Here is a 55,922-nt window from a genome sequence, read left to right as displayed (position 1 = left end):
CTAACAAGAATTCCGACGGTGAGTCCCGCCTGCCGCACCTCGACGAGGGCGACGCGCTGGCCTCCCAGGAAGTTTCCGCTGACGGTCACTCCACCAACCCGCCGGCGCGCTATACCGAGGCCAGCCTGGTTAAGAAGATGGAAGATTTGGGCATTGGCCGTCCTTCCACCTATGCCTCCATCATCAAGACCATCCAGGACCGCGGCTACGTGCTCTCGCGCGGCAACGCGCTTGTGCCATCTTGGGTTGCCTTCGCGGTCATCGGCCTGATGGAAGACAACTTCACCGAGCTGGTGGATTATGACTTTACTTCCTCGATGGAAGACGAGCTCGACGCGATTGCCGCTGGTAACGAGAACGGTACCGAATGGCTCAAGGGCTTCTACTTCGGCAATGCTGAGGCCAAGGAGCAGAAGGCGGATTCCATCGCGCGCCACGGCGGCTTGAAGTCCCTTATCGATATCAACCTTGAGGCCATCGACGCTCGCAAGGTCAACTCCTTGCTGCTCTACACCGACTCGGAAGGCCGCGACGTCTTCGTGCGCGTCGGCCGCTATGGCCCGTACATCGAGCGCGTGGTGGGCACGGCCGAGGACGGCACACCGGAGTATCAGCGCGCCAACCTTTCTGAGACCACCACCCCGGATGAGCTGGGTGAAGAGCTCGCTGAGAAGCTCTTTGCCACCCCGCAGGGCGGCCGCGAGCTGGGTGAGAACCCCGCCAATGGCCGCATGATCGTGGCCAAGGAAGGCCGCTTCGGCCCGTATGTCACCGAGCAGGTGCGCGAGGATGAGCGCGAGAAGGCTGAGGCCGAGGCCCTCGAGGTGGTCAAGCAGGAGCGCGAGGCTGAGGATAAGCAGCGCGCCGAGGAAGGCAAGCGCGCCAAGAACTGGGAGACCAAGACTGCGGAAAAGCAGAAGGAAAAGCGCATCGCCGAGTACATCGACGAAAAGCTCAAGCCTGGCACCGCTTCGCTGTTTAGCTCCATGGAGCCTTCTTCGGTCACCCTGGAGCAGGCCCTGCAGCTGCTTTCCCTGCCGCGTGAGGTGGGCGTGGATCCTTCCGATAACGAGGTCATCACCGCACAGAATGGCCGCTATGGCCCGTACCTGAAGAAGGGCAGCGATTCCCGCTCGCTGGCTAACGAAGAGCAGATCTTCTCCATCACCTTGGACGAGGCGCGCCGCATCTACGCGGAGCCGAAGCGCCGTGGCCGCGCCGCCGCGCAGCCGCCGCTGAAGCAGCTGGGTGACAATGACGTCTCCGGCAAGCCGATGTCCGTCAAGGATGGCCGCTTTGGCCCGTACGTCACCGACGGCACCACGAATGCTTCGTTGCGCCGCGGCGACGATCCCGCAACGCTTACCGACGCCCGTGCCAACGAGCTGTTGTCCGAACGCCGTGCCAAGGAAGCCGCGGATGGTGGTAAGAAGAAGACCACCAAGAAGGCTGGTAAGAAGTCGACCAAAAAATCGACTAAGAAATCCACGAAGAAGGCAACCAAGAAATCCACGAAGAAGTCGACGGCGAAGAAGCCTTCGCCAGGCACTAAGAACGTGGTCAAGGCAGGCAGCCGCAAGTAGCGATGGACTTCCTGCAACGCACTGAACAGGGCGCCGCCGCGCTGTGGCGGGCGGTATATCCCGCAATCACCGATCCCGCCGGCCACCCCGCGTGCCTAGGGTTTCTAGCCGCCGGGGAGGCCAGCGCTTGGGCGCGCATCTTCGGGTTTGAGCCCCGGCTTCTCGACGCCGCGGTAATAGCTACTCTCTGCACCCAAACGGCGAACCCGGTGCTGCGCGGTGGCCTTGCTGCCGGTTCGGTGGGCCAGTACTGCAAGCGCGGCGAACCGAATGCTCTAGGCATTGCCGCCATTGCCTTGCATCACGGGGCTTATCTGTATCTTTTGCGTGCGCAGCGCAACGACAAGCTGGGCTGGGGCCTGCGCATCGGCGCGTGGGCTGGCGGTCTTGCCGTATCTAAGGGCCGCTACCGCGCGGCCACCGCAGTGGCTGGTGCGGCTGTTGCCGCCACTTCGGCGCTCGCAGGGGATCCAGCCTTGCGCGCAGACGCCACGAAGGGCGCGAGCCACGGCGCCAACCTCATCCTCTTTTCAGAGGGGCTTACCCTTGCACGCACCCTGCCCGTCAACCCGCTGCGCGATAGCCGCCTGCTGGGCGCCGCCGAGGCCGCTAGCCGCGTGCTTGGACATTTCCTTCTGGTTGATGCACTGGAGCGCCACTGACGGGTGATTCAATGCCGCTAGGCGGCTGCCTTTTTAGTTCTGGCCGCATCGTCTTGCCATAAGAAATTCGGCGATGCAGCCACTCGAACGGGCCCGGCTTGCCAAAGTATTCGAGAAGGCAGGCCAGCAGCAGAGTGAGCAGCCAGTTGCCCACCGCCAACAAGGCCAAGCCGGAGGCATAGAACTGGGAGCCGATGTTCAAGGTGAACGGGAAAATCACCGCGAAGAAGATGATCGACTGCATGATGTAGCCGCTCATCGAGCGCTTACCCAGCGCACTAAATGGCCACAGCCACCAGGGCAGTGTTTGCACCTTCTCTAGCACCAGCGCGAGCATCGCCAGGATGCCCGGGCCGGTAATCACGCCGACGAAGGTGTTGAGCTGAAAGAAGGCCCCCTCGGCTTCCGCGGGGAGCACGCCGATAGTAGCAAGACCCCACGGCAGGCCCACGCCCAAGATGATCACTGCTGTAATGCCCGCCCAGATGCGCAGCTCGGCGCGGTGAGACGCGACGTCGGCAAGCGTGCCCTGGCGCGCCCACGTAAAGCCCACCAACATGATGGGTCCGTACATGAGCATGAACGGCCCGGCGCTAACAGCCTGCCCCAACAGCATCAATAATCCATCCAGCACCAACTTTCCATAGGATTGGGGAAGCTCGGAAAAGTTGACGTAATTCATGCCTAATTCCGGAACCAAAAGCGTAAGCACAAACGCACCGATTCCAAGGACCGTAATGATGGTCAGCAGGGTATAAGCGATCTTCTTGAGAGTTTTATCGTGCAGGGAAATAAACATGCTGATGACCAAAGCACAGCAGCCGTAGAAAAACATGATGTCGCCATAGAAGATAAACACCAGGTGGATAATGCCGAAAAGGGCCAGGAAGCCGTAGCGCTTGATGATGACCATGCGCGCTTGGCCGAGCGGGAAGCCGCGGCGCCAAAGGCTCAGGGTGATAAGCCCAATACCGAAGCCCAGGAGCGTGGAGAACATCGGCAAGCCGCGGTTATGCGCGAACATCGCGGTAAAGAGCACGGTTGCTTTATCCCACGCGTTGCCGGAATCGATGCCGCCGAAGTACTGGCCGTCTGGATGGGAGGTGGTAATCCACCCAGTGCAGACGTTGGCTAGGGCGATGCCGAGAAGAGCCATACCACGAGCTACGTCGGGCACGATCATGCGAGGTCGAGACTGAGACACTGCGGAAGTCATGGGGCGCATGTTACAGATTTTATGAAATAAATTCTCGGTTACTGCGCCGCTATTGCTCCGCTATTGTTCCGCGCGTTCAGCAAGCGTGGAGCGGATAGGGCGTGCCAGGCGTGTCATGCGGCGTCGTCCGCGCAGCTCAATGGACTTCATCATGGTCCAGCGGGCTTGCTCTGCCTCGTTGGCACCGCGCAGCGTGGCGGAGTTGGTCAGGACCTGGCCCGGAGTGTCCTTGGCCAGCTCGGTCAGGCGGGCCGCCTCGTTTACTGCATCACCAATGACGGTGTACTCAAAGCGGTCCGCGCCGCCGATGTGGCCGGCCACCACGTGACCCGCCGCGACGCCGATGCCTGCCTGCAGCTCCAAGCCACGTAGCTCCTGACGCAGCTCGCGCGCCGCCTGCAGCGCCATGGAGTTAGCGTCGTAGACGTTAAGCGGAGCGCCGAATACGGCCAGCGCGGCATCGCCCTGGAACTTGTTGATGATGCCCTTGTTGCGGTGCACCACTTCGACTACGTGCTCGAAGAACTTGTTGAGCTCTTCGACGACCTCCTCTGGGGTGTGGTTGACCGCGAAGGTGGTGGAGCCGATGACGTCGATGAAAAGAACGGCTACCTTGCGGTCCTCGCCGCCCAACTCGGGGCGTTCCTCCAGTGCGCGCTGGGCGACCTCGATGCCGACGTAGCGGCCGAAGATATCGCGCACGCGTTGACGCTCGCGCAGGCCGCGCATCATTTCATTAAAGCCTGCCTGCAACACGCCCAACTCGGAACCGTCATAAATATCGACCTGCACATCATTTTCGCCGCGGCGCACGCGGTTGATTGCATCCTGTAGCTCGACGATGGGGTCAACGACGCTCATCATCGCGAAGACGGTGCCAGTAAAACCCGTTCCCAGGGCGGTCAGCGCTAGGGCGATGACCGCGGGCATGATGTCGTTGGCGTTATCCGTGAACATGCCGGTGCGCTGGCCCACGAGCACCAGTGCGATTCCGACGAGCGGAATGCCGGAGGTCATTACCCAGGTATAGATGAGGCGGTACTTAATCGGCGGCTCCAGAGTGGAGTCCTCGAAGCGGCGGGCCACTGCCTGCGCCGCCACGGGGCGCACGAGGCGTTCTGCCTGCAAGTAGGTAAGCAACACCACCAACAGGCCGGCCAAGGTCGTGGAAACTCCCACGACTAGGCCCAGACTGCCGGAGGATTGGGTGGCGATGATGATGGCCAAGACGATGCCAATGATCCACACCAGGCCGGCCACTGCGGCTTGGTAGATGGGGATGCGCAGCACCAGGTTGCGCACCATGTTTGGATCGTGGGCTTCGGGATTGCGCTGCCAGTCCAGCACCGGCCGGAAGAGTAACAGGGTTACCGAAATGCCGATGAGCACGGCGAAGGAAACATAGAGGACGCCGATTAACGCTAAGTGCGGGACGTCGGAAGTAAAGTCCTTAATCTCCGGCATCGGCAGGAAGAAGACCACGAAGGTCATGATCGCCACGGCGCCTAAGATGTTGGATCCCAGAACGAGCGTGGCGTACATAGGCCATTGGGTGCCCATGAGCCAGCGGGCGCCACGCAGTAGTCTGTTCATGATTTATTACTTTAGTTATCCCAGTAGGCTAGGGCGAGTGAATACCGGAAGCGTTGCGCAACGATTGGCAGATACCCCAGCAGTGGCCCAGACCATCTTGGCCGCAGCTCGGGCCGCCCGAGGTGAGGGGGATCTGCGGGCGATGAGTCATTCTTGGCTGCTTACGGGTCCTCCCGGGGCGGGCCGCTCTTTGGCGGCGCTGTGCTTTGCGGCGGCGTTGATGTGCACGAGCAAAGACGAAAACGGGGACCCCGGTTGCGGGCAGTGCGCGGCCTGCCGGGCGGTATTGGAACAACAAAAACACACCGACCTAGTTTTCGTCGATCCTAAGGAACAATTCATCACTGTCGGCGAGGCCCGCGATGTCATCGGCCGTGCGGCGAGCCTGCCCAGCGTGGCGCCGTGGCGCGTGGTTATCTTCAACAAAGCCGACCGCCTGCGCAACGAGGCCGCCAACGCTTTGCTGAAAACAGTGGAGGAGCCGCCGGAGCGCACCGTCATCGTCATGGTGGCTCCTTCCGAGGACCCACAAGATTTCTCCCAGACCCTGCGCTCGCGGTGCCGCCACCTATATATTCCTTCGCCCAGCGTGGAAGGCGTGGTCAAACAGCTCGTCGCCGAGGGCGCCAGCGAACACGATGCTCGCCTGGCCGCCGTCACGAGCCTGCAGCACGTGGGCCGTGCCCGCCACCTGGTACAGGATGCGGCCGCACAAAAGCGTCGCGCCATGGCCATCAACCTGGCCGAAGACGTCTTCCACGGCTCCCAGGCCTTCCAATCCGTTACCGCTCTGCTGAAGTTCATTGAGAAGGACGCCAAGGATTCTCACGCTGAATCCGAAGAAGCGGAGCGCTCCAAAATTGAGCAGTCCTTCGGCATCGGCGCCAAGGGTAAGGGAGCAAGCAAGGCGCAGCGCGACGCCCGCAGTGCCCTGAAAGAACTGGAGGAGCTCCATAAGAAGCGCGCTAAACGCCGCATCGCCGACGGCCTCGATATTGTCCTTGTGGATCTTGCCGGTATCTACCGCGATGCGCTCATGCTCAAAGTTGGCGCTGAGGTGGACATGACCCACCCGGACTTCGCCGGCCTGGCGGGCGAACTTGCTCAACGCGTGAGCGAGGATGGGCTGCTTGCCGCTCAGTCCGCCATCCGTACCTGCCGCGAGCAGCTGCCGCAGAACGTCACCCCGCAGGTGGCTTTCGACGGCATGATTGGCCGCCTGCGTTTGGCCTGCGGTGCGCGCTAGCGTGCACGTGTGCTGCGCGTGTAGTGCGGGTGGTGGCCCGATTTCTTTCTTAGCCCGGGCCTAGGCTAAACTTTCACGCGGTGCATCTTCCCGTTGCGCCGTGCCGCCTTAGCTCAGTCGGTAGAGCATCTCACTCGTAATGAGAAGGTCGCGAGTTCGATTCTCGCAGGCGGCTCCACTTAGACGTCGGATTTGATAAGTACCCTTTTGCGTTAGCGAGTATCGCTTAGGGGGGTGTGAAAAATCGCTTGCGTTAGCGGGTTTGGGTTTTGCGTTAGCGGGTATCTTGTTTGCCCTAGTAAAATGCGTATTCAGGGTTTAACGCGCTAACGAAGCGTTAAACCTAAGGCCGTTTCACGAGGAGGTGTGTGGTGAGATCGTATGCGTCCGGCGATGAACTAGCCGCAGAGATTACTAAGCGTGGCGAACTTTTTATCGGCGAGTTCGTAGGCGTTCCTGGCGATGGTTGGGACCGGCTGGTTGACGGTGTTGACCGCACGCCCCGGCAGATGATCGCCTACCAGCTTGGCTGGATGGAATTACTGCTCGGCTGGGAACGTGACGAACAAGCCGGTCTTGACGTGGTGACTCCGGCACCTGGTTTTAAGTGGAATCAACTGGGCGGATTGTATGAATCGTTCTACCAACGCTGGGAGCAGGTATCTACTGAGGATTTGATCGACAGGTTCAAGATCCTGCTTGGTGAGATAGTCAAAATGGTGGGCGGTCTAACCGAATCAGAATTGTTTAGTTCGGGTCAGCGTGCGTGGGCTTCTTCCACCCCGTCGGCGTGGCCGGTGTGGAAATGGGTGCATATCAACACCGTCGCGCCATTTACGACGTTTCGCACCAAAATCAGGAAGTGGAAGAAACTGGCAGCCTGCTAGCAATAGGCACGGTGATTTCAGTGCCGATTCTGAAGACGAACTGGATCTCGTTGGCTCCGATAACGGCATGGTCGATAAGCGCTGTCCACTGGGATGGTTGAAAATGCTGGATGGGCTTGTCGGCCAACTGGGTGTAGGCGGTTTTGATCGCAGTGGCCTTGGCACTCTTGGCAGCAATCTCGGCCTCGATGGCTTGTTTGCGGCCCAGGGTTTTCTGGTATCGCGCTTCTAGCTGGGTGTAGCGGGCGAGGTATTGGTCCTGGTCTTGCGCTACCCGCTGATTTTCTGCAACCAATGATTCAATCTCGCTGGCAAGAGCGCGGATTTTCTCGTCTAGGCGCTTGGACTCCGCTTCGAGCTGGTCTGTATTAAACATGGCGTCGATGACCTGTGGTAGGTGGCTTTGTCCGCGATATTGTTCAGCCAGCTGGTTTAGCGCGGCGAGGAACGCGGTCTGGATTTGCTCATCACGCAAGGTAGCGGTCTGGCAGGGACGGGGATGGTCGTATTTTTGGTTGCACCGCCAGATCGTGTGCTTGTATTTAGTGTTGGATGCCCAGGTTTTGCGTCCGTACCAGGATCCGCAATCTGCGCATTTGAGTCGGCTGGCAAATAGGCCGATTTTGGAGCTGTTGGTTGCGTGGCGGGTGGCCAACTCGTATTGAACCTGATCCCAGACGGGCGCATCAATAATCGGCTCGTGGTTTCCGGTGACGTAGTATTGCGGGACTTCGCCCTCGTTTACTTCGATTCGTTTGGTTAGGAAGTCAGCGGTGAACGTTTTCTGGAGCAGGGCGTCGCCTTTATATTTCTCATTGGTCAAGATGGAGCGCACGGTTGAGGTGGACCAGTTGGTTTTACCTCGCGGAGTCAAAATACCGCGACGCTGTAGCTCGGCACGGATTTCGGTGATCGATGAGCCGTCTAGAAACAGCTGGTAGATCAAGCGCACGGTCGGGGCTTGAGTCTCATCAATAGCGAGGTTACCGTCAGCGCCTTTCTTATATCCCAGTAGCGAGGAGTAGGGCACCATGACTTTCCCATCAGCGAAGCGTCTGCGATGTCCCCAGGTGACGTTCTCAGATATGGAGCGAGATTCTTCCTGGGCAAGACTACTCATGATGGTGATGAGTAGTTCGCCTTTAGAATCAAGGGTCCAGATGCTTTCTTTCTCGAAATACACCTCCACACCGGCTTCTTTTAGCTGTCGGACGGTGGTCAGGGAGTCGACGGTGTTACGAGCAAACCGCGAGACACTCTTGGTGAGGATCAGATCAATTTTCCCGGCTAACGCGTCGGCGATCATGGCTTGGAAGCCCTCACGGTGTTTGGTAGAAGTACCGCTAATGCCTTCGTCGGCATACATGCCAGCAAACACCCAATCAGCACGCGATTGGATGTGGACGGTGTAGTAATCGATTTGGGCTTGATAGCTGGTGGCTTGTTCTTCCATATCGGTGGACACCCTTGCGTAGGCTGCCACCCGGCGTTTGGAGCTAAAACCTGAAAGCGCGCTGTCGTGGATGCGTGTCTTGGTTGCTGGTATCGCGGTAACCGTAGCCACTGTTATTCTCCTTCCAGCTGGGCCAGCGCAATGACTGTCTGGCGCTGATCGTCATGGGTGAAGATCAACTTGTCTTTCATGACCGTGATGCAAGATAGGCGGGACATGATTTCTTCCTCATTCCACTTAGCCAGCGTGAGGATCTTGATTACTGTTTGTTTGAGTCGGGTTTCTTTGAGATCCGGCCCACAAGTATTGCCTTGCCCGAGGCATGCTCCCCAGCAACGCCAAATCTTGTAAGCACCAGCCTTTCGGTAGCGGGTTTTACGCTGATAATTCCTGCCACACGAGGCACACTTGATCCTGGAAGTAAAACAGCCCGTGGCAAGCGAAGGCGTGGCAGCAAGACCAAGCCTGCGGCGACGCGCTAACTCTGTTTGTACTTGTTGGAAGGTCTCTGTGTCGATGATGGCGGGATGGGAGTCTTCAACCCAGTAGCGCTCCAACTCGCCATTGTTTTCTACTTCTCGTTTGGCGCCGATAGCGGGGATGAAGGTTTTTTGAAGCATCTGGTTTCCGGTGTAGCGCTCGTTTTCAAGGATGCGGCGAGCAAGATTAGGCTCTAAGGGTTCACCGGTTAGAGAACGGAAACCTTCAGCGTTAAGTTGAGCCACAGTTTTCTCAGGCGATATCCCTGCCAGGAAGCTGGTGTAGATGCGTCTGATGGCTTCGGCTTCGCGCGCCTCGATGTGGAAGCGTTCTCCGTCCCAGCGGTAGCCGTAAAGCACAAACGAATTCGTTTTGCCTTGTTTGAAACCTTGCCTAATCGCCCACTTCACATTCGCTGACAAAGAAGCAGACTCTTCTTGGGCAAACGAGGCTAGCAACGTCAGCAGTAGCTCACCGTCAGCGGTGGCAGTGTCGATATGTTCACGCTCAAAACGGATAGAAACACCCAAGTTCTTGAGTTCGCGCACGATACGAAGCAGGTCGAGCGTGTTGCGGGCAAGCCTGGAGATCGACTTGCACAACACAATATCCACCCCGCCATTCCTGGCGAGCTCCATCAAGTCTGCTAGGCCTTGTCGGCCGCTGGTTTTGGTGCCAGTGATTCCCTCATCGGTGAAAACTCCCGCGTAGACCCAGCCGGGGGTGGATTGGATGAGTCGCGAATAATAAGAAACCTGGGCGGCGATAGAGGACAGCTGGCGCTCCCTTGCTGTGGATACCCGCGCGTATGCTGCGACATTCACCAGCTTCACTCTCACTGGCTTGGCTGGCGTCACCTGCTCGATCTTCGCCACTATTCCTCCTCACCTCTAAACTGATCGGTGCTTGTGTCTATACACGCTCTAAACATGGCGTTTATCCAGTCAAAACCAATAATTTTCGGCGCTGATAAACCGGCCGACACATCTCCGCCAGTTGGGCGTACAAGGCTTCGTGCTCGCTAGCACTGATCACCCTGTTCGTTGCAAGACAGGCAAGCATTGTGGCATCGCGAATAAAGCCAAGTTTGTGGGGCACTGTTTCGGAGAACCGGGCTATAGTGAGTGTTTTTGTGTTCATGGAACCGAGCATGCCTGGTTTGAAAACAGGAATCCTGACTTCGAAAGCTCAATTGAAATGCCTAGTAAAAGCGGGTTTATCTCTCAGGGCATACAGAAAAAGCCCCACGATGGGGGCTTAATCCGAACTTTCAAAGTTTTCGAGTTTTAGAAATCTCGATACTTGCTTCCCAACGGAGGAAGATTCCGGGCTTCAAGGAAGCAGTTAGCGTTGTAAAGATCTGTTCCGGGGAACCGTTCCAAAATCGTAAGATAGGTTCGGTCGGGATCTTTCAGCGCGTTGAGGGAAATTCCGGCCTTTTTCATGAGCTCCTGGGTGGCGTGCGATGTAAGTCCTAAACCAACCGCGATAGCCATCAAAGTGTCACGCTTCATCGTCTGCTGCTTTCCATTGGCTATCTTGTTGTAAAGGCCGTCATAGAGACCAGTTTTCTCACTGAAGGTTTGCGGATAGTTGATGCCCTTCAACTTCAGTAGCTTGACTAGCGTTTCGCAGAGATCCAAGCGAACAGACCCGATAATCTCTTCTATTTGGATTTCTTCTTCAAGCGTGGAGTCCATTTTTCGTGCAGCTGAAGCCCATGCTTTTTGATGGTCATTGGCGTCATACGAAGTGATGTTGGCGACACCACAATCCGCTGGTGTTGCGTCAACTTCTACTTGGAAGGAGCTGGTCCTTGTGGTCAACTTCAAGCAGATCATTGCGATGTGCCTTGATGGTGCTAGCTAGGCGCAGATCACACACGCATTGGGGTGTTCACGACGGGAAGTATCCCGTGCAAAGAAAGTCATCTCTGATGAGGGTTTGACTTCAGAGATTTTCCGTCAGCTCCCGCCGGGGTGGTTTGATGATCGATTCAGTGATGGCCGGAGTAAGAGGTCTTTGTCCTATGACCTGCTGTATCTCGGCGGGGCATGTCGGCGTCAACGTCTAGGGGTATTGAGCAGAGTGATATTTAGCCCGCTGCGTTCGGCTTGGTCGATGTGGATTTGGTCAGGAAACCAGGATGAGGCCGCCGATCCAGCTAAGGAAACGGACGGGGCCTATCGGTGCCAAATGGTGCCAAATGGTGTCAAATGGTGCTAAATGGTGCCAAATGGTGCTACCCTAGTGTTATTGCCACCTGTTACGACAGGATCGGAAGAAGACCCTGGGACCCCAGCCGGACGACTGGACCCAGGGTCTTCGTCTGCCTCTAGAGGGAATCCGGGGTGGGACGGTTGAGGATCACTTTCTCGTGCAGCTTCTCCCAGTACTGCTCTTCCCCTAGATGGACGGAGTTCAGTGCTCCCAGAACGGCATCTGGAATCCAGAGCAGGGGATCATCGCCACCGCGTACGTGTCGCAGTCGGATGCCAGCACTTTGTCCCTGGCCCTGCAGCGCAACTATATGGGCGACGTCTCGCCTGTTTTGTGCTTCTTGCCGGCTTTCCAAAGTGACGTTGTGGACGTGCATCTCGGAGAGCTCGAAGTACATCTGCTCCAAGCATTTCCTGCGGTGCCTCTCCGTCTTCTTGCTCACTTCACTCCGGTGGGTGATGATCGCTTGCATGGAGTCGATCTCAGAAAGGGTGTCCACGATTTTTCGGCGTCGGCTATTACGTTCGTCGGTCCAGTGAAGTTTGACCTGGCCAGGAAGTCGTAGTGGACGCAGCTCCTCGCGTATTTTTTCCAAGTCTTGAGTGTCGATGATGGCTGCACACACCATGTACTCCTGCCGGTCTGGGGGTCTAAGGGCGGAGGACTCATCGATGTAGGCGACTAGCTGTGATTCCACCCTGAAATTGTAGCCCGTCCGGGCCGACGCACCCCTCGGCCCGGTACCAACTACCCGGAACACGGCAGTACCGAGTCCCCAGAACACCGGTACCAAAAACTCGCATCTGACAGTAGATTTACTACAGAATTGAATGCTATTTGTTGTCGTAGTCTTGGTCACCGGAGGCACCGTACATGGTGGTCTTCAGAATTGGCCCCAGAGTGAGGATAGAGGTGCCAAACCCTGATACGACAAGGGCCGCAGCTGGGCCGATGGCACTTACAACAGGTGCCCCGATGATGTATCCAATAAGCATTGCGGAGCTGTTAATTGAACCCATCGTAGAAAGGGCTTTGGGTTTCACTTCATCAGGTACGGATCCGACAACGATTATGCGTAGTGCGGCCACCTGAGCAGCATTGCAGACTCCGCCCAGGAGGAAACATGGGATGCAGAGCCACAATGAGGGAAATAGTCCAGGTAAAGCTATGAAACACCCCATAGCGAATCCTGCCCCGGCCAGGACTTTCCCAGCGTTCTGTGAGTGAAGGCGAGCTGAAAGCCGTGCGCCAAAGATGCGGCCCACGATAAATGCTTGGGCAATGATGGCATATAACGTACCGCTGACGTGGAGGGTCTGTGTCGCATAGAAGACAAGCGAAACGTTGAAAACCGAGGTGCAGATAATTGCTCCCCAAATGCTGGTTAACGCGGACCGAGCGCTTCTATTCTTCAGCAAAAGGGAAGGTGCTTCGAGGACCTTCTGGAGAAAACTCGGTGAAGAATCTTTGGTTTCTGAATGAAGCAGTGTTTTCGGGGGCGAGGATTTATAAAGGAAATAAAAAGCAAGTAGCGAGACTCCAACGGCGCAAGCTTCAACGAAGAGCGCTGTCTGCAGGTTTCTTTGGTCCAGTAGTAATCCACCTAGAGGTGGTCCAAGGAATCCACTGCCAAGTCGGGCTGTGTCCAAGAGGGAGAAGGCTTTCGCCTGCTGTCCTTCGCCGACCTGAGAGTCAGCGATGGTGAAAATGGATGGAATTGACAGTCCGCTTAAGCATGCGGTGACGAGATTTCCGACAATGAGGATCAATGGCTCTGGATAGGCTGCCATTGATAACAGGCCCAGAAGATCTAAGAAGAGTGCAGCAAGCGCAATGTGATAGCTGTTGAATTTGTTGAAGAGTGGGGCCAGAAAGGGGACTGCAAAAACTTGAGCGCAAGTACCCGAGATGAAGATGCTTGCCACCAACAGTTCGCCTTTGTTGAGTTCGGCGAAGTGGAGTGAAATCGAGAGGCTGGTCATTGACCCGCACACTGACAATAAAAAATATGTGGCGGTCAAGGTGTAGATAGATGAAAGTCCTTCGTCACCACTGTTTCTAGGGGGATGCATTTAGGCTGCAACTGTTTCGTTGCCCTGGCCGCTGAACGGACCTGAACCTCCTACTGTGACTACTTCGGAAAGCGTTTCGGAGGTAAGCATTATTTCTCCCATATGTGATGACGATTACATACAACAAGGTAATGATGTGAGTCTCTCATTTCAAGGGCGTAGCGGAGGCAGCTCTTGCACTGTGTACAGGAAAAAGTAGTGCTAGCGCTAGTGACCTTCGCTCTCGTGCGAAACACAATACAGAGCATGAAAAAGCTTGTGGTTGGCATGATTGCCGTGGTGGCCGTGATTGTGGTGGCGTTTGTAGGGTTTGTGGGATTCATGCAGTGGGTGGACGCAGACAGCGTGACCGGTGATGACGGCGTGGCTGCCGGATATAGCGCTGAGACAGGTGGCCCGCTGGAAGCGTCGTTTGCGGGCGAGGGCCGCACGAGGTCGACGTGCGGCGTGATGGCGACGTGACCATCGCGGCACCGACAGGCGCGGGACCGTTTCCGGCGGCGGTCATGGCTAATGGCACGAACACGCCGCTGAGCAGCTACCTGCCCGTGGCGGAGCACCTGGCTAGTTGGGGCTTCGTGGTTGTCGGCGATGAGACTCCCCACACAGGTACAGGAGAGAATGTCGTGCACTTGATTGAGCGCTTGCCGGAACTGGATTCTCGTGCGGACCGATCACGAGTCGGCATTTTTGGCCACTCACAGGGTGGTGCGGGTGCCATCAACGCTGCGGCCCACACGGAGGTAGCAGCTGTGTATGCGGCGAGCCCGGCCTCCCACAAAGTGGCACAGTCCAATGACTGGGACTACAACACGGCTGACGTAGAGGAACCGCTATTCCTGATGACGAGCGATGGCCGTTCGGACCGCTGGCTTGTTAGTCCGTGGTCAGACTTGCAGGAGAACTTTGAATCAGCTGGTGGTCCGGCAATCATTGCCCGCCGCCTGGGCGCGGACCACAAGGACGTTCTAGAGTTCGGGGACAGTTACGCCACCGCGTGGTTCCGCTACATTCTTGCTGATGATCCTGATGCGAGAGATGTGTTCGTTGGCACCTCACCAGCGGGCGCCGGTGAGCTAGCGAGCAACGCGCTTTGGGACCGAGTGGTCACCCGCGGCTGGTAGCTCGCCGGGCCTTTCGACATTCCGCGCGGTGCACCTAACGCGCTAAAAGCCATCTGCGCTCACACACCCCCTTCGGAGGAAGTGTGGTTCACAAAAATTGGTAGCCCTGATAAATCTCAAGTGAATTGTCAACCGGGCTGCGCCACGTCAGCCCGTACAAGCGGGACCGAATGAACCATGCAGACAAAGGAGAAAGGCCACGTCGAGGGCCTCTATATTGATGAAAACTTCGAGCTGCGCGCTGGGGCCGTCACGTTCGGGGAGAGTATTGAGGGCATAGTGCTTGGCGACGTCCCCCAAGCCGAGGCTGCCTGGCGCGCCGGGGACTCGGATGCGTTGCTGTGGGTGCCCGGCTTCGTGGACCTACACAACCACGGCGGCAACGGCGGGGGATTCCCCAACGGCGACTACGAGCAGTGCCTAGCCGCCGCCCGCTTCCACCGCGCGCACGGCACAACGACACTGCTGGCCAGCTTGGTCTCCGGCACGCAAGAAGAACTCTGCGCCCGGGCGGAGCTTTTAGCCCAGCTGGCTGAAGAAGGCGAGATCACCGGAATCCACATGGAGGGCCCCTTCATCGCTGCGGCCAAATGCGGCGCACAGGACCCATCGCGCATCGTGCCCGGTGACCCGGACTTCTTCCGCGCGGTCATCGCCGCGGCCCGCGGCCACCTGCGTTCGATTACCTTCGCGCCGGAAACGGAGAACGTCGACAAGCTGCTCGACGTCTGCGCGGAGCATGGCATCATCGCCAGCCTGGGCCACACCGAGGCCGATTATGACACCACGCTGAGCGTTATCGCCAAGGCTAAGGAGCTCGGCCTGACCGTGACTGGAACGCACCTCTTTAATGGCATGCCTTCTATTCACCACCGCGCGCCGGGCCCGGTAGCGGCTTTGCTCACCGCAGCGAAGGCGGGGGATGTGTCCGTCGAGCTCATCGCAGATGGTGTGCATCTTGTTGACGGCGCCGTGGACATGGCTCACAGTCACCGCGCCTTCGCCATCACTGATGCCATGGCGGCGGCCGGCATGGCCGACGGTGACTATGAGCTGGGTTCGCTGCCTGTCACCGTGAGCGGGGGAGTCGCGCGCGTGCCCAGCGGTGCTATCGCGGGCGGCACCTCTACATTGTCCCAGCAATTCGCCAGCTTCGCCGAGCGCCATGGTCTGGGCGAGGCGGTGCGTTTTACCTCCACCACGGCAGCCGACGTGTTGGGGGAGACGAATCTAGGCCGCATCGCGGTTGGCGCGCGCGCCAACCTGGTTGGCCTTAACTCTCACTACCAACCGGTGCGCGTCATCGTCGACGGCGCGGACATCCCACTCTCTTAAACACACAGGAAGGCATCTCATGGAAATCCTCATCCGCTCCACGCCGGCCGAAGTGGCCGTGGAGGCCGCTGACATCTTCGCGCACTACGCCAACGCCGGCGCCACCTTGGGCCTGGCCACAGGATCGACCCCGGTAGCGATGTACAAGGAGCTCATTACGCGCCATGAGCGCGGCGAGGTGAGCTTTGCCCGCAGCCGCGCATTCCTGCTTGATGAATACATCGGGCTGGAGCGTACCCACGAGCAGTCCTACTATTCCACCATCCGCCGCGAATTCACCAGCCACGTGGATTTCGATGATGACCTGGTAAAAAGCCCCGCTGGTGACTCCGATGACCCCGCCACCGCCGCGGCCACCTATGACAAGGCCATCCGTGATGCCGGCGGCGTGGACATCCAGCTGCTGGGCATCGGGGCCAACGGGCACGTCGGCTTCAACGAGCCGTCGAGCTCCCTGCAATCACGCACCCGCATCAAGACGCTGCACCCGCAAACCGTGCAGGACAATGCCCGCTTCTTTGACAACGAAGACGAGGTCCCGCGCCACGTGCTGACCCAAGGATTGGGCACCATCAGTGAGGCCCGCCACCTGCTCTTGTTGGCCACTGGCAGCAACAAGGCCAGCGCGGTCCACGCCATGGTGGAAGGCCCGCTCTCCGCGCACTGCCCCGCGTCGATCCTGCAGTGGCACCAGCGCGCCACGGTGATCCTCGATGAAGCCGCCGCCTCCCAGCTGGAGGACCGCGAGTACTACGTTTTCGCGGACAAGCACCGTCCGCACCGCCCACTCTTTTCCTAAAAACTCCATCTAATTCCTTACTAGTGTGAAAGGACTCCTCGCATGAAAATCGATGTCATGGGGCCGCTGCAGCGGCTCGGAAAAGCCCTCATGGGCGCTGTGGCGGTGCTGCCCGTCGCGGCGATCCTCAGTGGCGTTGGATACTGGATTTCCAGCGCGGCTGGCCCGGATAACCTCGCCGCCCAGCTGCTGATCAGCTCCGGCGATGCGGTCCTGGCCAACCTGGGCTGGATCTTCGCCATCGCCATTGCCTTCGGCCTGGCCAAGGATTCCAACGGTGCCGCGGCACTCTCTGGCTTCCTGGCCTTCGCCACGTTTATGAAACTGCTCGGCCCCGAGGCCGTGGCCGGCTACCGCGGCATCGAAGACCCCACCGCGCTGACCGGCGATGAGGCCCTGGAATGGGCCGCGGAAGGCTGGAACGCCGTGGGCGGCGGCAACGTCCTCTTCGGCATCCTCGCCGGCGTCATGGCGGCCTGGGTATATAACCGCTTCCACGGCACCAAGCTGCCGGATTTTTTGGCTTTCTTCTCAGGACGGCGCCTCGTGCCGATTCTTACCGCCGTCATCGCCATAGTGATTTCCGGCATCCTCTACTTCGTGTGGCCGTTCATCTACAACGCGCTCTTTAACTTCGGTACCTCCATCCAAGGATTGGGCGCGGCGGGCGCCGGTATTTATGGCGTGGCTAACCGCCTGCTCATCCCGACCGGCCTGCACCACGCGCTGAACTCCGTCTTCTGGTTCGATGTCATCGGTATCAATGACATCGGCAACTTCCAGGCCGGTCAGAAGACCATCGAGGCAGCCGCTACTGCTACCTCCGCCGCCGATTGCCCGGGCATTTGGGCCAACGGCCAGTGCACGGTCGAGGGCGTCGTCGGCCGCTATCAGGCGGGCTTCTTCCCAGTCATGATGTTCGGCTTGCCGGGCGCGGCACTCGCCATGTACCTGCGCGCGGATAAGAACAAGCGCAAGGTCGTCGGTTCCCTGATGGCCGCAGGTGCTTTGGCCTCCTTCTTCACCGGCGTGACTGAGCCGCTGGAGTTCTCCTTCATGTTCGTCGCCCCGCTGCTCTACGTGGTGCACGCGCTGCTGATGGGCCTGTCCGTCTTCATCGCTTCCGCCATGGATTGGACCGCCGGCTTTGGCTTCTCTGCCGGTTTCGTGGACATGTTGCTCTCCTCGCAGAACCCGCTGGCTAATAAGTGGTACATGCTGCTGGTCATGGGTGTGGGCTTCTTCGCCCTGTACTTCGTCATCTTCTACTTCCTCATCGGCTGGCTCAACCTCAAGACCCCGGGCCGCGGCGAGGACGATGCGGTAGCAGATTCCATGGAGGATTCCGCCACCGGCGATGAGAAGACTGCTCGTGATGCCGCCCGCATCATCGAGGGTCTCGGCGGCAAGGACAACATTGACTCATTGGATTACTGCACCACGCGCCTGCGCGTCGGCGTGAAGGAGCAGGCGCTTGTCGACGACTCCGTGATCAAACGCGCCGCCGTCTCCGGCGTCATCCACCCCTCCGAGAAGAGCGTCCAGGTCATCGTGGGCCCGGCCGTGCAATTCATGTATGACGAGGTCAGCCACCAGCTGCGCCACGGCTCCCCGGCCCTGGCCACGACTGGTGCAGCGAGCGCGGCAGGTGCTGGAGCCAGCGCCGCTGCCGCTCAGAGCGGAAGCGGTGATGCCGCTGGCGTCGACGTGCGCACCCCGTTCGCCGGAGACGTTGTCGAGCTCTCCCAGGTCCCGGATGCGTCCTTTGCGCAGGGCATGGTGGGTGAAGGCTTCGCGGTGATGCCTGATGCCGTCGATGCCTTCGACGTCTGCGCCCCGGTAGACGGCACCATCACCATGATCTTTAAGACGCGCCACGCCTTCGGCATGAAGACCGCGGATGGGCTGGACCTGCTCATTCACATCGGCATCGACACCGTGGAGCTCAAGGGCGAAGGTTTCACCGCCCTGGCTAAGAAGGGCGATACCGTCACTGCCGGCACGCCGATCATCGCGGTGGAGGCAAGCAAGCTGCGCGAGCGCGGCGTCAACCTCATCACCCCGGTGGTGTGCCCGACGGCCAAGCAGGTCGCCGGAGTCGACATCGCTCGCGAGGGCCATGCCCTGCCAGGCGAAGTCGCAGCAACCGTCAAGCGCAGCAGCTAGCCGGCTGGATTAAATCCCAGACACAAGAACTGCCCGAGTTGCCAAAAACAACGTTGTTCCCTGCGGTTAGGAGCGAAGGTTTTGGCAACTCGGGCAGTTTTGGCTCGGAGGGTTCTACGTCTTGAGAGGAATAGGCGTGGGTTAGTCGGTGCCGTGCAGCAGGCGCGGCACCACCTTGCCCGTGGCATTGCGCGGGAGTTTGTCCAGGAAGTGGACATCGCGCGGCACGGAGTGGTCCGCCAGGTTCTCGCGGACCCAGGCACGGATGGCGTCGGCAGTCACGGCGTTGCCTAGGGCGTCCCGCGTGGTCACCGCCCACACGGCGATGCGCTGGAAGGTGGTTTCATCCTCCACGCCACCGGCATGCACCTCCGCGATGCCCGGCATGGCCTCGAGTACCTCCGTCACCGACTGCGGGTGCACGTTCTCGCCGCCGACGATGATCATGTCATCGGCGCGGCCCACCACATGCAGGTAGCCCTCGGGGTCGATATAGCCCAAGTCCCCGATGGAAATGAGGCCATCGACCTTGTGGAGTGGGATCTTCGGATTGGTATAGCCAATGAGCGCGGTGGAATTGGTCAGGTAGATCTCGCCGACCTCGCCGCGCGGAACCTCATTGCCCTCCTCATCGAGGATGCGCAGCTTAGTGCCGGAGGCAATCTTGCCGCCGATGGTCGGGTCTTTAGCCACCTCTTCCATGCTGGCCGTCGACGCCAGCGCCAGCTCCGTGGAGCCATAGACGTTGCAGAGAATCGGGCCGAAGCGCTCGTGGGTTTCCTTCACGATCTCCGGGGTCAGCGCATGCCCGGCGGAGGCAATGAACTTCAGCGAAGAGGTGTCATACGCCGAATCCGGGTCAACCTCAACCATCTGGCGGAAGAAGACGGGGGAGGAAAGCAGACCATCGAGCTGGTAGCGCTGGATGTCATCGAGCGCGGCCGCCGGGTCGAAGACGCGACGGGTCACGATGGTATTGCGCAGTCCCAGCGCGATATTGAGGCAGGCCCAGCCCCACGTGTGGAAGATGGATGCGGTCATCTGCACCTTCTGGTTGGCACGCCAGGGGATGTTTTCCACGATGGATGCCAGCACGACCGGCAGCGTCGGCTCCGGGCGCATGATGCCCTTGGGGATGCCGGTGGTGCCAGAAGACATCAGCACGATGTGCCCGTGCTTCGGATACTTTGGCAAGCGGATGTCGCGCACTGCTTCGGCGTGCTTGACGATGCCGTCTAGCGTCGGCAGCCCGAAATGTTCCGCGCCCGAGTCATGCCCGATAATAACGGCGATCCTCTCGTGATAGGCGGGATCGAGGCGGTCGATGAATTCGTCGTCGATGATGAGCACGTTGATGTTGTTTTCCTCGATGCAGCCTGCGAGCTGCTCTGGGGAAGAACCGACGTTGAGCAGGAAGATATGCGCGCCCGCGTATCCCTTGGCGCCTAATGGGGTGATGATGCCGCGGCCGTTGCGGGCCATCACACCGAGGCGGATTTCTGACAGATCGAGGCTGCGTAGGTGCTTGGCCAGGGTCTGCGCGTTGTTGCGCAGTTGGCGGTAGGTGAGGGTGCCGTCGTCGTCGATTAGCGCGAGGCGCTCTGGGCAGGTGATATAGCCCTGCTCGAGCTCGCGGGCAGTGGTAAAGCGGTAGCGGCTTAAGATGGGCCCGGCCTTGAGTAGCGGGGTCATGCCATCACGGTGAGTGATGATGCCGGACTTAAAAAGCTGCGGGATAAAGCGGCTCAGGGCAGCGGCGTGGAAGGTTAAATCAGAGAAATTAAAAGGCATGTTGAGTAAAAGTCCTACGTCAATAAGGGAAAGCTAGCGCGACAGTTAGGCTACCGGCTTGTTAATCGTGTGGGCTGCACAGGCTGTTGCACGGCTCGGAAGATTGTTACTAATGTTACAGAAGTTGCCCCTGTGGACTATAGTATATTTTTGACCTAGAACATATATTGATTCTAAACGGACCGTCCAGGTTGGGCTAAGATGATGGGCAGCAAAATTTGAGAGGAAATCCATGAACCTGAAAAAGAAGGTAATGGCAGCTTTTGCTGCGACCTGCATCGCGGTAGGCCTGGGCACGGCACCTCAAGCGGTGGCAGCCGATGCAAATCTGGTGGCCTTTGGTGATTCCGTGTTGGCCGACCCAGACGCGGGTGCTTATCTCACCGCGCGTCTGAGCTCCCAGAGTGCTGGCGGCGTGAATTGTCCGCAGTCTAATAACTATGCCCGCCGCACTGGCGCGAAGCTGGGCCTGCCGGTCGCAGACTTTTCTTGCTCCGGCGCTGTTTCCTTCTCGCGCGGCCCGCAGATGTTCGCCCAGGTTGATCGCGCTATCCAGACTGGCGCGTTGAGCCCAAATACCCGCCGCGTTCTCTACGCCACGGGTTTTAATGACACGTATAACAACCCAGGCATGAGCGAGGGTGAGCTGCGCCGCCGCTTCGTGGATGCGAACGCTCCGCTCATCGGCCGCATCCGTGCTGCGGCGCCAAATGCGCGCATTCAGATCGTCGGGTATCCCACCATCGGCTCTGCTGGTAGCTATTGCCTGCTGCACGTGGGTCCGGCACCGCTCGATCACACCTTCTTGCCGAATGTGCGGGCTTGGGAGGATGCTTCCCAATGGATGCAGGTGGACTTGGCCGCGCGTACCGGGACCGAGTTCCTCGACCTGAAGCCGAGCACCCGCGATAAAGGCATGTGTGCCACCGCGGATCGCCGCATGTGGGCCGGCCTGGTTGACTTCACTGCTGGCGACGGCAACCTGCCGCTTCACGTAAATGCGCGCGGCCACGAGCATGCGGCAAACGTTATTGCTGGCTCTTAATTTCTAATTTTCGGCGTGCGCTGGGGTAACCCGCGCACGCTTTCGCATATCTGCTGAAATGAATTTTCATTAGTGCGGCCTTGCTGGAAATCCGTGTACGCTGGGGCCGCATGAGCAACAACACTGTTAAAGCCGTAATTGCCCGCTCCAAGGGAGCACCGGTCGAGACCGTCAACATCGTGATCCCTGAGCCAGGCGCAAACGACGTCATCGTCAAGGTGCAGGCCTGCGGAGTCTGCCACACGGACCTGGCCTATCGCGATGGCGATATCGAGGACGCCTTCCCATTTCTGCTTGGCCATGAGGCCGCGGGCGTCGTCGAGCGCGTAGGCTCCGCCGTTACCCACGTTGCCGAGGGCGACTTCGTCATCCTTAACTGGCGCGCAGTCTGTGGCGAGTGCCGCGCCTGCAAGAAGGGCGAGCCAAAGTACTGCTTTAATACCCACAACGCCTCCGCCAAGATGTACCTGGCTGAGGATGATAAGGACGCAGGCGCCGAACTGACCCCTGCCTTGGGCATCGGCTCCTTCGCGGAGAAGACCCTCGTGCACGAGGGGCAGTGCACCAAGGTGGATCCGGAAGAGGATCCGGCGGCGGCGGGACTTTTGGGCTGCGGCATCATGGCTGGCTTGGGTGCGGCCGTCAATACCGCGGAAATCCAGCTCGGCGAGTCCGTGTCCGTCTTTGGTTGCGGCGGCGTCGGCACCGCAGCCATCGCCGGTGCGAAGCTGGCGGGCGCGGCCAAGATCATCGCCGTCGACATCGACGAGGCAAAGCTTGAGACCGCGCGTGAATTCGGCGCCACCGATGTCGTCAACTCTAAGGACATGAGTGAGGATGAGGTCATCGAGGCCGTACGCCAGCTAACCGGCGGCTTCGGCACCGACGTTTCCATCGACGCCGTGGGCATCCAGCCGACTTGGCGCCAGGCCTTCTACTCCCGCGACCATGCCGGCCGCATGGTGATGGTGGGCGTGCCTAACCTCACCGACCACGTCGATATCCCAGCCATCGACCTCTACGGCCGCGGCGGTTCCATCAAGCCGGCATGGTACGGCGACTGTTTGCCAGAGCGCGACTTCCCTGCATATGTGGCATTGCACCGCAACGGCCAGTTCCCGCTGGATAAGTTCGTATCCGAGCGCATCTCCTTGGACGAGGTCGAAGATTCCTTCGCCACCATGAAGTCCGGCAAGGTGCTGCGCTCCGTCGTTGAATTCGCATAGATCAGGAGAAATAGAACTAATGCAGATCGACAAGGCTGTAACCAAAGGCAAGTTCCGCCTAGACGGCGGCGAGTGGGACGTGGACAATAACGTCTACGTCGTAGGCGATGCTTCGGGTGTGTACGTCGTGGACCCCTCCCACGACTTGGATGCGGTGGCCGAGCTCGTGGGCGATCGTCCGGTCAAGGGCATCCTGCTCACCCACGCGCACAACGATCACTGTGACTTGGCGCCGGCGGCCGCCGAGCGCTTTGGCGCCGAAGTCTACCTCCACCCAGATGACCAGATGCTGTGGGAAGAATCCAACGGCGGCGCCGCGTTCCACCCGCTGGAGGATAACCAGCAGTTCCAGGTCAGCGGCGAAGACATCACCGTCTTCCATACGCCGGGCCACTCGCCGGGCTGCGTGGTGCTTCACCTGCCGAGCGAGGGCGTGCTGCTTTCCGGCGATACGCTTTTCAACGGCGGCCCTGGTGCCACCGGCCGCAAGTACTCCGACTTTGACGTCATCATCGAATCCCTGCGTAACGTGGTCTTCAACCTGCCCGCCGAGACCCGCGTGCTGCCGGGCCACGGCGATGAGACCACCGTGGGCGCAGAGGCCGCGCGCATCGACGAATACGTCGCCCGCGGCTACTAAACCCGGCTGACTATTAAAACCGCCTGATTAATCCTCGCGCGCCGAGGCCAGCAGGTAGGAGCCGTAGCCGGACTTCATGAGCGGCTCTGCCAGCGCGGCCAAGGCCGGACGGGAGATGAAACCTTCCCGGTAGGCCGCCACCTCCGGCGAGCCGATGACGGTGCCGGTGCGCTTTTGCATCACCTCGACGTAGGCGGAGGCCTCGCTCATCGAGTCCACCGTTCCGGTATCGAGCCACACGTCGCCGCGCTGCATGCGCTGCACCCGTAGCTTGCCGCGGCGCAGGTACTCCTCGTTGACGGCGGTGATTTCCAGCTCGCCGCGGGCGCTCGGGCGGATGCCCTTGGCAATGTCGATTACTGAGTTATCGTAGAAATACAAACCAACCACGGCATGATTGGACTTGGGTTGGCCTGGTTTTTCTTCGATGGACAGCGCGTTGCCTGCCGCGTCGAATTCCACCACGCCATAGCGCTGCGGATCGGAGACCTCGTAGGCGAAGATGATTCCGCCTTCGGGGTCGCGGCACTGGCCCAAGGCGGTGGCAAAGCCGTGGCCTTCGAAGATGTTATCGCCCAGTACCAAGGCCACGGAGTCATCGCCGATGAAATCCTCCGCAATGAGGAAGGCCTGCGCTAGGCCCTCTGGACGTGGCTGCACTGCGTAGGAAAGCATGAGGCCTAGTTGGGAGCCGTCGCCAAGCAGGCGCTCAAAAGACGCCGAATCATCGGGGGTTGTGATGATGAGGATCTCCCGAATCCCCGCCTGAATCAGGGTGCTGAGCGGGTAATAGACCATGGGTTTGTCATAGATCGGCATGAGCTGCTTCGAGATGCCCTTGGTGATGGGGTAGAGGCGTGTGCCTGAACCGCCCGCGAGGATGATGCCTTTCATGATTGAAAGCCTAATCCAAAGGATAAAGCGCAAGGTAGAGCGCTAGCGCGGCGCGCCAATTCATCGGGCTAAAGCCGGTGGCCTCAATCTTGGAAAGATCCAGCGTAGATTCGCTGGGCCGGCGGGCAGGCTCGACGCCGTACTCCGCGGTGCTGACCGAGTGGACCTCGGCGGGGTCGTGCCCCATGCCGATGAACGTGGCCATGGCGAGTTCATCGCGGCCCACGGTATCGCCCCCGGAGGAGAGGTTGTAGATGCCATAAGGCGCCTGGGTTTCCAGCAGGTGCGCGATGCCCTTGGCCAGGTCCTCTGCAAAGGTGGGCCGGCCGCGCTGGTCATTGATGACCTTCGGCTCGATGCCCTTATTTGCCAGCTGAGCCATGGTTTTGATGAAGTTGTTGCCCTCGCCAAAGACCCACGAGGTGCGCACCACATAGTGCTTAGGTGCCACGCTTGCCGACGCCTCACCCGCCGCCTTCGACGCCCCATACAGGCTCAGCGGGCTAGGGCTTTCTTCCTCGGTGTGCACTTCGGTTTCGCCGTCGAAGATATAGTCGCTGGAGACGTGCACAAACGTCAAGTTGTTATCGGCGGCGATGCGCGCCAGCTTGGCAGGTGCCAGCGCGTTGACTTCCCAGGCGCGGGCGCGGTCGCTTTCTGCGCCGTTGACGTCGTTGTAGGCGGCGCAGTTGATGATGGCGCTGTAGCGGCGCCAAGGACGCTGCGGCGGATTGGTGATGTCGAATTCCTCGCGCGTGCAGAACTCCGCGTTCGGTAGTACCTTGCGTAGCGCGCGGCCCAGCTGGCCGTTGGCGCCGGTGACCAGCACCTTGCGCGGCGCCATGGGCGTGACGTCCGCTAGCTGCGGGTGCGCGCGGTCTTTGTCGGAGATTTCGGTGGGATCGAGCGGCCATTCCACCATGTCGAGATTGACGAAGGTGTACTCCGCCTCAGGTGACCAATGATCGTTGACCAAGTAGGAATACGCGGTTTCCTCAAGCGCCTGGAAGCCGTTGGCCACGCCCCACGGGACGAAGACGGCGGTATCGGGGCCTACTTCATGGGTGACCAGCTCACCATAGGTTTCGGAGCCTTCGCGCAGATCGCACCACGCGCCGAAGACCTTGCCGTGGGCCACGCTTACCAGTTTGTCCCAGGGCTCGGCATGCAGACCGCGGGTCACGCCCGCCGCGGCGTTGAAAGAGACGTTGTTTTGCACCGGCTGGAAATCGGGCAGCCCGGCGTCAACCATCTTTGCGCGCTGCCAGTTCTCCTTGAACCAGCCGCGATTGTCTCCGTGGACGTCAAGCTCGATGAACAGTAGGCCCTCGATGGCCGTCTTGGTTACCTGCACGTGTGCTCGTTTCTTCTTGTCTAGGTTTCGTTTAATGGGCTTGCGCTGCCGGCCTAGTGGCCGCGCTGGGCGTAATGCTTCTCGACGTCGCCTTTATCCGGGCGCCACCACTTCTCATTGTCGCGGTACCACTGGATGGTCTGCGTCAGCCCTTCGCGGAAGTCAGTGTAGTGCGGCTGCCAGCCCAGCTCGCGGCGGAGCTTGGAAGCGTCCATGGCGTAGCGCTGATCGTGGCCGGGGCGGTCAGCCACGTGCTCGTAGAGCGCGCCGCCTGCAGCGTTGGTAGCCCCCATGATCTCGCAGATGAGCTCGATGACCTCCTTGTTATTGATGTCTTTCTGGTCAGCGCCGATGTTGTAGGTCTCGCCGATTTCGCCGTGATCGAGGATGGTGAGGACCGCGCTGTTGTGATCGTCGACGTGAATCCAGTCACGGACCTGCTCACCCGTTCCATATAGCTTGGCCGGCTGGCCGTCTAACAGGTTGGTGATTTGGCGCGGGATGAACTTTTCTACGTGCTGGAAAGGGCCGTAGTTGTTGGAGCAATTCGAGATGGTTGCCCGTAACCCAAAGCTGCGCGTCCAGGCGCGCACCAAGTGATCGGAGCTGGCTTTCGACGCGGAGTACGGCGAGGAAGGCGCATAAGGGGTGGTTTCGGTGAATTTGGTAGCGGCACCGATTTCGAGGTCACCGAAGACCTCGTCGGTAGAGACGTGGTGGAAACGCACATCGTGCTTGCGGCAGGCTTCCAACAAGGTGAAAGTACCTACGACGTTGGTCTGGATGAACGGGGAGGGATCCTGCAGCGAATTATCGTTGTGGGACTCGGCTGCGAAGTGCACCACGATGTCGCTTTGCGCCACCAGTTCATCCACCAGCGCGGCATCGGCAATATCGCCGACAACCAAGCGGCACTCTACGCGTTCGAGGTTCGCTCGGTTACCCGCGTAGGTGAGTTTGTCCAGCACCGTGATGGAGACTTCTGGGCGCGTGGCAGCGACCAAGCGGACGAAGTTGGCGCCGATGAATCCGGCGCCGCCAGTAACTAGCATTCTGCGCATGGATAACAATTTTAGGCTACCTACCTTCACTATTTTCACCTCGCGATAAAACGCAAGCGCAATCCGCCCGCAGGGCACAAGTATCCTGCGGTTAGGCGCTGAGTTTGTGGGCCGGGGCTTTATGTGCAGCTGGGCTGTCGTTGAAATGGATCCTTTCCGACCCTGCCGGACGATAACCAACTCTTCGAGTTATTGGGTCTCGCTCTGCATGCCCCATGTTGCGGAAACCGTCACGTCGGTCATTGTTATCCGCATGATGTCTTCTGCAGAGGAGCGTTAAGTTCTTGAGATCCGTTGCTCCACCTGCTGCCCACGCATGGAGGTGGTGGACATCGCATTCGACCCAAGGGCGGTCACAGCCGGGATGGGTGCATACCAACTCAGAGGCCGCTAAGGCTATCTTTTGATAAAGGCTTGCGCTGCGCTTGCAGCGGCCCAATTCCAGCGGGAATTTCTTATCATCAACCACACCGATGAAATCGTGTGATGCCGCTCCAATACGTAGTAGGTCCAGCGGGGAGAGCTCCACGCCAGCGTTGGTGGCGAACCGGGTGGAAGAATCCATCTCTTCCAACTCGTTCAGCGTGGTGGTGATAAGCAAGGAACCCACACCACCAGTGCCGTGCTGATGAGATTCGAGATAGCTGTGGACAATGGCAGAAAGCTGGTCTGCCATTCTTTGGGAGTATGTGCGGGAATCTTCCTCTGCCGGAAGATTTGGCCCTCCCTGATGGCGAGCTGGGGCAAATGCGGCTTTTAGCATTGCTGCCGTGGCGGCATCGACGTATCCACTGATGAAGACGCCACCATCAGCATCTGGCTGGGAGATGCGCAAGCGACGCTTTTTAATGACTGCGTCTGCATCGGAGACTGATTTGTTTGCTGCACGAATGGCCTCGCGCAGCCAGGCTCGGAGCGCTGTATGTGACATCTCCCGAGACTTCTCCAAAGCGTGCTGGCTAAGCTCTTGCCGGCCAGGGAGCGCGCCCTCCGTGAGGTGCTCAAGTTCCTGTTCGATGAGTGCGATAGTGCGCGCGTGTGCGGCTTCTTCTTCAAGCATTTGCCGGCGGCGCTTTTCTGCGGCTTCCCGCTCCCGACGGGCGCGTTCACGGGTGGCGTCCTCACGCTTTTGTTCTGCCGTTTCGCTGTCACTGCCCGTCGCGCTTGGATGGGCAGAAGCTGGCGCATCTGCGGCCGCTTCCTCCGAAAGCGGGGCAAAGAGCGATTGCCCGGTCTTTATGCGCGCCTGTGCCTCCGGATAGGTCAGGCCCAAACGTGCGGTGAGATAGTCTTCCGGCTTGCTGGAGCCGACTGTACGGCCAGCGTCATCTCGGGCAGCAAGGAAGGCAAAGGCGGCATCGATGGTGGTCTTCTTTCCCATTGCGTTCTCGAGGTGCTCGAAAGCAGGATGCAAACGGCCGAAGTAGAGGTCTGCGGGTTCTTTCATAAGTTCCCGCAGTTCTGTTAGCGATGTGGCAATTTCGTTGACTGTGGAGATAATCGCTTCGTGTTTGTCTTGCATGGCGCCCCACCCCCCTCGGCGTTTCGATTACATGTTCTATTTTATCCACATGCAACGACCTGTCAAGGGTAAACTGGAAAATAAGTTCGAAAGTTTGGGGGGTGGTGCTTAAGCCGGGAAGTGCGGCAATTGTTCTTGTTCCAGCCACTGCTCCAGCAGGCCATCGAGCGCGGCCGTATCTTCCGCGCGCTCGCGCAGCTTCGCAAGCAGGTTTTCCGGCGTAACCACGCCGTGGCGGCCTTCTGCCAGGTAGGAGCGCACGGCGTCGAAAAAGGCGGCGTCGCCAAGCAGTACGCGTACCGCATGTACCGTGAGCGCGCCGCGTTTGTATACGCGATCATCGAACATGTCTTGAGTGCCCGGATCTGCCAGCAGCACATCCTGCGCCTTGCGAGCGAGCACGTTGTAGTGCGAACGCGCAGACTCATGCACCGTCCGGCCATGCGCGTGCTCCATCCACAACCACTCGCAGTAGCAGGCAAAACCCTCGTTGAGCCAAATATCCTTCCACTCGCTAAGGCCTACCGCATTGCCAAACCACTGGTGGGAAAGCTCGTGAGCGATGAGACGCTCGAAGGTAGGCGAGACATGGTTGGAGCCGAAAATCGAAAGGCCCTGGGCTTCCAGTGGGATTTCCAGCTCGTCCTCGGTGATGACAACCTGATATTCGTCAAACGGATAGGCGCCGAAGCAGGAAGAGAAGAAGTCCAACATCTCCTGCTGCTGGGCAAAGACCTCTTGGACAGGCGTCTTGAGCGCTGACGGAACCCAGGCGCGCACCGAGTCGCCAAGCCTGACCTCGCTAAACTCGCCTACCTGAACCGTAACGAGGTAGGTAGCCGTGGGGTGTTCGGTGCGGTAATGCCAGCGCGTCATCGAACCGCTGGCGGATTTGCGGGAAACCAGCTTTCCATTCGAAATCACGCGGAACGGATTATCTGCGGTGATCTTGATGTCAAAGGTGGTCTTCTCGCTCGGGGTATCGTCGCATGGGAACCAGCTCGGGGCACCGTTGGGCTGGCTAGCTACTAGAGAGCCGGATTCGGTTTCCTCCCAGCCGAGTTCGCCCCACGGGGTGCGGATGGGGCGTGGGGAGCCGCCGTAGCGGATGTGTAGCTCGAACTCGGTTCCAGCTGCGATGGTATCCGCGAAAATCAGGCGCAGCTTGCCCACGGACTGGCGGAATTTCGCCACCCGCGGTGCGCCCTTGGCGGTGATGCGGCGGGCTACCATGGCGCCGCCGAGATCGAGCGTGAGCTTGTCGACGCCGTCTAGCACCCGGATATGCAGCACCGCTTCACCTTGCAAAAGGTTGGGCTCAACGCGGTAGGTAAGGTCCAGGTCATAATGGGTGACCTCATAGCCTAAGTTGAACGCGACACCTGTGTAGCTATCGCGCTGTTCAGATAATTGACCGGCGGTGGATGCGATATGCGAAAGGGCGGTGGAAAGCAGCTTCATAATGCTGCGATCCTACCGCCCTTTAAGGATGAAACCCTATTCGCGTTGAGGCCTTATAGGCCTATACGCCGAGAGCCGATGCAAATACGGGCCAGGACTTCTCGATGTCCTCGCGCCAGCCCGGCCAAGAGTGGGTGCCGGTATTGCGGAAGTTGAAGGTAGCCGGGATGCCCTGCTGGTCCAGCTTGGCCTTCAGGTTGTGGGTGCAGCTGTTAACCGCAGCCTCGATGATGCCGCCCTCGACCTGGAGCTGTGCGGATCCGGCGAATGCGGCGGCCGGGTTCATGCCCTGTGCGGTGTAGTAAGAAGGCATATCGGTCTTGCCAGCCAGGCCGGAGGCAGACGAGACGTACAGAGTGGTGCCCTTCAGTTTGTGGGAATTCAGAAGGGCGTCATTGTGGCGGTTGTAGTCGCTGCCCATTGGGCCCCACATCTGCTCTGGCTGGCCGCCGCCACGGTTGACGGTCAGGCGCAGGAACTCATAAGGGATCTGGGAGGAGGTTGCGGCACAGCCCGCGAAGGAGCCGACTGCGTCGTAGAAGCCTGGATTGTGCTCTGCGAACAGCAGGGAAGAAGTAGCGGACATCGACATACCAGCCACTGCACGCTTGTCGGAAGCGCTGAGGCGCTGCTCGATTGGTCCTGGCAGCTCCTTGGTCAGGAAGGTCTCCCACTTCTGCGGGCCCTGCAGGTACTTACCGTTTGGCTCCTGCTCCCAGTCAGTGAAGTAGGAGAAAGCACCAGCCTGCGCAACGACAACATTGACGTTCTTCTCGTGGTAGAAGTCAACCGCGTTGGACAAGCTCAGCCAGTCAGAATCCTGCTCTGCGGAACCTGCACCGTTGAGCAGGTAGATGGTTGGGCGGTTAGCGTCATTAGCCTTGATGACAGCCAGCGGGATATCGCGATCCATGGAAGGCGAATGGGCCAGCAGCTTCTCGACGCGGCCGTCATCCTTGTACTTCTTGTACCACTTGGTGCCTGCCACATCGGCAGGAACGGCGCTCGGGTCGATCTCAGTGATGGTGGACAGCGCGGTGTCACCTGCAATGGTTGCTGGTGCAACGGTAGCGGCACCAGCAGATGGTACAACGAGTGCGCCAGCAGCGATTGCGGCTGCGGCGATAATAGAGCTAATACGCTTCATTAACTTCTTTCCCAACGTGTCGAGAGTTTTAAGGAGAGCTTACTGTGCTGGCGCTGCTGGGTCTACCGGCAGGGAGTCAGCGGGGGCAGGCTGCTCAACATTAGGGATATCGGCGTCGCCAAGCTTTTCGTTAGCAACTACTTCATCAGCATTGTTTGCCTCGGCGCCGCGATTCTCCGGTTCTGGGGTGGTGAAGGCCTTGTCGAAGACCTTCCAGGAAGCGTTGATGTCTTCCAACCAGCCCGGCCAGGAGTGGGTGCCGGTGTTGCGGAAGTTGAACGTAGCCGGGACGTCTTCGTGGTTGAGCTTTGCCTGCAAGTCATGGGTGCAAGCGCTCATTGCGGCTTCGATGGCACCACCTTCAAACACGAGGGTGGAAGAAGACTTGGTCGAGCCCAAATCGGTTGCGCCCGCGAGGCCGGAGCCGGCGGACACGTAGATGTCGGTGCCATCCAGGTTGTTTTTGGTCGCGTTGATGAGACCGTCGTTATAACGGTTGTACTCGCCACCCATTTCTCCCCACATCTGCTCTGGGGTAGCGCCGCCGCGGCCCAGGGTTAGCTGGAGGTAGAAGTGTGGCAGCGGCCTCGAGGTAGCGGCGCAGCCGGCGTAGGAGCCGACTGCGTCGAAGAAGCGTGGGTTGTGCTCAGCCAGCAGCAGCGAAGAGGTGGCGGACATGGACATGCCAGCGATGCCGCGCTGCCCGTTGCCGTTGATGTGATCCTCCAGCGGGCCAGGCAGCTCCTTGGTTAGGAAGGTCTCCCACTTCTGTGGGCCCTTAAGCCCGTACTTGCCGTCCGGTTCCTCCAGCCAATTGGTGTAGTAGCTGAATGCGCCGGCCTGCGGGATGACGACATTGACATTGCGGTCTCCGTAGAAGTCATCGATGTCTTGGGTGCCCGGCTTTTCCGGATCTAGGTCGCGGCCAGCGGTGCTGACGATCCAATCCATGCCTTGGTCAGCGCCGCCTGCGCCGTTGAGCAGGTATAGCGTCGGGCGCTGCGAATCGAACTTGCCGTCAGGGGTGATGACGGCGAGCGGGATTTCGCGGCCATTCATGGCAGGGGAAGAGGCCTGCATGGTGACGATTTTGGCGCGGTAGTCCGGGTACTTGTAAACGTAGCCGTACCACTTCAACTCGTCTGGCAACTTCGCCAGATCCAGGTCGAAGGTCAGCTCCTTGTACTTCGCGGCATCGAGGGTGCCGTCCGCTGCGGCTGCACGGTAGGTTTCGATGCTTTCTCGGTATTCGTCTTCGGAGACCAAAAGGCCCTGAATGGAGGGATCCGCGTTAAGGACTTTCCAGGCGGAATCCTCGGTGATGGTGGAAGGGGTGGCGGCGCCTGCCACGGTGGCAGCAGGCACTTCAGATGCGGTGGCCGGAATGATCGTACACCCCAAAATCAGCGCTGCAGAGGCGGCGACTTTGACCAATGAGTGGAGAGTCTTCATTTAGGTTTGCTTCCTTAGAGGGAGTCGGTAATGCGTGAGAGGGTCCTCGCATTTTCTTTGACTATATTTCCTTGTGTCCTCGCCAAAGGCAAGAGGTAGGAGAGAGGGAGTTACAGTCAAACTATCAAGTAACAAAAGTGAATGCTGGTGAACATGTGGCTTTTGTGTCATAATTTCGGCTGGAATTAGCGCACTGCGTAACGTATGTGCCTAAGATGCCGTTATAAAGAGTGCAATTTGCTCGCAGGAAACCATCCCCACCAGCAGGTTTCTTTCCCCCTCCCTGCATTTGTGCAGCAACAACAGAAAGTAAGACTTCATGAACGCTTTTGATTCCTTCATTGTCGCCATCAACAACGTCCTCGGCGCTTGGGTACACGCTGGCTCTTCCATGTCCTCCGAGGCTGCGCTGGGCATGGGTCTGTTCTAAGACACTGCTTCGGCTGAACCAATCTCCCTTCCTACCTTGCTTTTAAGGCAGGAAAGGGAGATTTTTTAATTCCTGCGAGGCCTGCGTTTTCGTCTTAGAAAGTTAAAAGGTACTCAATCTTGGGGGAGAGTGAGACAGCGCGGATAATCTTCCGTATTCTTGTACGCGTGACTCAAGAACATTATGACGTTGTAGTACTCGGCGCGGGCCCAGGCGGCTACGTGTCCGCCATCCGCGCAGCCCAGCTTGGCAAGAAGGTTGCTGTCATTGAGAAGCAGTACTGGGGAGGCGTCTGCCTCAACGTTGGCTGTATTCCTTCCAAGGCGTTGCTGAAGAACGCCGAGGTTGCACACACCTTCAACCATGAAGCTAAGGCTTTCGGCATCTCTGGTGATGTCTCCTTCGACTTCGGTGTTGCTCACAAGCGCTCCCGCAAGGTCTCTGAGGGCATCGTCAAGGGTGTCCACTACCTGATGAAGAAGAACAAGATTACCGAGATCAACGGCCTTGGCTCCTTCAAAGACGCAAAGACCATCGAAATCACCGAGGGTGATGACAAGGGCAAGACCGTCACCTTCGAAAACTGCATCATCGCAACGGGTTCCGTCGTTCGCTCCCTCCCAGGCGTTGAAATCGGCGGCAACATCGTTTCTTACGAGGAGCAAATCCTCAAGGATGAAGCTCCGAAGTCCATGGTTATCGTGGGCGCCGGCGCAATCGGCATGGAGTTCGCATACGTTCTGGCTAACTACGGCGTGGACGTCACCATCGTCGAGTTCATGGACCGCGTCCTGCCGAACGAGGACAAGGACGTCTCCAAGGAGATTGCTAAGCAGTACAAGAAGCTTGGTGTGAAGCTGCTGACCGGCTTCAAGACCACCTCCATCAAGGACAATGGCAACGATGTCACCGTCGAGGTCGAGTCCAAGGACGGCTCCAAGACCGACACCCTGACCGTTGACCGCTGCATGGTCTCCATCGGCTTCGCACCGCGCGTTGAGGGCTTCGGCTTGGAAAACACCGGCGTTGAGCTCACCGAGCGCGGCGCTATCGCAATCGACGATTACATGCGCACCAACGTTCCGGGCATCTACGCAATTGGCGACGTCACGGCAAAGCTCCAGCTTGCACACGTTGCTGAGGCACAGGGCGTGGTTGCTGCTGAGGTTATCGCTGGCGCTGAGACCCAGCTACTGGGTGACTACATGAACATGCCGCGTGCTACCTTCTGCAACCCGCAGGTTGCTTCCTTCGGCTACACCGAGGAGCAGGCACGCGAGAAGTTTGCTGACCGCGACATCAAGGTCGCAACCTTCCCGTTCTCCGCAAACGGCAAGGCAGCGGGCCTTAACGAGACCGCCGGCTTCGTCAAGCTCATTGCTGATGGTGAGTTCGGTGAGCTCATTGGTGGACACATGGTTGGCTCCAACGTCTCCGAGCTTCTGCCGGAACTGACGCTGGCGCAGCGCTTCGACCTCACCGCTGAGGAAATCGGACGCAATATCCACACCCACCCAACGCTTTCTGAGGCAATGAAGGAAGCCGCCGAGGGCATCGGCGGCCACATGATTAACCTCTAAGCGCTTTTCGCGTTAAGGCCCCCGCGAGGGGGCCTTTTCTGCATCTTCTGGCAAATACCCAGTCCTGGAAACACAGACCTGCCGTTGCCACAACATCCAGGAGTCCAATTGTTTCATGCCGATTTAGAGCACTACTTAGCCATTGTTGAGCGGGTTTATGTTGCGGTGCAGCGGAGTGGAAGGCATAAACGAGAATGTTGACATCAGGAATGATCATCGAGTACCGCCCACACAGCTTCTTTGTTGCTGAGATCAACTAGAGCCGGTCCGCCGCAATCGAAGGAGGGCAGGTTAACGGGGGTGTCTTCGGTACTGATGCGGGCTTCCTTCTTGAGGGCAGCGCGGACCGCCTCTTCGACGTATGAGCTCAAAGTGACATTGTTGGCTTTGGCTTGGACCTTCGTTTCTTCAAGGAGTTTCGGCGGGAGGTTTATCGTCGTGCGCATACCTTTAGGGTAGAAAGCATCAAGTCATCATTCAAGAGGTGCAATGATGTATCTGCCTTCAGGAAGCCGTGAAAGGTTGACTGGTGTCTTAATTCAGTGCGAGCGTCAGGATCAGTACTCCGATGGAGAATGCGAGCATGCCTAAGCAGTTGATCCAGAATGCGCTACCGAGGAAGTGGGCGCGGACATGGGCTGCTGCGGCCGCGCAGAAATAGGCGATGACTCCAATCATGGCTGTGATTCCTACGCCGGGGAACCAGAGGCCGGCAATGAGTCCTACGGCGGCGAGGCACTTGATGACAATGAGCGCCCACCACCAGTCCTTGGGGAGTTTGACGCCGCTGAGGCAGGCTTCGATGAAGGGGACTGGTTTGAGGGAGAGGGCGGCGTCGCCAAGCAGAATGGCTGCTAGTAGAAGGGAGGGCCAGGCTGGGGAAGATTCTAGGATCATTGGGTTACTCCGAATGCGGTGTTGAGGCGTTCGATCGATGAGGCGGCTTGGGATGTGAGGTGCTCGGTGTCGTAGATTCCGGCGGCCCAGCCGATGAGTAAGCCGAGGTAGACGTTGTACAGCAGGTCGGCGTACTCGGCCGCATCGGCGCTGCTGAGCCTGGTGCCGAGTCGCAGGGTGATTTCATCGGTCAGGAGCGTTTTGAGTGCGGTGAGCGCTTCGCCTTGATTGCCTTGTTGGATGAGTGCTGCGCCAAAGGCGCGGGAGAGCTCTTCGTGGCCGGTAAACATCTGGAGGAAAGGTCTCAGGACATCGAGAAGGCTATCGGATTGTCCCCGGATGTCATCGTGGAGTTCTGAAATGTGTTGGCCAATGGTGCGGATGAGCAGCGTTTGTTTGTCGCCGACTCCCATGACGGTTCCCACGCTAACGCCAGCTTCGGATGCGATAGTCCGGATGCTGGTGGTGGCGTAGCCCTGAGTGAGGAAGAGTTCGTAGGCGGTGGCTAGGACCTTGCTGACGGTGCCAGCTTTGGCGGCCGAGCGCGATGAGTGAACGTGTTCAGTGAACATGTTCAAAAGGGTAGCTCTTGATGGTTTCGAGGTCAATGACGCCGAAGTGTTGACAGTTGGCGCTAGGCCAGCGTGGGGAAGACGCGGTCGCGCAGCAGGTGTGCAAGCTCGCGGTCGGGGGCTGCTGGGTTGACCCAGGCGGTGTCGCCGATTTCGGCGGCGGCATGGGGTTCGTCGGCGGTGACGGTGCGGGTGTAGGTGAAGATGGTGCCGACGACGACCTCGCCCGGTTCGTTGGCGGCGGGAGCGTCGAAGGTGCCGAGTTTGTTGAGGCTCTCGGCGTCGAGGGTGAGGCCTACTTCTTCGGCAACTTCGCGCAGGGCGGCGTCGACAAGCGCCTCGCCCGCCTCGGGCTTGCCGCCGGGCAGTTGGTACTTGGTGGAGGACTTCTTGCGCACGGTAAGCACGTGGCCTTGTGGGTTGCGGATGACGACGGCTGCTACTTCAATCATGGCTGCTGATTGTAGGCGGCCTAGAGCAGCGGCAGGAGCACGAGGGCGAGATTGAGTGCGATGACCAGCGCGGCAAGCGTCCAGCCCACGGCCATAGACCAGGGTTTCGCGGCGAACTCACCCATGACGTCCCGGGAGCCGGCATAGCGGAAAAGCGGGATGATGGCGAAGGGGATGCCCAGGGAAAGAAGTGCCTGGCTGACCACCAGTGCCATAGTGGGGTCGACCCCGCAGCCGATGATGACCAGCGCCGGGATGAGCGTGACCAGGCGGCGGACTAGTAGGGGGACCTTGATGTGAAGCAGGCCGTCCATGATTTCGGAGCCGGCGTAGGCGCCCACTGACGTCGAGGCGAGGCCGCTGGCCAGCAGGCCGATGGCGAAGAGAACGCCGGCCAGCGGGCCGAGGTGGCTGGCAATCGCCGTGTGGGCCCCGGAGATGGTCTCTGTGCCGTCCACGCCGTAGAGGGCCGAGCCCGCCAGGACCAGCAGGCCCACGTTGACGAGCCCGGCGATGGACAGCGCCACGGCGATGTCCGCGCGGGTGCCGGCCAGCACGTGGGGGATTTCCAGGTCGGGGTAGCGCTGCTTGGTCAGGGAGGAGTGTAGGTAAATGGCGTGCGGCATGACGGTGGCGCCCAACATGGAGGCGGCCAGCAGGATGCTGTCCTTGCCCTCTAGGCGGGGGATGAGGCCGCCGGCCACGTCGGCGGGGTCGGGCGGGGCGATGGCGAGGCCGGCAAGGAAGCCGATGCAGATGACCAGGAGCAGGCCGATGACAAGCCCCTCGAACCACTGGTTCTTCTTCTGGAAGATGAGGAGAATGATGGAGACCGCGCCGATGATGAGCGCGCCCGCGAACAGGGGGAGGTTGAAGAGGAGTTGCAGGGCAATGGCGCCGCCGATGACTTCGGCGAGGTCGGTGGCCGCGGCGATGAGCTCGGCCTGGGCCCACATGCCTAGGCGCGCGCGGCGGGAGAGACGCTCGCCCATGATTTCCGGCAGGGAGCGGTGGGTGACTAGGCCCAGTTTGGCGGAGTGGTACTGGATGAACATGGCCATGAGGTTGGCCACGACGAGTACCCACACCAGGAGGTAGCCGTAGTGGGAGCCGGCGCTGATGTTGGCGGCTACGTTGCCGGGGTCGACGTAAGCCACTGCAGCAACGAAGGCGGGGCCGGTGAGGCTGATTAAGGTCTTACGCATAGGCATCTCCATACCAAAAGTTCAACTACTTGAAGTCTAGTTTTCATCGCCATATGTTCAAGCCAGGGGGGTGGCGATCCCGCGAGAACAAACGGGATGCTTGTGCGACCACGAGGTCTGGTTTTTCGGGGCTGGGTATTTGCGTTCCGGCAGCGAAGCGCGACGCCGCAAGCCCGGGATGTCGCGTGCTTAGTACGGCGCCACTGCAGAGCGATGGGCGTCGATTGTCAGCGTTTCGTTGATGGCGGGGAAGGCGCGCTGGGCGCAACTGGCACGCGGGCAGGTGCGGCATCCGTTGCCAATCGGGGTCGCGGCAGATAGGTCGCCCAGATCAAGACCCTCGGCATATACCGTGCGGTCAGCATGACGAGCCTCGCAGCCCAGGCCAATGGCGAAGAGCTTATTTGTATCGCCGTAGCGGCCCTGGTGGTGCTGAACCGAACGCGAAATCCACAGGTAGTTGCGCCCATCGGGCATCTGCGCGAGCTGGCGGGAGATAACTCCGGGGTTAGAGAAGGTCTCATAAATGTTCCACAGCGGGCAGGTACCGCCCGAGTTGGAGAAGTGGACGCCGGTGGCTGATTGACGTTTGGACATATTGCCGGCGCGGTCCACGCGGACGAACGTGAATGGAATGCCACGCTTGTTCGTGCGCTGCAGGGTAGAAAGGCGCGAAGCCACCGTTTCGTAGCCCACGCCAAAGACCTGGCATAGGTATTCCAGGTCATAGCCCGATTGCTCTGCTTCAGAATGAATAGTGGTGTAAGGAAGGATTGTGGCTGCCGCAAAGTAGCTGGCGATGCCTCGCTTAGCAAGGTTGCGCGAGGCGTCGGAAGTGAAGGGCTCTTCGTCGACAAGGGAGTCGATGAGCTCGCCAGCTTCCAGAAATCCCAGCTCAGCAGCCATTCGGAAGGCGCGCTGCCCCTCGGAGAGGCGGCTGGCGAGGCGGAACGTTCCGCTTTCGCGGTCGAAACGGTGAAGCGTGCCATCCATTTGTGGTGTCGTTACGATCTCGACGCCGTGTTTGTCGCGCAGCCGCGCTGAAAGGGCGGCCTCGGTATCGCGGATGCGGAATTGCGAAACGTCCAGCTCAGAAGCGAGCGTCTCAGCGTGAACGTCTAGTTCATCCAGGTAGTTTTGGCGCGCATAGAAGAAGTCGCGGACTTCGTCGTGTGGCATGGAAAGCGCCTGTGTGCCTGCGGAGCGGCGGGTATCGGTGGCAAGGGACAGTTTGTCGCGAACATTGCCGTAGCGGCGGTGAATCTCCACCAGCGTGCGGGCCACGGTGGGGTGGTTATAAACCAACTCGGACAATTCTTGCAGTTCAACGGGGGAGGGGCATAGCTCCTTGTCCTGGATGACATCCTGGATTTCAGCCAGTAGGCGGGAGTCATCATCGCGGGAGAAGAAGGTGGCGTCGACGCCAAATACCTCAGTAATGCGCAGCAGTACCGGTACAGTTAAAGGGCGGACGTCGTGTTCGATCTGATTGACATAGCTAGCCGAAAGCCCCAGCGTAGAGGCTAGAGAGGCTTGGCTTAGATCCCGTTCGCGCCGCAATTGGCGCAGGCGTGAACCCACGTAAGTCTTACTCATGTGAAAAAGATTACCGGCCCCTGCCATCCTGTAACAGGATTTTTGCAAAGACTGTGTGAAGGTTCTTAACCTCCCTGCGAATAGGGGTAAAAATGTGTGGAGTGTGGGCGGTGTGACTCCTGCGAAAGTTTGACACATAAAGGGGTGAGCTAGTCACTCCGAAAATTAGCTGTGACGAACCTCATAGACGCTGGGAATTTCGCAACGTGAGTATTGCGTAAAAAGCAGCGTGCAAGGTAAACGGCTTTTCGAATACTCCGTTTTAGGCGATCCTTACCTAATGAAATTTCTACGGACTGCTTAGGCCCTTAAGAAGAGACTGCTTTGGCCCGAATTTGACTAGTTGCCAGCGGATAAGGCTGCGTAAGGTAATAGCGACTATGGAGGTGTCATGTCTGTAAAAAATCCTGACCGTGAGGCAATCGCTCACGGCCGCATCACTAACGAAACGATTCGTACTAAGCCTTCCGTACCCACCTGGGCACTGAAGATTACGATGGCCATCACCGGCCTGTTCTTTGCGCTTTTCGTAGTCGGCCACATGGCCGGCAACCTGAAGCTTTACTTGCCGGCGCACGACGGCGACGAAGCACTCGATATCTACGGCGAGTTCCTGCGTGATCTGGGCGCACCGCTCATCCCGCACGGCCACCTGCTGTGGATGATCCGCATTGTTTTGCTGGCTTGCGTTATTGCACATATTTACGGTGCATTCGCACTTACCGCTCGCTCCAAGCAGTCCCGCGGCAAATTCAAGCGCACCAATCTGATGGGTGGCCTCGACTCCTTTGCAACCAAGACCATGCTGGTCACCGGTGCAGTCCTGCTGCTGTTCATCGTCTTCCACCTGCTGGACCTCACCATGGGTGTGCAGCCGGTTGCGCCTGAGGCATTCGTGCACGGCGAGGTCAAGGCAAACATGATTGCCACCTTCAGCCGCTGGCCAGTCACCATCTTCTACGTTCTGGCGATGTGCTGCCTGTTCCTGCACCTGACCCACGGCATCCGTCTGGCTGCTTCTGACCTGGGTATCACCGGTGCGAAGTGGCGTCAGGTCTTCGTGATTCTGGCCTACATCATCCCGGCTGTAGTTTGCATCGCAAACATCGTTATGCCGCTGTCCGTCGCCCTGGGTTGGGTCAGCTAAAGGAGCTTTTTAAAAAATGACTAACACTGAACTCAAGCGCGAGCATCCGAAGTTCTCGCACCCGACGTCGATTGTCCCGGGCGTCACCGCAGGTCGCATCCTGGAGTCCCACGAGCCGCACGGCGTTCCGATGAAGGAAATGTGGAGCTACCAGAAGGATCATATGGATCTGGTCTCCCCGCTTAACCGCCGCAAGTTCGAGATCGTTGTTGTTGGTACCGGTCTGGCGGCCGGTTCCGCAGCTGCCGCCCTCGGCGAGCTGGGCTACAACGTGAAGGTCTTTACCTACCACGATTCCCCACGTCGTGCGCACTCCATCGCTGCGCAGGGCGGCGTCAACTCCTCCCGCCACAAGAAGGTGGACAACGACTCTGCATACCGCCACACCAAGGACACCGTGAAGGGCGGCGACTACCGCTGCCGCGAGTCCGACTGCTGGCGCCTGGCATATGAGTCCGTGCGCGTTATCGACCACATGAACGCCATTGGTGCTCCTTTCGCCCGCGAGTACGGCGGCACCCTGGCAACCCGCTCCTTCGGTGGTGTTCAGGTTTCCCGTACCTACTACACCCGTGGTCAAACAGGCCAGCAGCTGCAGCTGTCCACCACCTCGGCGCTGTACCGCCAGATTGGCCTGGGCAACGTGGAGCTGTTCGCTCACCACGACATGCAGGACATCATCACCTACAACGACAATGGTGTGAAGCGCGCGGGCGGCATCGTTACCCGTAACCTGATTACCGGCGAGCTGAAGGCCTTCACCGGCCACGCAGTAATCCTCGGTACCGGCGGCTACGGCAACGTCTACCACATGTCCACCCTGGCTAAGAACTCCAATGCTGGCGCCATGATGCGTGCTTACGAGCACGGCGCATACCTGGCTTCCCCGGCATTCATCCAGTTCCACCCGACGGGTCTTCCGGTCAACTCCGAGTGGCAGTCCAAGACCATCCTCATGTCCGAGTCGCTGCGTAACGACGGCCGCATTTGGTCCCCGATCAAGGAAGGCGACGACCGCCCCGCCAACGAGATTCCGGAGGAGGAGCGCGACTACTTCCTGGAGCGCCGTTACCCGGCCTTCGGCAACCTCGTTCCGCGTGACGTTGCATCCCGTGCGATCTCCCAGCAGATCAACAAGGGCCTGGGCGTCGGACCACTGCACAACTCCGTTTATCTGGACTTCCGCGATGCAATTCAGCGTCTGGGTAAGGACAAGATCCGTGAGCGTTACTCCAACCTCATCGAGATGTACGAAGAGGCAATCGGCGAGTCCGCATACGAGACCCCGATGCGTATCGCACCGACCTGCCACTTCACCATGGGTGGCCTGTGGACCGACTTCAACGAGATGACCGCTATCGACGGCCTGTTCGCCGCCGGTGAGTGCTCTTGGACCTACCACGGTGCGAACCGCCTGGGCGCTAACTCCCTGCTGTCCGCATCCGTCGACGGCTGGTTCACCCTGCCATTTACGGTTCCTAACTACCTGGCTAAGCACCTCGGTGAGGACAAGCTGGCTGAGGATTCGGCCGAGGCACAGAAGGCTGTTGCGCGCGCACAAGATCGCATCGACCGTCTGATGGGAGTGCGTGGCAATGACCCGCACGGCCCAGCTCACTACCACCGTCTGCTCGGTGAGATTCTCTACTGGGGCTGCGGCGTTTCCCGTAACGTCGAGGACCTCAAGGTCGCTATCCAGAAGATTCGCGATCTGCGCGAGGAATTCTGGGCTAACGTCCGCATCACCGGCAACGCCAACGACATGAACCAGGTCCTCGAGTACGGTCTGCGCGTTGCTGACTACATCGACCTGGGCGAGCTCATGTGTGTTGACGCCCTGGACCGTGACGAGTCCTGTGGTGCGCACTTCCGTGACGACCACCTCTCCGAGGATGGCGAGGCTGAGCGTGACGATGAGAACTGGTGCTTCGTTTCTGCCTGGGAGCCAGGCGCAAACGCTGGTGAGTTCATTCGCCACGCAGAGCCGCTGTACTTTGATTCGATCCCGCTGATGACAAGGAACTACAAGTAATGAAACTGACACTTGAGATCTGGCGTCAAGCCGGACCGACGCAAGAAGGCAAGTTCGAGACCGTGCAGGTTGACGACGCCGCCGAGCAGATGTCCATCCTGGAGCTGCTCGACCACGTCAACGAGGGCATGGTCGAGGCTGGCAACGAGCCTTTCGCATTCGCATCTGACTGCCGTGAGGGCATCTGCGGCACCTGTGGTTTGCTGGTCAACGGCCGCCCACACGGCCCAGGCCAGAACACCCCGGCTTGCCAGCAGCGCCTGTTCCAGTTCAAGGATGGCGACAAGATCAAGCTGGAGCCATTCCGCTCTGCCGCATACCCGGTTATCAAGGACATGATCGTGGACCGCTCCAAGCTGGACCACGTCATGGAGCAGGGTGGCTACGTCTCCATGGACGCCGGCACCGCTCCGGATGCCGATACCCTGCACCTCAACCACGAGACCGCCGAGTACTCCCTCGACCACGCGGCCTGCATCGGCTGCGGTGCCTGCGTGGCATCCTGCCCGAACGGTGCAGCTCACCTGTTCACCGGCGCGAAGCTGGTTCACCTTTCCCTCATGCCGCTGGGCAAGGAAGAGCGTGGCCGTCGTGCACGCAACATGGTCGATGACCTCGAGCAGAACTTCGGTCACTGCTCCCTTTACGGCGAATGCGCTGACGTCTGCCCAGCAGGCGTTCCGCTGACCGCTGTGTCCGCAGTTACCCGCGAACGTGCACGTGCTGCTTTCCGCGGCAAGGACGACTAAGATATAGTCATTCACAGGAATAACAGGAACGAGAGAAAGTTTCAGCCATGAGCGACAACACCCACGCAGTTGCTGATCACGCAAGTGAGACCTACCCGGAGTTCTCCGGCAAGATCCAGGACTCTTACATTGAGGGATACGACCCAGTATCCTTCGGCGCACCGCACTCTTCTTTGCTGCGCACCTCCACCTGGGTCGGCATGGGCCTGATCCTTTCTCTGCTGCCGGCAGCCGGCACCCTGATTTGGGGCCTCGGCGCTGGTGCCTTCCAGTACGGCGTGGGCCAGGAAAGCTCCAAGATTTCCATCATCGTCGGTGCTGCCCTGCTCGTCGTCATTGCTGTCGCTTGCGTTGGTCTCATCCACTACGGTCGTCGTTACTATCGTCAGTACCGTTCTGAGACCGGTCGTATCAACTAAGCTGGTGCGAACTTAGCATTCCTGCCACAAGCGCCCCTAGCCATCCTCGATGGAGGCTAGGGGCGCTTTTCATTTGCCTATCTGCACCAGGGAAGAGGCCGCGCGCTGAATCCGTTAGTACAGTTATACGGAGCAACAAAAGGAGTCACAGCCAACATGAGCATTGCCGTACCAGGCCCCAATCCCGCCGACGTCGCCGAGCGTCGCCGCACGCTACGCAAGTACCAGTGGGGTGTCACCGGCCTTTTGATCTTGGCTGCCGTCATCTTCTTCGCATGTTCCTGGTGGCAGCATCAGGACGCGAATGCTCCGGCTTGGGTGGGGTTTGTGCGCGCGGGCGCGGAGGCCGGCATGGTCGGCGGCTTGGCTGACTGGTTCGCGGTTACCGCCATCTTCCGCCACCCCATGGGCATTCCGATTCCGCACACGGCGCTCATCCCAAAGAAGAAGGATCAGGTCGGCGAGGCCTTAAGCACCTTCGTGGAGGAGCAGTTCCTCACCCCGGACGCCCTCTCGGCGAAGATTTCGGAAAACAACATTCCCGAAAAGGCCGGCGCCTGGCTGGCCCAGGAGCCTAACTCGCAGCTAGCCGCGCAGAAGGCGGCCGATATCCTGGCACGCGCTGTCAATAGCTTCGATTCCGCCGAGGCCGAGGACCTCATCCGCACCCAAATCCTCGACCGCATGCTGGAGCCCGAGTGGGGCCCGCCGGTGGGACGTTTGCTGGAAGGCTACATCGCCGATGGCAAGGCAGAGCCGCTTGTCGACGACCTCATTGACTGGGCGCATGCCAAAGTCCTCACCCTTGAAACCGAAGTCATCGAGCTTGTCGACGAAAAGATGCCGGCTTGGCTTCCCCGCTTCGCCCGCGGCATGGCCGGTGACAAGGTTTACGTCGCCATCGTGGAGTGGGCCTCCGAGGTCAAGTATGACAAGAACCATGCTGTGCGGCAGTCTATCCGTCGCAACCTGGAGCTGTTTGCACGGCGCTTGCAGGACGACCCCGAGATGGTCGCCCGCGTTGAGGGCATCAAGCAGGAGATGATGAACTCCGAGCAGGTACAAGCCATGCCGGGGGCGGCGTGGGAGGCCTTTAGGGCGGGCGTCGCCAAGCAGGCGAGCGAACCGCAATCCTTCCTGCGCACCAAAATTGCGACCGAAGCACAGAACTTCGGCGTGCGCATTCAGCAGGACCCGCGTTTTCGTGACAAGGCGAATGAAATCGTGGATAAGGCCGCGCGCTGGGCGGCGGAGAATTTCGCCGGAGACATCATCAGCATCATCCCGGAGACCATCAAGCGCTGGGACGCCACCGAAGCCGCCGAAAATATCGAGCTTTTGGTGGGCAAGGATCTGCAATTTATCCGCCTGAATGGCACGGTTGTGGGAACACTGGCAGGATTGGTGATCTACACCGTAAATCACCTCGTCTTTGGTGCTTAAAGGAGAAAAATAATGGCTAATTCCTTCGTTAATTCTTTGAAGACCGCGGGCGCTTCTGGCTTGGAAGCCGCCAAGGATTTTTCTAGCCGCGTGAAGGCAGAGCACGCGCAGCAGCCGAAACCGGAAGGCTCTTTCCTCGACAAGGTCACCGGCACCGCCCGCGGCCTTGGAAAAAGCGTCAGCAACGCCGCCGGTGAGGTGCGTGACTCCGAGGCTTTTGCCCGCGCTCGCAAGGACTTTAATGCGGCCTATGAGGAAGGCCGCGAGGGCGTCGAGAGTGCGATTTCCAGCGTGAAGGAAAAGCGCTCCGGCTCCACCTCGGCAAACGGCAACATCATCGACGGCGAGGTCATTGCAGAAGGCGAAGAAAATCCGTTTGGCCCGGCCCGCTAGGCTGGGATACCTATGGACATCATCATTTACCTTCTCAACCACGCAGCCGGGTGGTTCTTTACCATCTTGAGCATCTTCGCCATTGTTGGCGCCATCCTCGCCGCCACCACTCGCGAGGATGCCTACCGTGCCGGCGACCGCAAGAGCAAGTGGACCTGGGTGGGCATGCTGGCAGCTTCCGCGCTGGCGCTGAACTTGCCGTTTTCTTTCCTGCCGTGGATTGGCGCAGTCGTGACCGGCGTCTATTGGTTCGACGTCCGCCCGCAGCTCAAGGCCATCGTCAACGGCGACTACAGCTACTAAGATGCGCAATCTCTTAAACGCCGCTCTCGACGACGTCCGCGCCGCCGCGCAGCCGGATGAGGCCGTGCTCGTCGCGCCCACGCACGTGCTTGCCGCACAGGGCGCCGCCCACGTGGTCACCGTCGCCGGCTATCCCACCGGCCGCCACCATAGCCTCATCAAGGCCTCCGAGGCGCGCCTGGCGGTGCAGTCTGGCGCCGCGGAGGTATGGGTCGCGGTAGACGCCCTGCTTGGCGACGCCACCAGCCTGCTCACCGATCTCATCACCGTCCGCGAGGCCTGCCCGCAGCCGGCCCAGCTTGGGCTTATCCTTCCCGCGAGCGAGAATGCTCTCACCGCGGCGCAAGCTGCGACGCAGGCGGGCTTCGATAAACTCATCTATTCCTCGCCTGCCCAAGCCGAGCAATTACAAGAAAAGCTCGCGGGCCAGCCGGCAGGTTTGTTGCCTGCCGAGGTCTGGCCCGCGAGCTAGCCTAAGTGAAAACGCCTTTTAGCGGCCTTGTTGCGCGGGTGCTGGGGCGCCTTCCTTCGCGCCTTTGCCCGCCGCATTGGCGGCGCTGCCCAGCTCGCTCATCGGCACGTCCTGGCCAGTGATGGTGAGGTTGAGCTCGCCGTCAGCCACATCCACTTCGTCGACGCTCAAGCCCTCGCCGATGAACTGATCCTTCATGCCCTTCTGCAGCGCAGTAGAGATGGCGTCGGTTGCTTCCTTCGGCAAGTCGAAGCCCAGCAGGGAGGCGTTCTTTGCCGTGATCGACAGGTTGCCGTCCTGCGCCTTCGGCTCCAACGCGAGATTGGCGAGGCCGCCGGCGAACTCGACGTCGAGAAGATTCTCGGCGTCGTTAGCCGTGATGTTGGTGACCACCAAGTTGCCGACCTGTTCGCTACCGGACTCGTCTGCGATGCCCTTCTGGAAGGTGGCCAACAGGTAATCATCTGGAACCTTGGTGGAAGCTCGGAGGGAGCCTGCCACCGGGTCATCGGACAGCGTCATGTCTTCGATGTGGACGTTGGTAGCCGGCTGGCCCTTGATCTCGGTGCCGTCGATCTGCAGCGTGGACGGCGTTTCCATGTTCATTTCGCTGAGCTTGCCACCGAATAGTCCAAGCAGGATAGGAGTGGTGCCGAAGCTAATGTTCGGATCCTCCTGGGACTCAATTCCTTGGTCCTTGGCGGCCTGGGCGAACTGGTCTTTCATTTGGTTGCCCATGAACCAGCGCAGGCCGAACTCCGCCAGCAAAATGAGAACGAGGAATGCCACGAGCACTCCGATGAGTATTTTCCAAGCCAGAGACGTCTTCTTTTGAGCCATACCTACCAGTGTTACTTATGTGAACTCACAGCGCCAATGAGGGCAACCTGCTTCACAGCTTTGGCGCAACGACTTCCCAGTTAACGCTCAAGACGCTATCGCGCATTCTCCTGCGCACCGGATGCACGGGCAGCCCCGCATCAATCATCGCCTGTTGCGCCATTCGCCAGCGCACACGAGGCCCGTGGGGAGCCCACCCCGCGGCGTGATCCCATGCGCGGTCGGCGGCCTGCAAAAGCTCATGAATCGGCTCGCCCGGAATGTTGCGGTGGATAAGTATCTTGGGCAGGCGTTCCGCTAAGTCAGAGGGACGCTCCACGTTGAAGGGATCCCATGCCAAATGCAGGCTCTGCGGGCCTTCGCGGTTGAGCAGGATCCAGGTGGATAGCCTGCCCAGCTCATCGCAGGTGCCTTCCACGAAGAAACCACCAGGGGCCAAGCGCGAGGTAACCTCTTCCCATGCCTCGGGAACCTGGGAGACATCGTATTGGCGCAGCACATTGAAAGCACGCACCAGCTGCGGGCGATACCCCGCCAGCTCGAAGCCTCCCAGCTCGAAGGTCACGCCGTCGCGAGGCGGCAGCACGCGCTCCGGCGCAATCTCCAGGCCGGTCACCCGCACACGGGGATTGACCCGCCGCAGCCAGCCCGCCCATTCCACGGTGGTGAAATGGGACGCGCCATAGCCGACGTCGAGAGCCAGCGGCTCCTCCACGGACCGCAGCAAAGCCGTGATGGAGGGGTGTGCGGCGACCCACCTATCGCAGCGACGAAGCCTGTTTTGATTGGTGGTACCGCGGGTAATAACGCCGAAAGGCCGACCCGCACTCGCGCTTGCGCGCAGGTTATGTGCGTGATCGGCCATTTCTGTTAAAAGTAGCGTTTAGAGGTTGTCAGCGATCCACTGCTCGGTCAGCTTGCCCTCGTTATTGAAGAGCTCACCTAGGGCATCGGCAACTTTCGGCTCGATGGCAGCGCCCATCATCGGGATCTTCACGGAGATCTCGTTGACGTAGGACAGGGTGGTGGTATCACCCTCGCCGGTCAGGGCGATGTCGCCGCCGAAGTCAACAGGGGTTCCCTTGACGTCTGCGGTGTATTTAACATCGGCAGCATTGCCGTTGAGCTCACCAATGGTGACGACACGCTTGACCTTCAGGTCCTGAGAAACCATGGCGCGGACAGCTTCAGGCAGCAGGGTGGTTGGCAGCACCTCGAAGAGGATGGCTACGTTGTTGGTGAAATCATGAACCTGGCCCGGATCCGGAGAAAGGTTAGCAACAATGTGCTCCCAGTAACCCTGCGTGAGCAGCGCCTGGTGAACCTTTTCGATGGGCTGATTGATCGTTACGGTGTTTTCGCTACGGGTTGACATGCTTTACAGACTACCTTGGTAGACGTGCTTGATGAATTTATGACCCAGAAGCTCTCCGCGATCGACGGCCTCGTCCTCGACACGGAGACCACCTTCGCAGACCTGACCACCCTGCGCGTAGGCGGCAAACCTGAGCTGTGTTTGCGGGCCACGCTTGCCGACGCCGCCATTTCCGCTGTCAAGGCACTGGATCAAGCTTCTATTCCTTTCGTCGTGGTGGGCGGCGGCTCTAACCTCTTGGTCGCCGATGAGGGCATCGATGTCGTAGCACTCGTCCTCGACTTCGCTGAGGTGAGCGTGGACGCGGAGACTGGCGTGGTCCGCGCGGAAGCCGGCGCGAACTGGGACGAAGTGGTTGCCGCTTCCGTGGAGGCGGGCCTCGGCGGTATCGAGTGCCTGTCCGGAATCCCGGGAACCGCGGGCGCTGTGCCGGTACAAAACGTGGGTGCGTATGGCGCAGAAATCTCGGACGTGCTTAACCGCGTGCGCCTGTATACCCGCGAGACCGGTGCCGATGAGTGGGTTCCCGCCTCCGACCTGGACCTGGCTTATCGCTACTCCAACCTGAAGTTCACCCACCGTGCAGTCGTGCTCGAGGTGGAACTGCAGCTTTCTACGGATGGGCTTTCCAAGCCGCTGCGCTTTGGCCAGCTCACACAGACCCCGGGCGAGCGCCGTCCCGTCGCGGAGGTGCGCTCGCAGGTGCTGCAGCTGCGCCGCGGCAAGGGCATGGTCTTGGACCCAACCGACAACGACACTTGGTCCGCCGGCTCCTTCTTTACCAATCCCATCGTGGACTCTGCGGTTGCCGATAACATCCAGGAAATCGTGCGCACCGAACGCGGTGCCGAGGACGCAGACCGCATGCCGCGCCACGCCGTCCTCGCAGGCTCGGACGGCGAGGAAATAAAGCTCTCGGCCGCCTGGCTCATCGAGCGCGCCGGGTTCGCCAAGGGCTATCCAGGTGTTGGTCCGGCTACCTTGTCCACGAAGCACACTCTCGCGCTGACGAACCGTGGGGCCGCGACGGCCTCCGACATCGTGGCGTTGGCGCGCGAGATTCGCGCGGGCGTCGCCAAGCGCTTCGGCGTAGAGCTCGTGCCGGAGCCGGTCTGGATTGGGGTGTCCATTTAGGGCGTCCTGCCCCAGGACGTACCGCTGTGTGAAAATACGGCCTTCCAATTGCGCGAATTGGAGGGCCTATTTACATTGAGAGGTATCCGTGTGCTTGGGGGAGCACGCACACTTGGGGGAAGTAGAGGATGCTGCAACCAATTCGGGGGAAACACTCGCGCACCATTGACCGTCTCGTGGCGAAGGGCAAAGCCGTGCGCATCACGCCGGGCCTGGCGTTGCCGCGCCAACCCACCCCGCGCGAACTCGCGGGGATTTTGAACGAGCGTTATCCTGGGACCGTGCTGGATGGAGGCTCGGCCGTTGCGGTCTATACAGAGCGCAAGCTGGAGTTTCCGCTGCAGCTCATGGCGGCACGTCACGCTCGCACCTGCGCGTATTTCTCCACGCGGCGCGCCACACCCAAGGGCCCATATATGGTCAACGGCCTAAACGCGTGCAATCCGCTGCAAGCGCTGGAGATGGTGGAAGAAGACAAAGCCATCGAGTTCTTGGAGCGTTTCTGCAACGGCAAGGGTGGCCACCAACGGCTGGCCTTTTATAAGGAGGATTTCCAGCGCTTTCCCGCGCGCACACGGCGGATTATGCAGCGTAGCGTCATCGGCAGTGATAGCAAATACGAGCGTCTTCTCACCCAAGCCTTTGCCGATGCCTGCCTCGTAGTGGCCAACAACCAACGCATCGGGCCGTATTACTGGGATATCGTGCTGGCCAAGGAGAAGGTCGCAATCGAGATAGATGGCTACGAGTACCACAAAGGTGAGCGCATCCAGCGTTTCGAGCTGGACCGCCAGAAGCTCAACGACGCAGTGCAGCGCGGGTGGAAGCCGCTGCATTTCACGGCGGGGATGATTGAACATCATCTGCAGGTTGCAGTCGACCAGGTCATCGCCGTGGCCCGCGGGGGAGGGCAGTTGCTGCCGCCAGCGTGGAAGTGGCATCACTATTTCCGCTACGAGAACGCGCGGTGGTGAGCGCTGTGCGCTCGGCACCGTACTTCTGTGTGTATTTAGCGCAGGAAATCGGGCCGGTTTGAGGAGGTTATTTACACAGGGAGGTACACGCACACGAGGGAAGCAGCTACGGTGGTGTCCATGATCGCGCTTGGCTGTACTTCAATGACTCCGCACTCCTATCCCGATTCCCCGCGTCGCGCCGAGATGGTCGATGTCCTGCGTGGCGCGGTGGAGGCAGGCGTAGAGCTCTTCGACACCTCTGAAATCCAGGGGCCCTTCACGGGCGAAGAAATGCTTGGCGACGCCCTGGGCAACCGCGCCCGCGTCCTCACCAAGTTCGGATGGGAGATTAAGGAAGGAAAGCCCACCGGCGCTTTGAACTCGCGCCCGGAGGTTATTCGCGCGAGCGCCCATGGTTCGTTACGCCGGCTAAAACGGGAGCGCTTGGACGTGTATATGCAGCATCGCGTGGACCAAGACGTGCCCATTGAGGAAGTAGCGGGCACAGTGAAAGAACTTATCGATGCAGGTGACGTGGCCGCTTTCGGGCTGTGCGAGGCAAGCCCGGAGACCATTCGCCGCGCGAACAAGGTCTGCCCGGTGACGTATCTGGAGTATGAATACTCCATCTTCAGCCGCGACGTAGAAGAAGAAATCATCCCGCTAGCCCGCGAATTGGGCGCGGAGTTTATGGCCTATTCACCGCTGGCGAAGGGGCTTTTGGCAGGCCGCAGCGAGCCAGATGATGATTCTTCCTCGCCGCGTTTGCACTCTGCGAACTTCGCGGCCAACAAGCAGTTGGCGCAGGAAGTGGCGGCAGCAGTGTCTGACCGCAACGTCTCCGAGATAGCGCTGGGCTGGTTGCTGGCCAAGGACGTGGTGCCGATTGCCGGTTCGACGAACCTCGCACGGATCAAAGAAAACCTCGCAGTCACTGCGCTGAGCACGCAGGAGTGCGAGGCCGTTGACGAGGTACTAAGCCGAAAGCCCGTGCAGGGCGCGCGGTTGGCGCAACTGCACGAAGGCTTCGTAGATAAGGCCCGCGGATAAAGGTTAGGCCATAACCTCGAGCCACTCGTCCTTCTTGGACAAGAACTCGCGGGCGGCTGCCTGTGCGCCTTCGAGGGAGTGGCTGGCGCCCCAGCCGCATTGGCGCTCGTTGGCGGCGGGAACCTCGGTGGCGTGGAGGATATCCTCGAGGCCGTGCTCGAGTGCGTTGAGCAGCTCCTCTTGCTCCATGCCGTTGGTGATGGCATAAAAGCCGGTCTGGCAGCCCATCGGCGCAAAACCGATGAGTTTATCGGTGTAATCGCGCATGAAGTTGGCCATCATGTGCTCGATGGAGTGCACAGTGGGCATTTCGAGGTGAGCCTCATTGGGCTGGCAGAAGCGCAGGTCGTACTTGATGATCTCGGCGCCGCCTCCCAGCGGGGTACGGCCGGCCACGCGGACATAAGGGGCCTTGACGTTGCGGTGGTCCAGCTCGAAGGATTCAACATTGCTGCGTTCAGTCATATATAACAGCCTAGTATCTACTTGGCGTGCCACGGGTGTCACTTCTCTGGCAGCTAGCTGAATGTGCTTAGTCTGGCGAAATGAGCCAGCAGGAGCCTTCCAAGATTCTTCCCCCGCACAGCACTGAGGTGCTGGACATCGACCAAACGGAGAGAAACCCGCTCTCGCGTAAAAACCGCCTGCGCAAGGAGAGCTGGGGTCTTGTGCTGCGTCGGACATGGTCGGACTATTTCCTTGAGGGGCTGGGCGACCGCGGCGCGGCGATGACCTATTTCACGCTTATGGCTTTTGCCCCGACCGTCCTGGCCGTTTATTCGATTGCCACTTTGCTTTTTGCCAATCGGAAGCAAGAGGTGGAGCAGCTGACTGAGCAGCTCATTCAAGATTATCTGCCGCAGGACGTTTCGGCGCAGGCTACGGACATCGTGAATACCATCGTTGGCTCGAGTGCAAAGGGCACCATAGCGCTGGTTTTATCCGTGCTGGTTTCCTTGTTCTCGGCCTCTGGTTACGTCCGCGCTTTTTCGCGCACCGCCAACATGGTCTATGGCCGCGTGGAGGGCCGCGGGCTGTTGCGTACCTGGGCGATGATGTGGGTTCTCACCATCTTCTTGGTGGTCGGCGCGGTGATTTTGGTCTTTGCTAACCTGCTGCGCGATACCGTCATCACTGGGCTTATTGAACCCGTCTCGCGTCCGCTGCATCTGGAATCCGCCGTGGATTTCTTGCTGCGCATTTTCCTTCCTGTGTGGAACTGGCTGCGCTTTCCGGTGACGGTGGTGATGGTCATGGTGCTGATTGCGGTTCTCTATCACTATGCCCCGAACGTGCGCCCACCGCGCTTCCGTTGGATCACCTTGGGCTCTGTGGTGACGCTGCTTGTCAACGTCGTGGTGTGGTGGCTCTTCGGTCTCTACCTGAGCCATTTTGCAGGCGTGAGCGCCTATGGCGCGCTGAGCACCGTGCTGGCTTTGTTCGTTGCAGTCTGGATTATGAATACCGTGCTGATCTTGGGGCTCAAGCTCGACGCCGAGGTTCTGCGGGCGAAGGAGCTGCAGATAGGCCTCGAGTCGCAGCACTACATCCAGGCAGCGCCGCGTTCTGACGTCGCCGCGCGCGCCCAGGCTAAGACCCAGAAAAACCTTGAGGCGCGAGGCGACGCCATCCTCAGACACGGTGCTGAGGACGGCGGCGACGCCGAGGACTAAACCGCGGGGTAGATGCCGTCCTGGCCGAGGCGGGCGGCTTCGACGTCATCGTCAACAACGCCGGCATCGCTCCGCAGATCCCGCTCGAGGACATCACCGAAGAAGAAGTCGACAAGATCTTCAACGTCAACTACAAGGGTGTCCTGTGGGGCACGCAGGCTGCGGCCAAGAAGTTCAAGGAGCTCGGTCACGGCGGCAAGATCATCAACGCCACCTCCCAGGCCGGCATCAAGGGCAACAAGGGCATTCCACTCTACAGCTCCCCCAAGTTCGCCGTGCGCGGCCTGACCCAGGTCACCGCCCGTGACCTTGCGGACGACGGCATCACCGTCAACGCCTACGCGCCGGGTATCGTAAAGACTCCGCTCATGAAGGGTCTTGCTGAGGAACTCGCAGAAAACGCTGGCAAGCCCGCCGAGGTGGGGCTGGGAGCAGTTCACCAAGGACACTTCCTTGGGACGCCTTTCCGAGTCTGAGGATGTTGCCAAGATCATCGGCTTCCTCGCTGGTTCCGACTCTGACTACATCACCGGCCAGACCATCATCGTCGACGGCGGCATGGTCTTCCACTAAAACGCAGGTCGACTATCAGTGAAATGATCGTTGGAAAACTTAGGTGCGCTGACATGACATGTGCTGTTCGCCAGAGCTTGGTGATGAGGGCGAAAGTAGGGCAGCCGCGTCCGGGGAGGATAGACCTAGCGAAGCGTATGAGACGAGAGGATTAGAGACCGCTCTAGCGCCATAGCCCTGCTCAAATAGTTCCACTGTTTGTTCACGCTGAGCTTGGCTCAACTTGCTGCTGGATGCATAGAAAAACTCCCCACAATCTGGTTTCTGATTTTTCAGTCCGGTTTATGGGGAGCAGTTCACTTTGACACCTTTACGGTTAAAGCTGCGGAAAGCCCGCACCGCAGTAGGGGGCGCGGGATCTGGAAATTTCATGCATATTTTGTTTGCCGAGGGTGTGCTGCGGCTCTGAATTCTTTAGAGCCATTCAGCGCTGGGTAAGCGACCGCCCGTGACAAAATATATGATCTTGATAACAACCCAAATTATCCAAGCGAACAGTAGAGGGGATAATCCGGCAAGAATAGAGAATGCAACCAGCAACCACGATTGGCTTTTGTATGCAAGGACTCCAGCTGCTACACCTATGGGTACGGTAATGATGAAATACGGCATGGTCCCTTCCGGAAAAATGGAAGGAAAAAGATACGGGAACGCAATCGCAGTTGTTGAGAGTAAAGCTGAGAGAAGTTTACTTAACTTTAGGCTCTTGTTGCTTTTGTGCCTGTTCATTTCTTTCTCCTTCCCGGACCGTTGGGGATCCACTATGCTAATGGATTGCACAGGGCGGAATTGAAATATGTAGCAATAGCAAGGGCCATCGCGTTTTCTCCGACTCCATTGAATTTGCCCCGGTTTTTACGAATTCCTTGAACCAGCTCCCTGTCGCATGAGCAAGCGAAGTATCCTCGCGAGCCATAGCATTTATCATGCTTTTGGCAGAGAGAGTCGAGAGTATTGATTGGGGCACCCGGACCACTGTGCCCTGGGCCGCACCAGTTTCCATACCCAGGCATGTCGCGCGTTTCAAGGCTGTATATCATGACCTCGTTATTGTCGGCTACGCGGTTGAGGTTTTCTCCTGCGACGAGTAAATAATGCGACGCATTTTCTTCTTTGGCTTTTTCGGTGTCGAAATGGCGTTGTCCGTCCGCCCGATATACGAGGTAGTGAGACAGTGTGGCCATCGCAGTATCAAAATCTGTTGACTCTGATACCTCGCTTGCAGGGATTGCTAAAGCTTGATTGCCAACTAAGTTTTTGTCTTGCGTGCTATCAGCTGGGGATGCGGCGGATACTGTTGGGGTGGTCTCCAGAGCAAAACTTCCGGTGGGGGTAGCGAATATTGTTGCGGCTACAACAAGAACGGGAAAGACTTTTTGGAATGTATTCTTCAACTTCATTTCCTTAATTCTCTTGTCAATCTGGTTTTGTTGAGGAAATTACTGAAGAATTCAAGAGATGGCAATACTTTTACCCAAATTTTCATGAACTTTTGTCTTGTAGTGTGTTGCTTTATCGTTCCAGCAGCCGTTCGATGAGCTGTACCGTGGCGCGATACCACCAAAACCCAATCGCGAAATGCTCCATCATGATCACCTTGTTTGGGTCATTGCTGTGTCGAATATCAAACTTATATGGGACCTTGCACGTTGGAAGGGGGCGGCTTCGCCGTTAGTGAGCAGATGGGTCTTCAACAATTGTCTCTTATCCCCAAGAATGTACGCCAGGTTTGTGCAGGCCGCTCGTTTGTCAGCGGTCGTAGCGTCTCGCTTGCGATAGAGGCGTAGCGCTGTATCCATGCGACTTTGTGAATCCTGACTGTTTAGTCGCCATGAATCCTCTACGAGGGGTTGGTACGGAACATTCGTGTCATCGAAGGCCTTATTGATCAGCGATCCGGTGAAACAGCGGGTTGCGATTGCATTGAGAGAACCGACCTAGCTTATGGCCCCAGTAGAGATTGGGGCTGATTATCGTGTTTACAACTTGCGCTCTTCGGCATTGGAAAACCTCTTGCACAAGGTATTTGTGGTCGTGCGGTTGAAGGTGTCTCAGGTTGGGATCGATGGGCGCACCTACAATCCACATGAGTGGTTCGTCGCGCTGCTTCCGGTGATCAATCAAGCGATTCAGATGATTCAGACTGGCGATATCGTTTCCGTCGTTTATTGCCGTTTCGGCGTAGTTGGTAGGGGCAATCCG

54 protein-coding genes, 1 tRNA gene and 1 pseudogene (1 of these 56 running past the window's edge) are annotated in these 55,922 nt (G+C 59.2%); 29 read left to right on the top strand and 27 right to left on the bottom strand.

Annotation, left to right across the window (positions count from 1 at the left end; genetic code table 11):
- Window positions 1-1,583 carry the 3' portion of a type I DNA topoisomerase gene (gene topA / locus HMPREF3158_RS01350; protein ID WP_070432339.1) on the top strand. Its footprint begins 1,381 nt before the window's first position, so the window shows 1,583 of its 2,964 coding nt (coding positions 1,382-2,964); its start codon lies beyond the left edge, outside the window; the stop codon is at window positions 1,581-1,583.
- Window positions 1,584-1,585: 2 nt separating this feature from the next.
- The gene (locus HMPREF3158_RS01345; RefSeq protein ID WP_062036127.1) at window positions 1,586-2,245 is read left to right on the top strand and encodes a hypothetical protein; all 660 of its coding nucleotides are present in this window, start codon (window positions 1,586-1,588) and stop codon (window positions 2,243-2,245) included.
- On the opposite strand, the gene HMPREF3158_RS01340 is transcribed toward HMPREF3158_RS01345, so the two are convergent.
- On the bottom strand, window positions 2,193-3,461 hold the full coding sequence (locus tag HMPREF3158_RS01340) for a DUF418 domain-containing protein (RefSeq protein WP_235591324.1): 1,269 nt from the start codon (window positions 3,459-3,461) through the stop codon (window positions 2,193-2,195). The two genes, HMPREF3158_RS01345 and HMPREF3158_RS01340, sit on opposite strands and share 53 nt — an antisense overlap.
- Before the next feature lie 60 nt (window positions 3,462-3,521).
- Window positions 3,522-5,054, bottom strand: coding sequence for an adenylate/guanylate cyclase domain-containing protein (locus tag HMPREF3158_RS01335; RefSeq protein WP_049147246.1), 1,533 nt, complete (start codon window positions 5,052-5,054; stop codon window positions 3,522-3,524).
- Between HMPREF3158_RS01335 and HMPREF3158_RS01330 the strand changes: the two genes are divergently transcribed.
- From HMPREF3158_RS01330 to HMPREF3158_RS01320, 3 genes are all read left to right on the top strand, one after another.
- Complete coding sequence (locus tag HMPREF3158_RS01330; protein ID WP_083291022.1) at window positions 5,053-6,300, top strand: DNA polymerase III subunit delta'; 1,248 nt, start codon at window positions 5,053-5,055, stop codon at window positions 6,298-6,300. The genes HMPREF3158_RS01335 and HMPREF3158_RS01330 overlap by 2 nt on opposite strands.
- 102 nt (window positions 6,301-6,402) lie before the next feature.
- Window positions 6,403-6,478, top strand: a tRNA-Thr gene (locus tag HMPREF3158_RS01325).
- A gap of 193 nt (window positions 6,479-6,671) precedes the next feature.
- Window positions 6,672-7,187, top strand: a complete 516-nt coding sequence (locus HMPREF3158_RS01320) for a ClbS/DfsB family four-helix bundle protein (RefSeq protein ID WP_034969882.1) — start codon at window positions 6,672-6,674, stop codon at window positions 7,185-7,187.
- Here the strand turns inward: HMPREF3158_RS01320 and HMPREF3158_RS01315 are convergent.
- The 5 genes from HMPREF3158_RS01315 to HMPREF3158_RS01295 all read right to left on the bottom strand — a co-directional run bounded on the left by HMPREF3158_RS01315 (window position 7,156) and on the right by HMPREF3158_RS01295 (window position 13,412).
- Window positions 7,156-8,751, bottom strand: coding sequence for a recombinase family protein (locus HMPREF3158_RS01315; protein ID WP_062036122.1), 1,596 nt, complete (start codon window positions 8,749-8,751; stop codon window positions 7,156-7,158). The two genes, HMPREF3158_RS01320 and HMPREF3158_RS01315, sit on opposite strands and share 32 nt — an antisense overlap.
- Before the next feature lie 2 nt (window positions 8,752-8,753).
- The gene (locus HMPREF3158_RS01310) at window positions 8,754-9,995 is read right to left on the bottom strand and encodes a recombinase family protein (RefSeq protein ID WP_062036120.1); all 1,242 of its coding nucleotides are present in this window, start codon (window positions 9,993-9,995) and stop codon (window positions 8,754-8,756) included.
- Between the two features lie 411 nt (window positions 9,996-10,406).
- Window positions 10,407-10,961: a hypothetical protein gene (locus HMPREF3158_RS13075; RefSeq protein ID WP_062036117.1), complete on the bottom strand. Its 555-nt coding sequence runs from the start codon at window positions 10,959-10,961 to the stop codon at window positions 10,407-10,409.
- A 494-nt stretch (window positions 10,962-11,455) separates the two neighbouring features.
- Window positions 11,456-12,037, bottom strand: coding sequence for a hypothetical protein (locus tag HMPREF3158_RS01300; RefSeq protein ID WP_083291023.1), 582 nt, complete (start codon window positions 12,035-12,037; stop codon window positions 11,456-11,458).
- A 136-nt stretch (window positions 12,038-12,173) separates the two neighbouring features.
- Window positions 12,174-13,412, bottom strand: a complete 1,239-nt coding sequence (locus HMPREF3158_RS01295; protein ID WP_049146084.1) for an MFS transporter — start codon at window positions 13,410-13,412, stop codon at window positions 12,174-12,176.
- 246 nt (window positions 13,413-13,658) lie between these two features.
- Between HMPREF3158_RS01295 and HMPREF3158_RS13070 the strand changes: the two genes are divergently transcribed.
- The 5 genes from HMPREF3158_RS13070 (at window position 13,659) to nagE (ending at window position 18,836) form a co-directional block, all read left to right on the top strand.
- Complete coding sequence (locus HMPREF3158_RS13070; RefSeq protein WP_235590986.1) at window positions 13,659-13,874, top strand: hypothetical protein; 216 nt, start codon at window positions 13,659-13,661, stop codon at window positions 13,872-13,874.
- A complete protein-coding gene (locus HMPREF3158_RS01290) occupies window positions 13,853-14,536 on the top strand; it encodes an alpha/beta hydrolase family protein (protein ID WP_235590987.1) in 684 nt (227 codons plus the stop codon). Before HMPREF3158_RS13070 ends, HMPREF3158_RS01290 begins: the two co-directional genes overlap by 22 nt.
- A gap of 177 nt (window positions 14,537-14,713) precedes the next feature.
- Complete coding sequence (locus HMPREF3158_RS01285) at window positions 14,714-15,871, top strand: N-acetylglucosamine-6-phosphate deacetylase (protein WP_070497008.1); 1,158 nt, start codon at window positions 14,714-14,716, stop codon at window positions 15,869-15,871.
- A gap of 19 nt (window positions 15,872-15,890) precedes the next feature.
- Window positions 15,891-16,670 carry a glucosamine-6-phosphate deaminase gene (gene nagB, locus HMPREF3158_RS01280; RefSeq protein ID WP_046647861.1) on the top strand — a complete coding sequence of 260 codons (780 nt, stop codon included), beginning with the start codon at window positions 15,891-15,893 and terminating at the stop codon, window positions 16,668-16,670.
- Between the two features lie 42 nt (window positions 16,671-16,712).
- Entirely contained in the window at window positions 16,713-18,836 is a 2,124-nt protein-coding gene (nagE, locus tag HMPREF3158_RS01275) for an N-acetylglucosamine-specific PTS transporter subunit IIBC (RefSeq protein WP_070497005.1), read from the top strand.
- A 141-nt stretch (window positions 18,837-18,977) separates the two neighbouring features.
- Here nagE and HMPREF3158_RS01270 read toward each other — a convergent pair whose 3' ends face one another.
- Entirely contained in the window at window positions 18,978-20,627 is a 1,650-nt protein-coding gene (locus tag HMPREF3158_RS01270; protein ID WP_062042512.1) for an AMP-binding protein, read from the bottom strand.
- A 232-nt stretch (window positions 20,628-20,859) separates the two neighbouring features.
- Here HMPREF3158_RS01270 and HMPREF3158_RS01265 point away from each other — a divergent pair, with 232 nt between their 5' ends.
- From HMPREF3158_RS01265 to HMPREF3158_RS01255, 3 genes are all read left to right on the top strand, one after another.
- Window positions 20,860-21,672, top strand: coding sequence for a GDSL-type esterase/lipase family protein (locus HMPREF3158_RS01265; RefSeq protein WP_062036107.1), 813 nt, complete (start codon window positions 20,860-20,862; stop codon window positions 21,670-21,672).
- A 110-nt stretch (window positions 21,673-21,782) separates the two neighbouring features.
- On the top strand, window positions 21,783-22,898 hold the full coding sequence (locus tag HMPREF3158_RS01260) for an S-(hydroxymethyl)mycothiol dehydrogenase (protein ID WP_049146094.1): 1,116 nt from the start codon (window positions 21,783-21,785) through the stop codon (window positions 22,896-22,898).
- Between the two features lie 19 nt (window positions 22,899-22,917).
- The gene (locus HMPREF3158_RS01255; protein WP_049146096.1) at window positions 22,918-23,538 is read left to right on the top strand and encodes an MBL fold metallo-hydrolase; all 621 of its coding nucleotides are present in this window, start codon (window positions 22,918-22,920) and stop codon (window positions 23,536-23,538) included.
- Window positions 23,539-23,565: 27 nt separating this feature from the next.
- On the opposite strand, the gene rfbA is transcribed toward HMPREF3158_RS01255, so the two are convergent.
- The 7 genes from rfbA to HMPREF3158_RS01220 form a co-directional block, all read right to left on the bottom strand.
- Window positions 23,566-24,432 carry a glucose-1-phosphate thymidylyltransferase RfbA gene (rfbA, locus tag HMPREF3158_RS01250; RefSeq protein WP_070497002.1) on the bottom strand — a complete coding sequence of 289 codons (867 nt, stop codon included), beginning with the start codon at window positions 24,430-24,432 and terminating at the stop codon, window positions 23,566-23,568.
- A 10-nt stretch (window positions 24,433-24,442) separates the two neighbouring features.
- Window positions 24,443-25,786: a dTDP-4-dehydrorhamnose reductase gene (rfbD, locus tag HMPREF3158_RS01245; protein ID WP_062036104.1), complete on the bottom strand. Its 1,344-nt coding sequence runs from the start codon at window positions 25,784-25,786 to the stop codon at window positions 24,443-24,445.
- 53 nt (window positions 25,787-25,839) lie between these two features.
- On the bottom strand, window positions 25,840-26,838 hold the full coding sequence (rfbB, locus tag HMPREF3158_RS01240) for a dTDP-glucose 4,6-dehydratase (RefSeq protein WP_210386617.1): 999 nt from the start codon (window positions 26,836-26,838) through the stop codon (window positions 25,840-25,842).
- A 100-nt stretch (window positions 26,839-26,938) separates the two neighbouring features.
- Entirely contained in the window at window positions 26,939-28,294 is a 1,356-nt protein-coding gene (locus HMPREF3158_RS01235) for an HNH endonuclease signature motif containing protein (protein ID WP_246816161.1), read from the bottom strand.
- Between the two features lie 183 nt (window positions 28,295-28,477).
- The gene (locus tag HMPREF3158_RS01230; RefSeq protein WP_070496996.1) at window positions 28,478-29,830 is read right to left on the bottom strand and encodes a M1 family metallopeptidase; all 1,353 of its coding nucleotides are present in this window, start codon (window positions 29,828-29,830) and stop codon (window positions 28,478-28,480) included.
- 61 nt (window positions 29,831-29,891) lie between these two features.
- Window positions 29,892-30,977 (bottom strand): alpha/beta hydrolase, encoded by a 1,086-nt coding sequence (locus HMPREF3158_RS01225; protein WP_070496993.1) that lies wholly within the window; start codon window positions 30,975-30,977, stop codon window positions 29,892-29,894.
- Window positions 30,978-31,016: 39 nt separating this feature from the next.
- A complete protein-coding gene (locus HMPREF3158_RS01220) occupies window positions 31,017-32,429 on the bottom strand; it encodes an alpha/beta hydrolase (protein WP_070496991.1) in 1,413 nt (470 codons plus the stop codon).
- A 597-nt stretch (window positions 32,430-33,026) separates the two neighbouring features.
- On the opposite strand from HMPREF3158_RS01220, the gene lpdA reads away from it, so the two are divergent.
- On the top strand, window positions 33,027-34,439 hold the full coding sequence (gene lpdA, locus HMPREF3158_RS01215; protein ID WP_061920262.1) for a dihydrolipoyl dehydrogenase: 1,413 nt from the start codon (window positions 33,027-33,029) through the stop codon (window positions 34,437-34,439).
- Between the two features lie 203 nt (window positions 34,440-34,642).
- On the opposite strand, the gene HMPREF3158_RS01210 is transcribed toward lpdA, so the two are convergent.
- From HMPREF3158_RS01210 to ramB, 6 genes are all read right to left on the bottom strand, one after another.
- Window positions 34,643-34,885, bottom strand: a complete 243-nt coding sequence (locus HMPREF3158_RS01210) for a YlcI/YnfO family protein (RefSeq protein WP_005292604.1) — start codon at window positions 34,883-34,885, stop codon at window positions 34,643-34,645.
- A gap of 88 nt (window positions 34,886-34,973) precedes the next feature.
- Complete coding sequence (locus tag HMPREF3158_RS01205) at window positions 34,974-35,336, bottom strand: DoxX family protein (RefSeq protein ID WP_005292602.1); 363 nt, start codon at window positions 35,334-35,336, stop codon at window positions 34,974-34,976.
- On the bottom strand, window positions 35,333-35,908 hold the full coding sequence (locus HMPREF3158_RS01200) for a TetR/AcrR family transcriptional regulator (protein WP_005292598.1): 576 nt from the start codon (window positions 35,906-35,908) through the stop codon (window positions 35,333-35,335). The genes HMPREF3158_RS01205 and HMPREF3158_RS01200 overlap by 4 nt, the downstream gene beginning before the upstream one ends.
- Before the next feature lie 62 nt (window positions 35,909-35,970).
- A complete protein-coding gene (locus HMPREF3158_RS01195; protein ID WP_005292595.1) occupies window positions 35,971-36,360 on the bottom strand; it encodes an NUDIX hydrolase in 390 nt (129 codons plus the stop codon).
- A gap of 20 nt (window positions 36,361-36,380) precedes the next feature.
- Entirely contained in the window at window positions 36,381-37,565 is a 1,185-nt protein-coding gene (locus HMPREF3158_RS01190; protein WP_011272788.1) for an Nramp family divalent metal transporter, read from the bottom strand.
- A gap of 189 nt (window positions 37,566-37,754) precedes the next feature.
- Entirely contained in the window at window positions 37,755-39,161 is a 1,407-nt protein-coding gene (gene ramB / locus HMPREF3158_RS01185) for an acetate metabolism transcriptional regulator RamB (RefSeq protein ID WP_070456770.1), read from the bottom strand.
- A 391-nt stretch (window positions 39,162-39,552) separates the two neighbouring features.
- Here ramB and HMPREF3158_RS01180 point away from each other — a divergent pair, with 391 nt between their 5' ends.
- The 8 genes from HMPREF3158_RS01180 to HMPREF3158_RS01145 all read left to right on the top strand — a co-directional run bounded on the left by HMPREF3158_RS01180 (window position 39,553) and on the right by HMPREF3158_RS01145 (window position 46,119).
- Entirely contained in the window at window positions 39,553-40,308 is a 756-nt protein-coding gene (locus HMPREF3158_RS01180) for a succinate dehydrogenase cytochrome b subunit (RefSeq protein ID WP_070432506.1), read from the top strand.
- Window positions 40,309-40,324: 16 nt separating this feature from the next.
- The gene (locus tag HMPREF3158_RS01175; RefSeq protein WP_062036090.1) at window positions 40,325-42,340 is read left to right on the top strand and encodes a fumarate reductase/succinate dehydrogenase flavoprotein subunit; all 2,016 of its coding nucleotides are present in this window, start codon (window positions 40,325-40,327) and stop codon (window positions 42,338-42,340) included.
- Entirely contained in the window at window positions 42,340-43,089 is a 750-nt protein-coding gene (locus tag HMPREF3158_RS01170) for a succinate dehydrogenase/fumarate reductase iron-sulfur subunit (RefSeq protein ID WP_061920270.1), read from the top strand. The genes HMPREF3158_RS01175 and HMPREF3158_RS01170 overlap by 1 nt, the downstream gene beginning before the upstream one ends.
- 47 nt (window positions 43,090-43,136) lie before the next feature.
- A complete protein-coding gene (locus tag HMPREF3158_RS01165; RefSeq protein WP_062036087.1) occupies window positions 43,137-43,508 on the top strand; it encodes a hypothetical protein in 372 nt (123 codons plus the stop codon).
- Between the two features lie 156 nt (window positions 43,509-43,664).
- Entirely contained in the window at window positions 43,665-44,951 is a 1,287-nt protein-coding gene (locus HMPREF3158_RS01160) for a DUF445 domain-containing protein (RefSeq protein WP_070496988.1), read from the top strand.
- Window positions 44,952-44,963: 12 nt separating this feature from the next.
- A complete protein-coding gene (locus HMPREF3158_RS01155; protein ID WP_062036082.1) occupies window positions 44,964-45,344 on the top strand; it encodes a hypothetical protein in 381 nt (126 codons plus the stop codon).
- A gap of 12 nt (window positions 45,345-45,356) precedes the next feature.
- Window positions 45,357-45,647: a DUF2516 family protein gene (locus HMPREF3158_RS01150; RefSeq protein WP_062036080.1), complete on the top strand. Its 291-nt coding sequence runs from the start codon at window positions 45,357-45,359 to the stop codon at window positions 45,645-45,647.
- Window position 45,648: 1 nt separating this feature from the next.
- Window positions 45,649-46,119 (top strand): hypothetical protein, encoded by a 471-nt coding sequence (locus HMPREF3158_RS01145; RefSeq protein WP_061920281.1) that lies wholly within the window; start codon window positions 45,649-45,651, stop codon window positions 46,117-46,119.
- Window positions 46,120-46,137: 18 nt separating this feature from the next.
- Here the strand turns inward: HMPREF3158_RS01145 and HMPREF3158_RS01140 are convergent, their stop codons facing one another.
- From HMPREF3158_RS01140 to HMPREF3158_RS01130, 3 genes are read right to left on the bottom strand one after another with little or no spacing between them, the layout of a single operon-like run.
- A complete protein-coding gene (locus HMPREF3158_RS01140; RefSeq protein ID WP_061920283.1) occupies window positions 46,138-46,959 on the bottom strand; it encodes an LmeA family phospholipid-binding protein in 822 nt (273 codons plus the stop codon).
- Between the two features lie 52 nt (window positions 46,960-47,011).
- On the bottom strand, window positions 47,012-47,824 hold the full coding sequence (locus HMPREF3158_RS01135) for a class I SAM-dependent methyltransferase (RefSeq protein ID WP_061920285.1): 813 nt from the start codon (window positions 47,822-47,824) through the stop codon (window positions 47,012-47,014).
- A gap of 18 nt (window positions 47,825-47,842) precedes the next feature.
- Window positions 47,843-48,334, bottom strand: a complete 492-nt coding sequence (locus tag HMPREF3158_RS01130) for a DUF2505 domain-containing protein (protein ID WP_061920287.1) — start codon at window positions 48,332-48,334, stop codon at window positions 47,843-47,845.
- 24 nt (window positions 48,335-48,358) lie between these two features.
- Between HMPREF3158_RS01130 and HMPREF3158_RS01125 the strand changes: the two genes are divergently transcribed.
- The 3 genes from HMPREF3158_RS01125 to HMPREF3158_RS01115 all read left to right on the top strand — a co-directional run bounded on the left by HMPREF3158_RS01125 (window position 48,359) and on the right by HMPREF3158_RS01115 (window position 51,474).
- Window positions 48,359-49,468: a UDP-N-acetylmuramate dehydrogenase gene (locus HMPREF3158_RS01125; RefSeq protein WP_061920289.1), complete on the top strand. Its 1,110-nt coding sequence runs from the start codon at window positions 48,359-48,361 to the stop codon at window positions 49,466-49,468.
- A 128-nt stretch (window positions 49,469-49,596) separates the two neighbouring features.
- Entirely contained in the window at window positions 49,597-50,442 is an 846-nt protein-coding gene (locus tag HMPREF3158_RS01120) for a PDDEXK family nuclease (RefSeq protein ID WP_083291021.1), read from the top strand.
- A gap of 120 nt (window positions 50,443-50,562) precedes the next feature.
- Entirely contained in the window at window positions 50,563-51,474 is a 912-nt protein-coding gene (locus HMPREF3158_RS01115; protein WP_070456774.1) for an aldo/keto reductase, read from the top strand.
- A gap of 3 nt (window positions 51,475-51,477) precedes the next feature.
- Here HMPREF3158_RS01115 and HMPREF3158_RS01110 read toward each other — a convergent pair whose 3' ends face one another.
- Window positions 51,478-51,939 carry an S-ribosylhomocysteine lyase gene (locus HMPREF3158_RS01110; protein WP_062036065.1) on the bottom strand — a complete coding sequence of 154 codons (462 nt, stop codon included), beginning with the start codon at window positions 51,937-51,939 and terminating at the stop codon, window positions 51,478-51,480.
- An 80-nt stretch (window positions 51,940-52,019) separates the two neighbouring features.
- On the opposite strand from HMPREF3158_RS01110, the gene HMPREF3158_RS01105 reads away from it, so the two are divergent.
- Genes HMPREF3158_RS01105 through HMPREF3158_RS13065 form a run of 3 tightly spaced genes read left to right on the top strand, consistent with a single transcriptional unit; the run spans window position 52,020 to window position 53,720 of the window.
- Window positions 52,020-53,147, top strand: coding sequence for a YihY/virulence factor BrkB family protein (locus HMPREF3158_RS01105; RefSeq protein ID WP_061920296.1), 1,128 nt, complete (start codon window positions 52,020-52,022; stop codon window positions 53,145-53,147).
- 20 nt (window positions 53,148-53,167) lie between these two features.
- Window positions 53,168-53,623: an SDR family NAD(P)-dependent oxidoreductase gene (locus HMPREF3158_RS12335; protein WP_082778537.1), complete on the top strand. Its 456-nt coding sequence runs from the start codon at window positions 53,168-53,170 to the stop codon at window positions 53,621-53,623.
- The gene (locus HMPREF3158_RS13065; protein ID WP_160330552.1) at window positions 53,601-53,720 is read left to right on the top strand and encodes an SDR family oxidoreductase; all 120 of its coding nucleotides are present in this window, start codon (window positions 53,601-53,603) and stop codon (window positions 53,718-53,720) included. The genes HMPREF3158_RS12335 and HMPREF3158_RS13065 overlap by 23 nt, the downstream gene beginning before the upstream one ends.
- A 414-nt stretch (window positions 53,721-54,134) precedes the next feature.
- Here HMPREF3158_RS13065 and HMPREF3158_RS01095 read toward each other — a convergent pair whose 3' ends face one another.
- Together HMPREF3158_RS01095 and HMPREF3158_RS13015 are read right to left on the bottom strand one after the other, a co-directional pair.
- Complete coding sequence (locus HMPREF3158_RS01095) at window positions 54,135-54,449, bottom strand: hypothetical protein (RefSeq protein ID WP_070456777.1); 315 nt, start codon at window positions 54,447-54,449, stop codon at window positions 54,135-54,137.
- Between the two features lie 32 nt (window positions 54,450-54,481).
- Window positions 54,482-55,120, bottom strand: a complete 639-nt coding sequence (locus HMPREF3158_RS13015) for a phospholipase A2 family protein (protein ID WP_201040627.1) — start codon at window positions 55,118-55,120, stop codon at window positions 54,482-54,484.
- Between the two features lie 544 nt (window positions 55,121-55,664).
- Here HMPREF3158_RS13015 and HMPREF3158_RS13010 point away from each other — a divergent pair.
- A pseudogene (locus HMPREF3158_RS13010) lies at window positions 55,665-55,922 on the top strand (hypothetical protein); the annotation flags it as partial.

The sequence above is a fragment of the Corynebacterium sp. HMSC06G04 genome, assembly GCF_001807365.1.
In the GTDB taxonomy this organism is placed as follows: domain Bacteria; phylum Actinomycetota; class Actinomycetes; order Mycobacteriales; family Mycobacteriaceae; genus Corynebacterium; species Corynebacterium simulans.
This window is presented reverse-complemented; position numbering and strand designations above follow the sequence as displayed.

Bases quoted from the DNA above. Each gene is read 5' to 3' on its own strand.
- HMPREF3158_RS01095 (WP_070456777.1), bottom strand. From the start codon at position 54,449: ATGAACAGGCACAAAAGCAACAAGAGCCTAAAGTTAAGTAAACTTCTC.
- HMPREF3158_RS01235 (WP_246816161.1), bottom strand. From the start codon at position 28,294: ATGAAAGAACCCGCAGACCTCTACTTCGGCCGTTTGCATCCTGCTTTC.
- HMPREF3158_RS01335 (WP_049147246.1), bottom strand. From the start codon at position 5,054: ATGAACAGACTACTGCGTGGCGCCCGCTGGCTCATGGGCACCCAATGG.
- HMPREF3158_RS01190 (WP_011272788.1), bottom strand. From the start codon at position 37,565: ATGCGTAAGACCTTAATCAGCCTCACCGGCCCCGCCTTCGTTGCTGCA.
- HMPREF3158_RS01165 (WP_062036087.1), top strand. From the start codon at position 43,137: ATGAGCGACAACACCCACGCAGTTGCTGATCACGCAAGTGAGACCTAC.
- rfbB (WP_210386617.1), bottom strand. From the start codon at position 26,838: ATGCTAGTTACTGGCGGCGCCGGATTCATCGGCGCCAACTTCGTCCGC.
- HMPREF3158_RS01225 (WP_070496993.1), bottom strand. From the start codon at position 30,977: ATGAAGCGTATTAGCTCTATTATCGCCGCAGCCGCAATCGCTGCTGGC.
- HMPREF3158_RS13015 (WP_201040627.1), bottom strand. From the start codon at position 55,120: ATGAAGTTGAAGAATACATTCCAAAAAGTCTTTCCCGTTCTTGTTGTA.
- HMPREF3158_RS01285 (WP_070497008.1), top strand. From the start codon at position 14,714: ATGCAGACAAAGGAGAAAGGCCACGTCGAGGGCCTCTATATTGATGAA.
- HMPREF3158_RS01295 (WP_049146084.1), bottom strand. From the start codon at position 13,412: ATGCATCCCCCTAGAAACAGTGGTGACGAAGGACTTTCATCTATCTAC.
- HMPREF3158_RS01260 (WP_049146094.1), top strand. From the start codon at position 21,783: ATGAGCAACAACACTGTTAAAGCCGTAATTGCCCGCTCCAAGGGAGCA.
- rfbA (WP_070497002.1), bottom strand. From the start codon at position 24,432: ATGAAAGGCATCATCCTCGCGGGCGGTTCAGGCACACGCCTCTACCCC.
- HMPREF3158_RS01210 (WP_005292604.1), bottom strand. From the start codon at position 34,885: ATGCGCACGACGATAAACCTCCCGCCGAAACTCCTTGAAGAAACGAAG.
- HMPREF3158_RS01200 (WP_005292598.1), bottom strand. From the start codon at position 35,908: ATGTTCACTGAACACGTTCACTCATCGCGCTCGGCCGCCAAAGCTGGC.
- HMPREF3158_RS13075 (WP_062036117.1), bottom strand. From the start codon at position 10,961: ATGATCTGCTTGAAGTTGACCACAAGGACCAGCTCCTTCCAAGTAGAA.
- HMPREF3158_RS01110 (WP_062036065.1), bottom strand. From the start codon at position 51,939: ATGACTGAACGCAGCAATGTTGAATCCTTCGAGCTGGACCACCGCAAC.
- HMPREF3158_RS01120 (WP_083291021.1), top strand. From the start codon at position 49,597: ATGCTGCAACCAATTCGGGGGAAACACTCGCGCACCATTGACCGTCTC.
- HMPREF3158_RS01340 (WP_235591324.1), bottom strand. From the start codon at position 3,461: ATGACTTCCGCAGTGTCTCAGTCTCGACCTCGCATGATCGTGCCCGAC.
- HMPREF3158_RS01135 (WP_061920285.1), bottom strand. From the start codon at position 47,824: ATGGCCGATCACGCACATAACCTGCGCGCAAGCGCGAGTGCGGGTCGG.
- HMPREF3158_RS01265 (WP_062036107.1), top strand. From the start codon at position 20,860: ATGAACCTGAAAAAGAAGGTAATGGCAGCTTTTGCTGCGACCTGCATC.
- HMPREF3158_RS01145 (WP_061920281.1), top strand. From the start codon at position 45,649: ATGCGCAATCTCTTAAACGCCGCTCTCGACGACGTCCGCGCCGCCGCG.
- HMPREF3158_RS01195 (WP_005292595.1), bottom strand. From the start codon at position 36,360: ATGATTGAAGTAGCAGCCGTCGTCATCCGCAACCCACAAGGCCACGTG.
- HMPREF3158_RS01180 (WP_070432506.1), top strand. From the start codon at position 39,553: ATGTCTGTAAAAAATCCTGACCGTGAGGCAATCGCTCACGGCCGCATC.
- HMPREF3158_RS01270 (WP_062042512.1), bottom strand. From the start codon at position 20,627: ATGCCTTTTAATTTCTCTGATTTAACCTTCCACGCCGCTGCCCTGAGC.
- HMPREF3158_RS01220 (WP_070496991.1), bottom strand. From the start codon at position 32,429: ATGAAGACTCTCCACTCATTGGTCAAAGTCGCCGCCTCTGCAGCGCTG.
- HMPREF3158_RS01130 (WP_061920287.1), bottom strand. From the start codon at position 48,334: ATGTCAACCCGTAGCGAAAACACCGTAACGATCAATCAGCCCATCGAA.
- ramB (WP_070456770.1), bottom strand. From the start codon at position 39,161: ATGAGTAAGACTTACGTGGGTTCACGCCTGCGCCAATTGCGGCGCGAA.
- nagE (WP_070497005.1), top strand. From the start codon at position 16,713: ATGAAAATCGATGTCATGGGGCCGCTGCAGCGGCTCGGAAAAGCCCTC.
- HMPREF3158_RS01205 (WP_005292602.1), bottom strand. From the start codon at position 35,336: ATGATCCTAGAATCTTCCCCAGCCTGGCCCTCCCTTCTACTAGCAGCC.
- HMPREF3158_RS01345 (WP_062036127.1), top strand. From the start codon at position 1,586: ATGGACTTCCTGCAACGCACTGAACAGGGCGCCGCCGCGCTGTGGCGG.
- HMPREF3158_RS01115 (WP_070456774.1), top strand. From the start codon at position 50,563: ATGATCGCGCTTGGCTGTACTTCAATGACTCCGCACTCCTATCCCGAT.
- HMPREF3158_RS01230 (WP_070496996.1), bottom strand. From the start codon at position 29,830: ATGAAGCTGCTTTCCACCGCCCTTTCGCATATCGCATCCACCGCCGGT.
- HMPREF3158_RS01105 (WP_061920296.1), top strand. From the start codon at position 52,020: ATGAGCCAGCAGGAGCCTTCCAAGATTCTTCCCCCGCACAGCACTGAG.
- HMPREF3158_RS01150 (WP_062036080.1), top strand. From the start codon at position 45,357: ATGGACATCATCATTTACCTTCTCAACCACGCAGCCGGGTGGTTCTTT.
- HMPREF3158_RS01255 (WP_049146096.1), top strand. From the start codon at position 22,918: ATGCAGATCGACAAGGCTGTAACCAAAGGCAAGTTCCGCCTAGACGGC.
- HMPREF3158_RS01140 (WP_061920283.1), bottom strand. From the start codon at position 46,959: ATGGCTCAAAAGAAGACGTCTCTGGCTTGGAAAATACTCATCGGAGTG.
- HMPREF3158_RS01160 (WP_070496988.1), top strand. From the start codon at position 43,665: ATGAGCATTGCCGTACCAGGCCCCAATCCCGCCGACGTCGCCGAGCGT.
- nagB (WP_046647861.1), top strand. From the start codon at position 15,891: ATGGAAATCCTCATCCGCTCCACGCCGGCCGAAGTGGCCGTGGAGGCC.
- HMPREF3158_RS13070 (WP_235590986.1), top strand. From the start codon at position 13,659: ATGAAAAAGCTTGTGGTTGGCATGATTGCCGTGGTGGCCGTGATTGTG.
- HMPREF3158_RS01175 (WP_062036090.1), top strand. From the start codon at position 40,325: ATGACTAACACTGAACTCAAGCGCGAGCATCCGAAGTTCTCGCACCCG.
- HMPREF3158_RS01170 (WP_061920270.1), top strand. From the start codon at position 42,340: ATGAAACTGACACTTGAGATCTGGCGTCAAGCCGGACCGACGCAAGAA.
- HMPREF3158_RS01155 (WP_062036082.1), top strand. From the start codon at position 44,964: ATGGCTAATTCCTTCGTTAATTCTTTGAAGACCGCGGGCGCTTCTGGC.
- HMPREF3158_RS01330 (WP_083291022.1), top strand. From the start codon at position 5,053: ATGATTTATTACTTTAGTTATCCCAGTAGGCTAGGGCGAGTGAATACC.